The sequence below is a fragment of the Pseudomonas sp. B14(2017) genome (genome assembly GCF_002113255.1).
In the GTDB taxonomy this organism is placed as follows: domain Bacteria; phylum Pseudomonadota; class Gammaproteobacteria; order Pseudomonadales; family Pseudomonadaceae; genus Aquipseudomonas; species Aquipseudomonas putida_Z.
The window spans coordinates 1-56,497 of the sequence record NZ_NEJY01000025.1 but is presented as its reverse complement, the minus strand read 5'-3'; the positions used below and the strand labels follow the sequence as shown (position 1 = coordinate 56,497).

At 63.5% G+C, this 56,497-nt stretch carries 51 protein-coding genes (1 of these 51 cut by a window edge); 37 read left to right on the top strand and 14 right to left on the bottom strand.

The annotated features are described in order from the left end of the window. Window positions 1-160 carry the 5' end (the start) of an aminotransferase class V-fold PLP-dependent enzyme gene (locus CAG34_RS23900; RefSeq protein ID WP_085592791.1) on the bottom strand. Its footprint begins 1,127 nt before the window's first position, so the window shows 160 of its 1,287 coding nt (coding positions 1-160); its start codon is at window positions 158-160; its stop codon lies beyond the left edge, outside the window. 17 nt (window positions 161-177) lie between these two features. Then, a complete protein-coding gene (gene pvdM, locus CAG34_RS23895) occupies window positions 178-1,524 on the bottom strand; it encodes a pyoverdine-tailoring dipeptidase-like protein PvdM (protein ID WP_085592789.1) in 1,347 nt (448 codons plus the stop codon). Window positions 1,525-1,836: 312 nt separating this feature from the next. Between pvdM and CAG34_RS23890 the strand changes: the two genes are divergently transcribed. Beyond that, window positions 1,837-3,447 carry a PvdJ/PvdD/PvdP-like protein gene (locus CAG34_RS23890; protein ID WP_085592787.1) on the top strand — a complete coding sequence of 537 codons (1,611 nt, stop codon included), beginning with the start codon at window positions 1,837-1,839 and terminating at the stop codon, window positions 3,445-3,447. Between the two features lie 121 nt (window positions 3,448-3,568). Here the strand turns inward: CAG34_RS23890 and CAG34_RS23885 are convergent, their stop codons facing one another. The 3 genes from CAG34_RS23885 to CAG34_RS23875 are packed head-to-tail and all read right to left on the bottom strand — an operon-like array spanning window position 3,569 to window position 8,113. Further along, complete coding sequence (locus CAG34_RS23885) at window positions 3,569-4,972, bottom strand: efflux transporter outer membrane subunit (RefSeq protein ID WP_085592785.1); 1,404 nt, start codon at window positions 4,970-4,972, stop codon at window positions 3,569-3,571. A gap of 3 nt (window positions 4,973-4,975) precedes the next feature. Continuing rightward, window positions 4,976-6,940, bottom strand: coding sequence for a MacB family efflux pump subunit (locus tag CAG34_RS23880; RefSeq protein ID WP_085592783.1), 1,965 nt, complete (start codon window positions 6,938-6,940; stop codon window positions 4,976-4,978). Beyond that, the gene (locus CAG34_RS23875) at window positions 6,941-8,113 is read right to left on the bottom strand and encodes an efflux RND transporter periplasmic adaptor subunit (protein ID WP_085592781.1); all 1,173 of its coding nucleotides are present in this window, start codon (window positions 8,111-8,113) and stop codon (window positions 6,941-6,943) included. A 354-nt stretch (window positions 8,114-8,467) separates the two neighbouring features. Here CAG34_RS23875 and CAG34_RS23870 point away from each other — a divergent pair, with 354 nt between their 5' ends. The 3 genes from CAG34_RS23870 to CAG34_RS23860 all read left to right on the top strand — a co-directional run bounded on the left by CAG34_RS23870 (window position 8,468) and on the right by CAG34_RS23860 (window position 10,990). Further along, window positions 8,468-8,944, top strand: a complete 477-nt coding sequence (locus CAG34_RS23870; RefSeq protein WP_025339983.1) for a sigma-70 family RNA polymerase sigma factor — start codon at window positions 8,468-8,470, stop codon at window positions 8,942-8,944. Window positions 8,945-9,112: 168 nt separating this feature from the next. Next, complete coding sequence (locus CAG34_RS23865; RefSeq protein ID WP_075045851.1) at window positions 9,113-9,592, top strand: histidine kinase; 480 nt, start codon at window positions 9,113-9,115, stop codon at window positions 9,590-9,592. A 72-nt stretch (window positions 9,593-9,664) separates the two neighbouring features. Beyond that, the gene (locus CAG34_RS23860; protein WP_085592779.1) at window positions 9,665-10,990 is read left to right on the top strand and encodes an MFS transporter; all 1,326 of its coding nucleotides are present in this window, start codon (window positions 9,665-9,667) and stop codon (window positions 10,988-10,990) included. A gap of 230 nt (window positions 10,991-11,220) precedes the next feature. Here CAG34_RS23860 and CAG34_RS23855 read toward each other — a convergent pair whose 3' ends face one another. Then, window positions 11,221-12,903 carry an electron transfer flavoprotein-ubiquinone oxidoreductase gene (locus tag CAG34_RS23855; protein WP_085592777.1) on the bottom strand — a complete coding sequence of 561 codons (1,683 nt, stop codon included), beginning with the start codon at window positions 12,901-12,903 and terminating at the stop codon, window positions 11,221-11,223. A gap of 537 nt (window positions 12,904-13,440) precedes the next feature. On the opposite strand from CAG34_RS23855, the gene CAG34_RS23850 reads away from it, so the two are divergent. From CAG34_RS23850 to CAG34_RS23810, 9 genes are all read left to right on the top strand, one after another. Beyond that, window positions 13,441-14,190 (top strand): electron transfer flavoprotein subunit beta/FixA family protein, encoded by a 750-nt coding sequence (locus tag CAG34_RS23850; RefSeq protein WP_025339979.1) that lies wholly within the window; start codon window positions 13,441-13,443, stop codon window positions 14,188-14,190. After that, window positions 14,191-15,120: an electron transfer flavoprotein subunit alpha/FixB family protein gene (locus CAG34_RS23845; protein WP_085592775.1), complete on the top strand. Its 930-nt coding sequence runs from the start codon at window positions 14,191-14,193 to the stop codon at window positions 15,118-15,120. 188 nt (window positions 15,121-15,308) lie between these two features. Next, complete coding sequence (locus tag CAG34_RS23840; protein WP_075045848.1) at window positions 15,309-16,130, top strand: ABC transporter substrate-binding protein; 822 nt, start codon at window positions 15,309-15,311, stop codon at window positions 16,128-16,130. Between the two features lie 9 nt (window positions 16,131-16,139). Further along, window positions 16,140-16,493 (top strand): DUF4398 domain-containing protein, encoded by a 354-nt coding sequence (locus CAG34_RS23835; RefSeq protein WP_023661849.1) that lies wholly within the window; start codon window positions 16,140-16,142, stop codon window positions 16,491-16,493. Next, on the top strand, window positions 16,490-17,302 hold the full coding sequence (locus CAG34_RS23830) for an OmpA family protein (protein WP_023661850.1): 813 nt from the start codon (window positions 16,490-16,492) through the stop codon (window positions 17,300-17,302). Before CAG34_RS23835 ends, CAG34_RS23830 begins: the two co-directional genes overlap by 4 nt. 289 nt (window positions 17,303-17,591) lie before the next feature. Beyond that, window positions 17,592-19,034 (top strand): PLP-dependent aminotransferase family protein, encoded by a 1,443-nt coding sequence (locus CAG34_RS23825; RefSeq protein ID WP_025339975.1) that lies wholly within the window; start codon window positions 17,592-17,594, stop codon window positions 19,032-19,034. A gap of 63 nt (window positions 19,035-19,097) precedes the next feature. Further along, the gene (locus CAG34_RS23820) at window positions 19,098-19,586 is read left to right on the top strand and encodes a hypothetical protein (protein WP_085592773.1); all 489 of its coding nucleotides are present in this window, start codon (window positions 19,098-19,100) and stop codon (window positions 19,584-19,586) included. Window positions 19,587-19,716: 130 nt separating this feature from the next. Beyond that, window positions 19,717-19,971, top strand: coding sequence for a YkgJ family cysteine cluster protein (locus CAG34_RS23815; protein WP_025339973.1), 255 nt, complete (start codon window positions 19,717-19,719; stop codon window positions 19,969-19,971). Between the two features lie 33 nt (window positions 19,972-20,004). Next, window positions 20,005-20,610: an START domain-containing protein gene (locus CAG34_RS23810; RefSeq protein ID WP_075045846.1), complete on the top strand. Its 606-nt coding sequence runs from the start codon at window positions 20,005-20,007 to the stop codon at window positions 20,608-20,610. A 238-nt stretch (window positions 20,611-20,848) separates the two neighbouring features. On the opposite strand, the gene gltA is transcribed toward CAG34_RS23810, so the two are convergent. Beyond that, a complete protein-coding gene (gene gltA, locus CAG34_RS23805) occupies window positions 20,849-22,138 on the bottom strand; it encodes a citrate synthase (RefSeq protein ID WP_013973445.1) in 1,290 nt (429 codons plus the stop codon). 352 nt (window positions 22,139-22,490) lie between these two features. Here gltA and sdhC point away from each other — a divergent pair, with 352 nt between their 5' ends. From sdhC to CAG34_RS23750, 11 genes are all read left to right on the top strand, one after another. Then, the gene (gene sdhC / locus CAG34_RS23800; RefSeq protein WP_012315350.1) at window positions 22,491-22,877 is read left to right on the top strand and encodes a succinate dehydrogenase, cytochrome b556 subunit; all 387 of its coding nucleotides are present in this window, start codon (window positions 22,491-22,493) and stop codon (window positions 22,875-22,877) included. After that, window positions 22,871-23,239 carry a succinate dehydrogenase, hydrophobic membrane anchor protein gene (sdhD, locus tag CAG34_RS23795; RefSeq protein ID WP_003254214.1) on the top strand — a complete coding sequence of 123 codons (369 nt, stop codon included), beginning with the start codon at window positions 22,871-22,873 and terminating at the stop codon, window positions 23,237-23,239. The genes sdhC and sdhD overlap by 7 nt, the downstream gene beginning before the upstream one ends. A gap of 3 nt (window positions 23,240-23,242) precedes the next feature. Continuing rightward, a complete protein-coding gene (sdhA, locus tag CAG34_RS23790) occupies window positions 23,243-25,015 on the top strand; it encodes a succinate dehydrogenase flavoprotein subunit (protein ID WP_025339971.1) in 1,773 nt (590 codons plus the stop codon). 11 nt (window positions 25,016-25,026) lie between these two features. Then, entirely contained in the window at window positions 25,027-25,731 is a 705-nt protein-coding gene (locus CAG34_RS23785; protein WP_016711649.1) for a succinate dehydrogenase iron-sulfur subunit, read from the top strand. A 246-nt stretch (window positions 25,732-25,977) separates the two neighbouring features. Next, window positions 25,978-28,809, top strand: coding sequence for a 2-oxoglutarate dehydrogenase E1 component (locus CAG34_RS23780; RefSeq protein ID WP_025339970.1), 2,832 nt, complete (start codon window positions 25,978-25,980; stop codon window positions 28,807-28,809). Between the two features lie 42 nt (window positions 28,810-28,851). Next, entirely contained in the window at window positions 28,852-30,072 is a 1,221-nt protein-coding gene (odhB, locus tag CAG34_RS23775) for a 2-oxoglutarate dehydrogenase complex dihydrolipoyllysine-residue succinyltransferase (protein WP_025339969.1), read from the top strand. Between the two features lie 93 nt (window positions 30,073-30,165). After that, the gene (gene lpdA, locus CAG34_RS23770) at window positions 30,166-31,602 is read left to right on the top strand and encodes a dihydrolipoyl dehydrogenase (protein WP_013973439.1); all 1,437 of its coding nucleotides are present in this window, start codon (window positions 30,166-30,168) and stop codon (window positions 31,600-31,602) included. A gap of 172 nt (window positions 31,603-31,774) precedes the next feature. After that, complete coding sequence (sucC, locus tag CAG34_RS23765; RefSeq protein WP_003254205.1) at window positions 31,775-32,941, top strand: ADP-forming succinate--CoA ligase subunit beta; 1,167 nt, start codon at window positions 31,775-31,777, stop codon at window positions 32,939-32,941. Beyond that, a complete protein-coding gene (sucD, locus tag CAG34_RS23760) occupies window positions 32,941-33,825 on the top strand; it encodes a succinate--CoA ligase subunit alpha (RefSeq protein ID WP_004376004.1) in 885 nt (294 codons plus the stop codon). The genes sucC and sucD overlap by 1 nt, the downstream gene beginning before the upstream one ends. Before the next feature lie 484 nt (window positions 33,826-34,309). Continuing rightward, entirely contained in the window at window positions 34,310-35,623 is a 1,314-nt protein-coding gene (brnQ, locus tag CAG34_RS23755) for a branched-chain amino acid transport system II carrier protein (protein ID WP_075045845.1), read from the top strand. 310 nt (window positions 35,624-35,933) lie between these two features. Continuing rightward, window positions 35,934-36,683 (top strand): DUF599 domain-containing protein, encoded by a 750-nt coding sequence (locus CAG34_RS23750; protein WP_025339967.1) that lies wholly within the window; start codon window positions 35,934-35,936, stop codon window positions 36,681-36,683. A gap of 67 nt (window positions 36,684-36,750) precedes the next feature. Here the strand turns inward: CAG34_RS23750 and CAG34_RS23745 are convergent, their stop codons facing one another. Continuing rightward, window positions 36,751-37,044: a hypothetical protein gene (locus tag CAG34_RS23745; RefSeq protein ID WP_015271093.1), complete on the bottom strand. Its 294-nt coding sequence runs from the start codon at window positions 37,042-37,044 to the stop codon at window positions 36,751-36,753. A gap of 154 nt (window positions 37,045-37,198) precedes the next feature. On the opposite strand from CAG34_RS23745, the gene CAG34_RS23740 reads away from it, so the two are divergent. From CAG34_RS23740 to CAG34_RS23725, 4 genes are all read left to right on the top strand, one after another. Beyond that, window positions 37,199-37,675, top strand: coding sequence for a PaaI family thioesterase (locus tag CAG34_RS23740; RefSeq protein ID WP_085592771.1), 477 nt, complete (start codon window positions 37,199-37,201; stop codon window positions 37,673-37,675). Continuing rightward, entirely contained in the window at window positions 37,672-38,154 is a 483-nt protein-coding gene (locus CAG34_RS23735) for a PaaI family thioesterase (protein WP_025339965.1), read from the top strand. Before CAG34_RS23740 ends, CAG34_RS23735 begins: the two co-directional genes overlap by 4 nt. A 70-nt stretch (window positions 38,155-38,224) precedes the next feature. Continuing rightward, window positions 38,225-40,129 carry a molecular chaperone HtpG gene (gene htpG / locus CAG34_RS23730; protein WP_025339964.1) on the top strand — a complete coding sequence of 635 codons (1,905 nt, stop codon included), beginning with the start codon at window positions 38,225-38,227 and terminating at the stop codon, window positions 40,127-40,129. Window positions 40,130-40,208: 79 nt separating this feature from the next. Beyond that, window positions 40,209-40,934, top strand: a complete 726-nt coding sequence (locus CAG34_RS23725) for a dienelactone hydrolase family protein (RefSeq protein WP_015271090.1) — start codon at window positions 40,209-40,211, stop codon at window positions 40,932-40,934. A 115-nt stretch (window positions 40,935-41,049) separates the two neighbouring features. Here CAG34_RS23725 and CAG34_RS23720 read toward each other — a convergent pair whose 3' ends face one another. Then, window positions 41,050-41,913, bottom strand: a complete 864-nt coding sequence (locus tag CAG34_RS23720) for a pirin family protein (protein ID WP_085592769.1) — start codon at window positions 41,911-41,913, stop codon at window positions 41,050-41,052. Between the two features lie 117 nt (window positions 41,914-42,030). On the opposite strand from CAG34_RS23720, the gene CAG34_RS23715 reads away from it, so the two are divergent. Beyond that, entirely contained in the window at window positions 42,031-43,035 is a 1,005-nt protein-coding gene (locus CAG34_RS23715; protein WP_085592766.1) for an amidohydrolase family protein, read from the top strand. A 176-nt stretch (window positions 43,036-43,211) separates the two neighbouring features. Here CAG34_RS23715 and fabB read toward each other — a convergent pair whose 3' ends face one another. From fabB to CAG34_RS23690, 5 genes are all read right to left on the bottom strand, one after another. Continuing rightward, complete coding sequence (fabB, locus tag CAG34_RS23710; protein WP_013973429.1) at window positions 43,212-44,432, bottom strand: beta-ketoacyl-ACP synthase I; 1,221 nt, start codon at window positions 44,430-44,432, stop codon at window positions 43,212-43,214. 11 nt (window positions 44,433-44,443) lie between these two features. Continuing rightward, on the bottom strand, window positions 44,444-44,959 hold the full coding sequence (gene fabA / locus CAG34_RS23705) for a 3-hydroxyacyl-[acyl-carrier-protein] dehydratase FabA (protein WP_003251509.1): 516 nt from the start codon (window positions 44,957-44,959) through the stop codon (window positions 44,444-44,446). Window positions 44,960-45,166: 207 nt separating this feature from the next. Then, window positions 45,167-47,098: an ATP-binding protein gene (locus tag CAG34_RS23700; protein ID WP_025339961.1), complete on the bottom strand. Its 1,932-nt coding sequence runs from the start codon at window positions 47,096-47,098 to the stop codon at window positions 45,167-45,169. Then, a complete protein-coding gene (locus CAG34_RS23695) occupies window positions 47,095-47,985 on the bottom strand; it encodes an ABC transporter substrate-binding protein (RefSeq protein ID WP_085592764.1) in 891 nt (296 codons plus the stop codon). Before CAG34_RS23695 ends, CAG34_RS23700 begins: the two co-directional genes overlap by 4 nt. Continuing rightward, the gene (locus CAG34_RS23690; protein ID WP_177325767.1) at window positions 47,985-50,132 is read right to left on the bottom strand and encodes a TonB-dependent siderophore receptor; all 2,148 of its coding nucleotides are present in this window, start codon (window positions 50,130-50,132) and stop codon (window positions 47,985-47,987) included. The genes CAG34_RS23695 and CAG34_RS23690 overlap by 1 nt, the downstream gene beginning before the upstream one ends. A 221-nt stretch (window positions 50,133-50,353) precedes the next feature. Here CAG34_RS23690 and CAG34_RS23685 point away from each other — a divergent pair, with 221 nt between their 5' ends. The 8 genes from CAG34_RS23685 to CAG34_RS23650 all read left to right on the top strand — a co-directional run. Then, on the top strand, window positions 50,354-51,379 hold the full coding sequence (locus CAG34_RS23685) for an NAD(P)H-dependent glycerol-3-phosphate dehydrogenase (RefSeq protein WP_025339958.1): 1,026 nt from the start codon (window positions 50,354-50,356) through the stop codon (window positions 51,377-51,379). Between the two features lie 36 nt (window positions 51,380-51,415). Further along, window positions 51,416-51,763 carry a DUF4389 domain-containing protein gene (locus CAG34_RS23680; protein WP_025339957.1) on the top strand — a complete coding sequence of 116 codons (348 nt, stop codon included), beginning with the start codon at window positions 51,416-51,418 and terminating at the stop codon, window positions 51,761-51,763. Beyond that, window positions 51,760-52,218, top strand: coding sequence for a phosphohistidine phosphatase SixA (gene sixA, locus CAG34_RS23675; protein ID WP_015271084.1), 459 nt, complete (start codon window positions 51,760-51,762; stop codon window positions 52,216-52,218). Before CAG34_RS23680 ends, sixA begins: the two co-directional genes overlap by 4 nt. 304 nt (window positions 52,219-52,522) lie before the next feature. Further along, window positions 52,523-53,311, top strand: coding sequence for an alpha/beta fold hydrolase (locus tag CAG34_RS23670; protein ID WP_085592762.1), 789 nt, complete (start codon window positions 52,523-52,525; stop codon window positions 53,309-53,311). Continuing rightward, a complete protein-coding gene (locus CAG34_RS23665) occupies window positions 53,308-54,162 on the top strand; it encodes an alpha/beta hydrolase (RefSeq protein WP_025339955.1) in 855 nt (284 codons plus the stop codon). The genes CAG34_RS23670 and CAG34_RS23665 overlap by 4 nt, the downstream gene beginning before the upstream one ends. 109 nt (window positions 54,163-54,271) lie before the next feature. Further along, entirely contained in the window at window positions 54,272-55,066 is a 795-nt protein-coding gene (locus tag CAG34_RS23660) for a DUF4892 domain-containing protein (protein ID WP_025339954.1), read from the top strand. 12 nt (window positions 55,067-55,078) lie between these two features. Further along, the gene (locus CAG34_RS23655) at window positions 55,079-56,131 is read left to right on the top strand and encodes an AI-2E family transporter (protein WP_075045831.1); all 1,053 of its coding nucleotides are present in this window, start codon (window positions 55,079-55,081) and stop codon (window positions 56,129-56,131) included. Window positions 56,132-56,223: 92 nt separating this feature from the next. Continuing rightward, window positions 56,224-56,497 (top strand): transposase (locus tag CAG34_RS23650; protein ID WP_143516533.1); only part of this gene is annotated, 274 nt, incomplete at its 3' end.

Genomic DNA, 56,497 nt, shown 5'->3' with positions numbered 1-56,497 from the left:
ACGCCGGGTCCAGCTCGAACAGGTTGCGAAACGCGGCCCAGTCGCTGGCGGTGGCAGGCTGCGCAGCCGCCGCTCGGGCGGCAGGCAGCAGTGGGCTTGTGAGGGGCAGGGCGGCCGCAAGCAGGCCGGCCTGCTTGAGAAAGGTGCGACGATCGTTCATCAATTGGCTCGCAAGGGTCAGGGGGATGAGGTGGCGACAGGTTGCGCGGCGCGCTGCACCTGCTCCCACACCCGCAGGAAGTTGCCGCCCCAGAGCTTGGCGATATCCGCTTCGGAGTAGCCGCGGCTGATCAGTTCGGCGGTGACGTTGCGCGCTTCACCGGCGTTCTGCCAACCGTCGATGCCGCCGCCTTCGTTGAAGTCCGAACTCAGGCCGACATGGTCGATGCCGACCTTGCGCACGGTGTAGTCGATGGCGTCGCCATAGTCCTTGAGCGTGGCTGGCGGTTCCTCCTCGAGAATGCCGTACAGCGCGTTGGCGTACTGGCCGACCTTCTGCTCGGGCCAGCCGGCGATCACCGGGTCACCGGGCATCAGTGCGTAGTCGAGGTTGGCCAGTGGCGGCAGGTCGTAGCGGGCGCGCAGGGCGTTGAGTTTGTCCTGGGTCTTGCTGCTCAAGGGCTTGAGGTAGGTGGAGAAGGCCACCAGCTGGACCACGCCGCCACTGTCCTTGATCAGCTGCAGCTCCTTGTCGGAGAGGTTGCGCCTGATGTCGACCATCGCCCGTGGCGCCGAGTGCGAGGCCACCACCGGCGCGCGGCTGAGGGCAACGGCCTGGGCCAGCGCCTTGCTGGACATTTGCGACACATCGATGATCACGCCCAGGTCGTTCAGCCGCTGCACGGCGCGCTTGCCGAGCGGCGACAGGCCGTCCAGGGCATCGGCGGTGTCATTGAAGAACGGCAGCGGGCGCGAAGAGTCGGCCCAGCTGTTGTTGCCCACATAGCTGAAGCCGAACATGCGCACGCCGCGCGCGGCCCAACGGTCGAGCTGGTCGATGTCATCGCCCAGCGCATAGGCGTTGAGCATGCTGAGGAACACCGCAAACTTGCCTTCGCCGTGCAGGCGCCGCATGTCTTGCGGGGTATAGGCAATACCCACCTGCTGCGGGAAGTCGCGGACCATGGCGGTGATGGCGTTGTAGCGCACCTCCTGGGTGTGGCGGGCGGCTTCGACGAAGCCTGGGGTAGGGCGGTGCGGGCCACCGTCACCGGTCCAGGACTCTGGCCAGGCGAAGATGGTCAGGGCAGCGCCAGATAAACGCCCGCGTGCGGCCTTGGCCAGGTCGAAGCGGCCGCCGCCATCCTTGTCGGCCTCGCTGCCTTCGGTGCCGAAGGTCAGCGGCAGGGTGACATGGCTGTCGAACGAGATGATGCGTTCCTGCAGGTCGTTGGCCTGGCGGGTCACCTCCCTGGAATAGCCGGCGGGTGTGGCGAAGTAATGCCAGGCGGCAAACCCGGCGCCAGCGGCAACCGCCGCGGCCAGGCTGATAAACAGGGCTTTCTTCCAGCGTGGAGTCGTCATCTTGGTCTCAGTAGGTTCACCGTCGAGGGATGGGCACAGAGGCCGCCGCTACCTGCAGTGAACGAGCTCGCAGCCGAGAAATTTAGCGCCTGTCGGGGGCCGCCATGCGGCCCAATCGCCGGCAAGCCAGCTCCCACCTCGAGCGCATTGGCCTCAAGCCATGTGCAATCCCTGTGGGAGCTGGCTTGCCGGCGATTGGGCTGCGCAGCAGCCCCGGATGCAGCCGGAGCGCCGCTAAATTTCGCCTGTCGTGCAACGTTCTAGCCTTGGACGGGCCGTGCTCCATGGCCGCAATGAATGCACAGGTATGCAATGACGATTTCCCGACGCGGTTTCATCGCCGGTGTGGCATTGACGGGTGTGGTGGTGCCCGGTGCGCTGGGGGCGCTGTATGTGCAGCGCCAGCGTGCCGCCGAGGAATTCCCGGAAACCCCTGGCGAGGCCGTCGTCGAGTTGGCCGATACCCGCCTGCAGCAGTTGGGCGATACCCTGCGCGGCATCTGGCGCTGGACCCTGCAGGGCAAGGATGCGGGGCTGGATGGCCTGCCCACGGGTGAACTGGAGCTGTTCCTGGATGTGGCAACCAGCGGGCGCGCCCTGCGCGGCTACCTGGATACCCCCGAGCGCCTGCGTGGGCAGGATGAGCCGCGCTACCGCGTGGTAGGCGACCTGTTGGCGGACAAGTCGGGCACCCTGCGCTGGCGCCTGTTTTCGGCCCAGGCCCGCTATGAATGCCATATCGTGCTCGACGAGGTCTGGGGCCGGTTCGGCAACGCCGGGCCGGCCACCCTCAACGGGCGCATTGCACGCCTGGACCGCGCGTTGACATTGCCCGTGGAGGACAACCAGTTTCTGGCGTTGAAGCGCACCTTCCCCGAGGCGCGCGAGCGTACCCCGCTGAACCCGCAACTTCTGGCCTGGCTGACCGCCCCGGAGCATCGCCTGTTCCACCAGCTGTGGCACTCGTCGCGGGACAAATGGCACAAACTGGGCAAGGACAAGCAGGGCGCCCTGCGTGGCCTGGGCTGGCAGCCCGGGCCGCGTGATCGCGAGCGTGATGCGCGGGGCCGGCACAAGGACCGCAACGGCTCGGGCGAAGACTTTTTCTTCATGCACCGGCACATGCTTGGCAGTGCGCGTGCCTTGCAGGACTTGCCGTCATGGACGCGCTTCCCGCTGCCGCAGCCGGAGCTGGAGCGCGACCGGGCCGGATTCGCCCGCTACTTCGACAACCATGACGGCAATGCCCTGCCGCCCACCTGGCTGGCCAGCGGTGATGCGGATTACACCCAGTGGGTGCGCGACATCAAGACGCCGGATACCTTCCATGGCAACTTCCTGGTCTGGGAGTCACGCTACACCGACCCGGAGTACCTGAGCACCTTGACCCTGGGCCAGTTCGGTTCGGAAGTGGAGCTGGGCCTGCACGACTGGCTGCACATGCGCTGGGCATCGGTGCCGCGCGACCCCTCCAACGGCATGCCGGTGCCGACGGCGCGCACGCCGGATGATTTTGCCGAACGCTGGTTCGCCGAACAGAACGATTTTCTCGGTGACCCGTTTTCATCGCATGTGAACCCGGTGTTCTGGCACTTTCATGGCTGGATCGACGACCGCATCGAGGACTGGTTCCACGCTCATGAGCGGCTGCACCCGGGCGAGGTGCGGCGCCTGGAAGTCAATGGCGTGCCATGGTTTGCGCCAGGGCGCTGGGTGGAGGTGGCCGACCCGTGGCTGGGGCCGGATACCCATGGCTGCTCGACGGTGCCGGGTTTGCGGCCCGGGCGCAGTGTAGAGATGGACCCGGAGACCATGAAGCTGGCGTTGCGCATCATCTACAGCGATGACGATGTGCTCGACAAGCTGCGGCCCAAGGTACCGCAGCGGCCGTGGTATGCGCGCAACCTGAAGGTGCGGAACTAGTCGCTGCCTGTACCGGCCCTATCGCCGGCAAGCCAGCTCCCACAGGGTCTGCGCCGGGTTCAAGACATGCGCTGTACCTGTGGGAGCTGGCTTGCCGGCGATAGGGCCGGTACAGGCGACCTTACTGGCTGGCCACCCACCCACCCCCCAATGCCTTGTACAACGCCACGCTACCCTGCAACCGGGCCAGGCGCAGTTGTGCCTGCTGGTCCTGCGCCACATACAAGGTGCGCTGGGTCTCCAGCACGCTCAACAGCGTCTCCGCTCCCGCGCCATAACGCTGCTGCGCCAGGTCGAACGCCAGCCGCGCCTGCTCCACCTCTTCATCCTGCCACTGCCGCTGGCGGTCCACGCCCTGGATCGCATTGAGCGCTTTCTCGACATCGGCAAAAGCGGCCAGGATGCTGCTGCGGTAGGTCTCCAGCAACTCCATCTGTTCAGCCTCGGCCAGTTCACGCGCGGCACGCAGCCGGCCGTTGTTGAAGATCGGCGCGACCAGGCCGCTGGTGAGGGTGTAGTAGGAGCTGTCGAACAAATGGGCAAAGGTATTGGCGCCAGCTCCCAGGTTGGCCCCGAGGGTGAGCTTGGGCAGCATGGCGGCGCGGGCGACCTGCACGTTGGCGCTGGCGGCGGCCAGCCGTGCTTCTGCTGCGGCAATGTCCGGGCGGCGGGTGAGCAGCTCGCTGGGCACGCCGCTGCCAATGGCGGGCCATTGCAGGGTGTTGATCGCGTCCTGGCTGGTGGGTAGCGACTGTACCGGGTCGCCGAGCAGGGTTGCCAGGGTGACCCGGCTGTCTTGCCACTTCTGTTCCAGTAACGGCAGCTGGCGTTGCTGTGCGGCCACCAGGCTGCGCTGCTGGGCCAGTTCCAGGCGCGTGGCGGACCCGCTGCGCTGGCGTGCCTCGACCAGGCCCAGCACGTCCTGGGCATTGCGCAGGTTGAGGCGGGCAATGCGCAACTGTTCCTGCAAAGCCAGGCCCTGAAGGTAACTGTCGGCCACCGCGCTGACCAGGGTCAGCGCCACGGTCTGGCGGTCGAAGCGGCTGGCATCCAGGCTGCGCAGGGCGCTGTCACGGGTCGCCCGCAGGCCGCCCCAGAAGTCGATTTCGTAGCTGGCGCTGAGCTGCATGTCGAACGAGGTGCTGGTGGGTTCGCTGCGGCTGACATCCAGTTGGTCATAGCCGTCACCGTGCAGCAGGCGTTGGCGGCTGCCGTCCAGGCCCAGCTTCAACTCCGGCAACAGCGGCGCGCCGGCAATGACCGCGCGGGCCTGGGCCTGGCGTACCCGCGCAGTGGCGGCAGCCAGGTCATGGGCATTGTGCAGGGCGTGCTGTACCAGGCGGTCGAGCTCGCTGCTGGCGAAGGCATGCCACCACTGTGTCGTTGGCAGTTGTGCCGAGGGTGATGCGGCCTCGCCTTGCCAGGCGGATGGCGCGGCGATACCGCTGGCGGGTGTTGGCGGCGTGCTGCAGGCGGCGAGGCATACGCATAAGGTCAACAGGCTGATGCGGCTAGGCAGAGTCATGGGTTATTCGCTGGTAAGGGCTTTGACCGGGTCGAGGCGGGCGGCCTTGCGCGCTGGCATGAAGCCGAACACGATGCCGGTGACGACGGCGCAGGCGAAGGCGCCGAGCATGGCGGGCAGGGCAAAGGCCACCGCCACTTCGGCCAGCATCAGGCCGCCACCGATGGCCAGGGCCAGGACGATGCCGGCCAGGCCGCCGACCATCGACAGCATCACCGCCTCGCTGAGGAATTGCCGCAGGATGTCGCGCTGGCGCGCGCCAGTGGCCATGCGGATGCCGATTTCACGGGTGCGCTCGCGCACCGTCATCAACATGATGTTCATCACGCCGATGCCGCCCACCAGCAGCGAGATCGCGGCGATCGCCCCCAGCATCAGCGACAGGCTGTTCTGCGTGCGCGCCTCGGCCTGGATCAGCGCCGCGTCATTGGTCAGCTCGAAGTCCTGGCGGCCGTTGTGGCGCTGGCGCAGCAGCTTGTCGACGGCCGCTTCGGCCTCGTTGACCCGCGTGGAGTCCAGGGCGGCAACGGCGATGTAGTCCGGGTCGCGCTGGCCGAACAGGCGGATGGCTGCGGCGGAGTAGGGCACCACGATGCGCCCGTCGCTGTCCTGGTCGCCAGAGCTGGCACCCTTGCCGGCCAGGATGCCGACCACCTGGAACGGCACATTGCCGATCAACAGGTACTGCCCCAGAGGGTCGCGCCCAGGGTCGAGCATCTTTTCCCGCACTTTCTGGCCGATCACCGCCACCGCGGCAGCGTTGGCTTCATCGGCATCGGTGTAGAAGCTGCCTTGCACCGCCGGCCAGTTGAAAATCTCGGGGAACCCGGTGTTGTTGCCACCCACATAGAACCGCTGGCTGTTGTTGCCGTGGCGCACCATCATCTTTTCGCCGATCACCGGCATCACGTGCTTGACCTGCGGCAGTTGGCCGATGGCAGCGACATCGTCGAGGGTGATGGTGCCGGCCTGCTCGCCCAGGCTCGCCGGCTTGCCGTTGAGGTAGAGGATGTTCGAGCCGAAGGCTGCCATCTGCGCCATGACCTGGCGCTTGCTGCCTTCGCCCACTGCCAGCATCACCACCACCGAGGCCACGCCGATGACGATGCCCAGCAGGGTCAGGGCGGTGCGGAAGCGGTTGACCCACATCACCCGCCAGGCCGCCTGCAGGGCTTCGAGCAATTCGCCTTTCCACGCCCCGTGCAAGGTCGCGCCACGGTCCAGGCGCTGGCGCAGCTGGGCGGCCTGCAGCCCGCGGCCGTTGTCGACCGTGGGCTTTTCGGCGGCCGAATCGCTGATGATCAGGCCGTCGCGAATTTCGATCACGCGCTGCGCCCGCGCCGCGACGTTGCGGTCATGGGTGATCAGGATGATCACGTGGCCCTGGCTGGCCAGCTCGTCGAGCAACGCCATCACTTCGGTGCCGCTGTGGCTGTCGAGGGCGCCGGTGGGTTCGTCGGCGAGGATGATATGGCCGCCATTCATCAGCGCCCGGGCAATCGACACCCGTTGTTGCTGGCCGCCAGACAACTGGTGCGGGCGGTTGCCGGTGCGGCTGGCCAGGCCCAGGCGGCCGAGCAGGGCGCTGGCACGGGCGTGGCGTTCGCTGGCGGCGAGGCCGGCATAGATGGCTGGCATTTCGACGTTTTCCTGGGCCGAGCCCGAGGGGATCAGGTGGTAGCCCTGAAACACGAAGCCGAACGCCTCGCGGCGCAGCCAGGCCAGTTCGTCGCTGCCCAGTTCGGCCACATCCTTGCCGGCGAAGCGGTAGCTGCCGGAAGTGGGGCGGTCGAGGCAGCCGAGGATATTCATCAAGGTCGACTTGCCGGAGCCGGAGGCGCCGACGATGGCGACGAACTCGCCGGGATGGATGCGCAGGCTGATGCCATGGAGGATATCGACCTTGGGCGTTTCGACGCCGCCGTAGGATTTACGGATGTCGACCAGCTCGATCAGGGGTGTGCTCATTCAACCTCCGCTGACGCCAGGGGCGCCGATCACCAGGCGTTCGCCTTCGTTGAGGCCGTCCAGCACCTGCACGCGCAGGCGGTCGCTGAGGCCGGTGCGTACCTGGCGCTGTTCCACCTTGCCGTCGCGGGTCAGCACATGCGCCAGGCGCAGGCCATCGCCGTCGTCCAGCGCGGCCAGTGGTACGGTCAGCACCTGGCTGGCTTTGCCTGCGACAAAGAACACCTGCGTGGTCATCTCGGCCATCAGCGCGCCGTCCGGGTTGTCGACATCCAGCAGCACGCTGTACTGCACCACCTGGCTGCCGGCACTGCCATTGCTGACGCTGGCCGGGCTGCCGCCACCCTGGCTGGCCTGCTCCAGGGGCTTGGGCGGGATCGGCAGCACTTGCCGCACGGTGCTGGTCCAGCGGCGCTTGCCGCCGGCCAGGGTGGTGAAGTAGGCGGTCATGCCCGGGGTGACCTTGCCGATGTCGGCCTCCGACACCTGGGCCCACACGGTCATCGGCGAGAGCTTGGCGATGCGCAGGATCAGCGGGGTTTGCTGTTGGGCATTGAGGGTTTGACCCTCACGGGCATCCACCGCCACTACCGTGCCGTCCATCGGCGCGTAGATGCGCGTGTAGCCCAGCTCGGCCTCGTCGCTGCGCAGGCTGGCCTGGGCCTGGTGGATCTGCGCCTGGAACATGTCGATGCGCGCCTGGGTGACCTTCAGCTGTGCGGCGGCCGTTTGCACGTCCTCGTCGCGGGTGGCACCGGCGGCGGCCAGGTCCCGTTGGCGTTTGAGCTGCTGCCGGGCCAGTTGGAACTGCGCGCGTTGTTCTGCCAGCTGGGCCTTGAGGTTGTCGATCGAGTAGCGGCCGGCATCCAGCCGGGCCTGCTGGGTCGAAGGGTCGATCTCGACCAGCAGCTGGCCTTTGCGTACCGTGTCGCCGACCTCCACATGCAGGGTGTGGATCTGCCCCGACGCCTGGGCACCGACGTCCACGTAGCGCCTTGGTTGCAGGGTGCCCAGTGCGGTGACGCTGCTTTCGATGTCGGCGCGGGTCACGGCAACCGTGCTGAGCGGCTGTGCGCCGTAGGGCAGGGCCTTCCAGGCCAGCAGGCAGCCCAGGCTGAGCAGGCCCAGGCCGCTGAGCAGGAGCCGGCGACGGGTGTTGGTTAAAGGTCTCATGCAGACATCCAGCCGAGGGGGTGCCAGATAGACGAAAGCGGCAGAAGGGGATTTAGCGCAGTGAGTTTGGCGCGGTCTGTGTAGGAGCGGCCTTGTGTCGCGAAAGGGGTGCGAAGCGCCCCCAGGATCTTCGCATCACTGCAGATTGCCGGGGCCGCTTTGCGGCCCTTTCGCGACACAAGGCCGCTCCCACAGACGGCGCATACACTTGGGGTGGTGGCGGTATTGCTCCATGCACCTTGTTGCTGAGAATAATTATAATTTGTAAGATCGCACGCTGACATCACTCGGTCCCGCGTTGCTGCCTGAAAGGGCTTTCTGGCATAGGCTGGCAGGACGATCTCAGGTAACGTCGTGGAACATTACTATCGCGAACTGGTGGGCTTCCTTTCCGCGCGCCTGGGCAATCGTCAGGCCGCCGAAGACGTGGCGCACGATGCCTACCTGCGGGTGCTGGAACGCACCGACGCCGAGCGCATCGAGCACCCGCGTGCCTTCCTTTACCGCACCGCGCTCAACCTGGTGGTCGACCGCCACCGGCGGCATCAGGTACGCCAGGCCGAGCCGCTGGAGGTGCTGGACAGCGACGAGCGCTGGCATACCCCGGCGCCGACCCACGACATGCAGCTCGACCAGCGCCTGGCGCTGATGCAGCGCGCGCTGGATGAGCTGAGCAAGGTCTGCCGCGACTGCTTCCTGCTGCGCAAGCTCGAAGGCCTGTCACACCAGCAGATTGCCGAGCACCTGGGTATTTCCCGCAGCCTGGTGGAGAAGCACATCGTCAATGCCATGAAGCACTGCCGGGTGCGCATGCGCGAGTGGGAATCCTGATCGCCGGGTTGAATGCAGATGAAAATTCCGTCAGTCGATCACTTGATTTCCACGGTTTTCCCGACTTCTATCAAAGAAGACCCCTGCCAGGCGTAGCCTTGGCGGCAGCCGTTACTGGCGCAGTATGGTCATGGAGCCTACCCATTACCCAACTGCCCAGGTCCCGCCATGGCCAACAAGACCCTGCGCATCCTCATCGCCGACGCACACCCCTGCCAGCGCCTGCAACTGGAGCGGCTGCTCAACGGCCTGGGCTACTACCGGATAGCGCCAGTGGACAGTTTCGAGGAGTTGCAGCGCCTGGTGCTGAGTGCCTTGCAGCCTTTCCACCTGCTGTTGGGCAATATCGAGCTGGCCAGCCATGTCGGGGTCGACCTGGCGCGCTTCTGTCGCGTCAGCACGCAGATCCAGCACGCCCTTCTTTATCACTCTACCCAGTTGCAAGTGCCCTTGGTGCCGCAGACCGAGCGCCAGGCCGTCAGCCTGAGCCTGCCCCAGGTGCCGGACAACGAGGCACTGGAGGCGTTCATGGCGATCATCGATACGCCGCTGTTGGTCGGCAAGCTGCCGCTGCCGGGCGCCATGCCGGCTGCCACGGTAAGGCCACGGCCGAAGGCCAATTTCGTCAACACCATGTTCAACCGCTAAAGCCGCAGCGGGCAGGGCAAGGGGGCAGCTATTTGCTATCCTCTTGCCCTTTGCCGATTTGCGGACCCTGCCATGACTGCCATCGATACCGCTCGCCCGCCCCGGTTCAGCCGCGGCGACCACCGGACCCTGGGCCTGGCGGCGTTGGGCGGCGCGCTGGAAATCTACGACTTCATCATCTTCGTATTCTTTGCGCTGACCCTCAGCCAGCTGTTCTTCCCGCCCGAGATGCCCGAATGGCTGCGCCTGCTGCAAAGCTTCGGAATCTTCGTCACCGGCTACCTGGCGCGGCCGCTGGGCGGCATCCTGATGGCGCACTTCGCCGACCACCTGGGACGCAAGCGGGTCTTCAGCCTGAGCATCCTGATGATGGCCCTGCCGTGCCTGTTGATCGGGGTGATGCCGACCTACGCCGACATCGGCTATGCCGCGCCGCTGATCCTGCTGGCACTGCGTATCCTGCAGGGCGCGGCGGTGGGCGGCGAGGTGCCGAGTGCCTGGACCTTCGTCGCCGAGCACGCGCCAGCCGGGCGGCGCGGTTATGCCCTGGGCTTCCTGCAGGCCGGCCTGACCTTTGGCTATCTGCTGGGGGCACTGACCGCGACCTTGCTGGCGCAAGTGTTCACCCCGCAGGAAATCCTCGACTACGCCTGGCGCTACCCGTTCCTGCTCGGCGGGGTATTCGGCGTGATCGGCGTATGGCTGCGTCGTTGGCTCAGCGAAACACCGGTGTTCCTTGCCCTGCGCGCGCGCCAGGAGCAGCCGGTGAGCTTCCCGCTGCGGCGGGTGCTGGGCGAACACCGCCGGGCGTTGATCCCGGCGGCGCTGCTGACCTGCGTGCTGACTTCCGCCGTGGTGGTGCTGGTGGTGATTACCCCGACAGTGATGCAGCAGCGCTTCGGCATGAGTGCCGGACACACCTTTGCCCTGAGCAGCGGGGGCATCGTCTTCCTCAACATCGGCTGCGTGCTGGCCGGGCTGCTGGTCGACCGTGCAGGTGCCTGGCGCGCACTGATGCTCTACAGCCTGTTGCTGCCGGTGGGCATCGGCGCGTTGTATGCCAGCCTGGTGGGGCAGTGGGGCATGACCTGGCTAGCCTATGCGCTGGCGGGCCTGTCCTGCGGCGTGGTGGGCGTGGTGCCGTCAGTGATGGTCGGGTTGTTCCCGGCCGAGATCCGCGTGTCGGGCATCTCCTTTACCTATAACGTGGCCTACGCGCTTTGGGCCAGCACCACGCCGCTGGCGCTGATTGCGCTGATGCCGTGGAGCCCGTGGGTGTGTGTCGGCTTTTGTCTGGTCATGGGTACGGTGGGGTTGCTGACGGCCTTGTATTTCGGGCGTCGGGAGCCATTGGCGTTTGCCGCGGAGCCGATGCCGGTAATGTGTGGTGAAAAATAGTTTTCTGTTGTCTGTTCTGGCCTCATCGCCGGCAAGCCAGCTCCCACAGGGGATCGCGCCAACTTTTAGAGTTTGAGCAAAACAGTCGCTCCCACAGGGATAGCGCATGGCTCGAGGTCGATGCGGTCGAGGTGGGAGCTGGCTTGCCGGCGATGAGGCCAGAACAGGTAAAACAAAAAGCCCCCGGCTCGTGAGAACCGGGGGCTTTTCGTTAGCGCAGGGCAGGGGCCTTACATGTTCGGGTAGTTCGGCCCGCCAGCGCCTTCAGGGGTGACCCAGGTGATGTTCTGGGCCGGGTCCTTGATGTCGCAGGTCTTGCAGTGCACGCAGTTCTGCGCGTTGATCTGGAAGCGCTTGCTGCCATCCTCCTGAGTGACCACTTCGTACACGCCTGCGGGGCAGTAGCGCTGGGCCGGCTCGTCGTACAGCGGCAGGTTGCTGGCGATCGGCACGTTCGGGTCGGTCAGTTTCAGGTGGCAGGGTTGTTCCTCTTCGTGGTTGGTGCTGGAGAGGAATACCGAGCTGAGCTTGTCGAAGCTGAGCTTGCCGTCCGGTTTCGGGTAGTCGATCTTCTGCGACTCGGCCGCCAGCTTCAGGCAGGCGTAGTCCGGCTTGGTGTCGTGCAGGGTGAACGGCAGCTTGCCGCCGAACCAGTTCTGGTCCACATAGTTGAACGCAGCGCCCAGCAGCGGGCCGAACTTGTGCATGGCCGGGCCGAAATTGCGGCTGGCGAACAGCTCCTCGTACAGCCAGCTGGCCTTGAAGGCGCTGACGTAGCCGTTGAGCTGGTCACCGCCTTCGCTGCCGGCGATCAGTGCGTCAGCCACCGCTTCGGCGGCCAGCATGCCGGACTTCATCGCGGTGTGGCTGCCCTTGATCTTGGCGAAGTTCAGGGTGCCCAGGTCGCAGCCGATCAGCGCGCCGCCGTTGAAGACCATCTTCGGCAGCGAGTTGAAGCCGCCCTTGCAGATGGCACGGGCACCGTAGCTGATGCGCTTGCCGCCTTCGAGATATTGCGCCATCACCGGGTGGTGCTTGAGGCGCTGGAACTCGTCGAACGGCGACAGGTACGGGTTGGCGTAGGACAGGTCGACGATCAGGCCGACCACCACCTGGTTGTTTTCCAGGTGATAGAGGAACGAACCACCGGTGTTGTCCTTGGCCATCACGTCCAGCGGCCAGCCGGCGGTGTGCACCACCAGGCCCTGCTCGTGCTTGGCCGGGTCGATTTCCCAGATTTCCTTCAGGCCGATGCCGTAGTGCTGCACATCGGATTCGCTATCCAGGTTGAAGCGCTTGATCAGCTGCTTGCCGATGTGGCCACGGCAGCCTTCGGCGAACAGGGTGTACTTGCCACGCAGCTCCATGCCAGGGGTGTACATGCCATCTTTCGGGTTGCCTTCACGGTCCACACCCATGTCGCCGGTGACAATGCCGCGTACCACGCCGTTTTCATCGAACAGCGCTTCCTGGGCGGCGAAGCCCGGGTAGACTTCCACGCCCAGGTTCTCGGCCTGCTGGGCCAGCCAGCGGCACAGGTTGCCCAGCGAGATGATGTAGTTGCCCTGGTTGTGCATGGTCTTGGGCACGAACAGGTCAGGCACCTTGGTCGAACTGCCGGCATCCTTGAGCACGTAGATGTCGTCACGCTTCACTTCGGTGTTCAGCGGCGCGCCGAGCTCTTTCCAGTCTGGGAACAGCTCGTTCAGGGCACGGGGTTCGAACACCGCGCCGGAGAGGATGTGGGCGCCGACTTCAGAGCCTTTTTCCACCACGCAGACGCTGATTTCGCTACCGGCTTCGGCGGCCTTCTGCTTCAGGCGGCAGGCGGCGGACAGGCCCGCCGGGCCGGCGCCGACGATGACCACGTCGAATTCCATGTATTCGCGTTCCACTGGTTCTCTCCTACTCATCAAGGCTCGTGCTGTTGCTTTGTCTTATGGGTGCGCGGGGCATTCGCAGCGGTTCTACGCAACGGCGGAACTGTAGCTGGGCAAATGACGGACTACACCGTTTTGTCTTGGCCGCGCATTATATCTACACCACTTGGCGGGTCCAATACAAACGTTTGTTTGAATTTGCCGCAGGCCAGTAAAATCACAGGAACGCGGCTGGAGGGTGACCGATTTGCCGTATTGACCGGATTGGGTGTTACGGTCAAGATACGAGCGGTTTTAAGTTCGCCGTAGGCTTGCAGCCGGGCGCAGGTACACCTCTAAAGACCAGGTGTGGAGCAGGGTTTTGCGGCCTTGGGCCGGTTTGTAGTGGAGTTTACACGCCACGACAGAAAATGACCCGTGAGTATTTGTCGCAAGAGTCCGGACAAGACTGTTCGGTCACTGTGAAGTTACCGCCTCCCGGTACGTTTTTAGAGGTGCCCTTGTACCCACGCGCATCGCAGGGCTCTGCCCCTGGCGACTATCTATTCACCGGAGAGTAACGAGGAATCCATGAAGGTTCTTGTAGCTGTCAAACGAGTGGTCGACTACAACGTCAAGGTTCGCGTCAAGGCGGACAACTCCGGCGTCGACCTTGCTAACGTCAAGATGTCCATGAACCCCTTCTGCGAAATCGCCGTGGAAGAAGCCGTACGCCTGAAGGAAAAGGGCGTCGCGTCCGAGATCGTCGTCGTTTCCGTCGGCCCGACTACTGCCCAGGAGCAACTGCGTACTGCCCTGGCCCTGGGTGCCGACCGTGCCATCCTGGTCGAAGCCGCTGACGAACTGAATTCCCTGGCTGTGGCCAAGGCGCTGAAAGCCGTTGTCGACAAAGAGCAGCCTCAGCTGGTCATCCTCGGCAAGCAGGCCATCGACAGCGACAACAACCAGACCGGCCAGATGCTGGCTGCGCTGACCGGCTTCGCCCAAGGCACCTTCGCCTCCAAGGTGGAAGTGGCTGGCGACAAGCTGAACGTCACCCGTGAAATCGACGGCGGCCTGCAGACCGTTGCACTGAACCTGCCGGCCATCGTCACCACCGACCTGCGCCTGAACGAGCCACGCTACGCGTCGCTGCCGAACATCATGAAGGCCAAGAAGAAGCCGCTGGAGACCGTTACTCCAGACGCGCTGGGTGTTTCCCTCGCCTCCACCAACAAGACCCTGAAGGTTGAAGCCCCGGCTGCCCGCAGCGCTGGCATCAAGGTCAAATCGGTGGCCGAACTGGTCGAGAAGCTGAAGAACGAAGCGAAGGTAATCTAAATGACTATCCTGGTTGTCGCTGAATACGAAAACGGTGCCGTAGCCCCGGCCACCCTGAACACTGTTGCCGCTGCCGCCAAGATCGGTGGTGATGTGCACGTGCTGGTCGCAGGCCAGAACGTGGGCGGCGTTGCCGAGTCCGCAGCCAAGATCGCTGGCGTGGCCAAGGTGCTGATTGCCGATAACGCTGCCTACGCCCACGCCCTGCCAGAAAACGTTGCGCCGCTGATCGTCGAGCTGGCCAAGGGCTACAGCCACGTGCTGGCTCCGGCCACCACCAACGGCAAGAACATCCTGCCGCGCGTTGCCGCGCTGCTGGACGTGGACCAGATCTCCGAGATCATCTCGGTCGAGTCCGCCGACACCTTCAAGCGCCCGATCTATGCCGGTAACGCCATTGCCACCGTGCAATCGAGCGCTGCCATCAAGGTCATCACCGTGCGTACCACCGGCTTCGACGCCGTGGCCGCCGAAGGTGGTTCGGCTGCCATCGAAGCCGTTGGCGCTGCGCACAACGCCGGCATCTCGGCCTTCGTTGGTGAAGAGCTGGCCAAGTCCGACCGCCCAGAGCTGACCGCTGCCAAGATCGTCGTTTCCGGCGGCCGTGGCATGGGCAATGGTGACAACTTCAAGCACCTGTACAGCCTGGCCGACAAGCTCGGCGCTGCCGTCGGTGCTTCGCGCGCCGCGGTCGACGCCGGCTTCGTGCCGAACGACATGCAGGTCGGCCAGACCGGCAAGATCGTTGCGCCACAGCTGTACATCGCCGTCGGTATCTCCGGTGCGATCCAGCACCTGGCCGGCATGAAGGACTCCAAAGTGATCGTGGCGATCAACAAGGACGAAGAAGCGCCGATCTTCCAGGTAGCCGACTACGGCTTGGTCGCTGACCTGTTCGAAGCGGTTCCGGAGCTGGAAAAGCTGGTCTGATCCGCCTGCTTCACTTATAAAGAACCCGGCCCTCGTACAGGGGGCCGGGTTTTTTTGTGGTCAGTTCCGGCCCGATCGCTGGCAAGCCGGCTCCACAGGTACAGCGCAGTTCTCAAGGGCGGTGCTGTACCTGTGTGGAGCTGGCTTGCCGGCGATTGGGCCGGGCAAAGCAATACAAGGAGTGAGCAATGGTGCTGCGTAAAGCAGGCAGGGTGCTGGCATGCATGGCGGTGCTGGTTTCGCCGCTGGCCATGGCGGCAGGCAAGTGCGAACGCCTGGTGGCAACCGGCAGCCCTGACGCGCCGCCCTATTCGTGGCAGGACCCGAACGACCCGAAACACCTGATCGGCGCCAACGTCGATCTGCTGCGCCAGGTCGCTGGCGAGCTGGGCGTGAAGGTGGAGGTGCTGAGCGCCGGTCGTCGTGACCAGGCGCTGGAAGAAGTACGTAGCGGGCGCATGGACCTGCTGCTCGACACCCCCATGCAGGTGGAGCAACTGACCGCGCTGGACTACATCCATCCACCCCTGCAGCTCAACGAATACCTGGTGTGGACGCGTCACGACGCCACACTGGCCTTCGAGGGCCCGGCGGACCTGGCCCAGTACCAGGGCAGTTTGTCCGAGCGTGCGCGGCTGACCCCGGCCTTTACTGCTTTCGCCAAGGCCCAGCTGAAGCTGGTGCCGGCACAGAACCTGACCCAGGCGTTCCAGAAGCTGGTGCTCGGCCAGGTGGATTATGTGCTCGCTGGCCGCTATTCGGGCATGGCCATGGCCCAGAGCCTGGGCATGAGCAATGACCTGATCGCCCGCGGCCTGCCGGTGGATCGGCCGGGCCTGTACCTGGCCCTGTCGCACAATTCGGCCTGCAATGACAGCTGGTTGCGTGGGCAATTGGCGAAAAAACTGACAGAATTGCCGATCTCCGGAGCATCCGAGGCCGTGCTGCAACGTAATGTCGAGCGCTGGAAAGCGCAGCTGCAGGTGCCGTCGGACGCCCCCAAACACTAGGAAGATTGCGTGAGAACCCAACCACTAATCCTTGCCCTGGCCGTGCTCGGCCTGGCTGGCTGCGCCAACGATCCGGCCCCTAACGAGCAGATGCGCATTTCCGAACAGGCACTGGAGCAGGCCAGGGCCGTCGGTGCCACCGAGCAGGTCGATGCGCTCAAGCTGGCTGAAGACAAGCTGGCCCGGGCCAAGGCCAACATGCTCACCGAAGACTACCGCGATGCGCGCATGCGTGCCGAGCAGGCCGAACTGGATGCGCGCCTGGCCGAGGCTCAGGTACTGAACCAGAAGAGCGAAGAGCAGCTGCAACTGCTGCAGTCGCGGGTCCAGCGCCTGCGCAAACAGTTGGAGGTGCAGCCATGATCCGTCGTGTGCCATTGGCCGCGTTGGCAGTGCTGGCGCTGGCTGCAGGTTTGCAAGGTTGCGCCAGCCAGCGCAGCAGCGCAGCGCTGGATGATGCCACTGCAGCTTTCCAGAAGGTCAAGGATGATTCCAATGTGTTGCGCAGCGCGCCGCGTGACGTGATTCGCGCAGGCGAGTCGCTGGCCCGTGCCGAGCGCCTGTCCAGCTACATCGGCACCGGTGCCGACGTGCGCCATTACGCCTTCCTGAGCCAGCGCTACAGCGAAATTGCCAGCGAGCATGCCAAGCTGGCGCTGAACCAGGAACGCCAGGCCAAGCTCGACCTGGAGCGCCAGCGCCTGCAGCTGGCCCTGCGCGAGGCCAAGCTGGCCAGTGTTCAGCAGCAGGGCAAGTGGGTCGAGTCGCAGATCGCCGCGCTGGCCTCGGAGCAGGCCGACCGAGGTCTGGTGATGACCCTGGGGGACGTGCTGTTCGACACCGGCCGCGCCGACCTGAAGAACTCGGCCAGCCGTACCGTGCTCAAGCTGGTGCAGTTCCTCCAGCTCAACCCGCGCCGGGTGGTGCGGATCGAAGGCTATACCGACAGCACCGGCCCGGCCGAGGACAACCTGAAGCTGTCCCGTGACCGGGCGCAGGCCGTGGCCGACATGCTGGTAGACCTGGGCATCGACGAGAAGCGCCTGCAGGTCGAGGGCTATGGCGACCAGTACCCGATCGAGGCCAATGCCTCGGAGCGGGGCAGGGCGCAGAACCGTCGGGTGGAGATCGTGTTCTCCGATGACAAAGGCAAGCTGGCGCCAGCACGCTGAATCATGTGAAAGGGGCCGCTTTGCGGCCCATCGCAGGCAAGCCAGATCCCACAGGTGATGCACAGGGTTTGAGGTCAATGCGTCAAGGTGGGAGCTGGCTTGCCGGCGATGGGGTGCGAAGCAGCCCCGCTTTTCGTCGGGCTACCCGGGCTTGATCGTTTCCATGGCTGTCACGCAACTGTATTGTTGACTATCCTGCGATCTGTCCCAGTACACTTTGCAACTGTTACGGTATCCTCTACCGTCAGACACAAGAACAACGAGCCCGTCCGCGCGTCGAGAGCCAGCCATGACCAACCTGCTGTTGTACCAGCGTATCGCCCAGCAACTGGCCGATGACATCCGTCGTGGTGTCTACCAGCCAGGCGAGCGGGTACCCTCCGTGCGCAAGATGAGCGCCCAGCTCAATGTCAGCCATGCCACGGTGCTGCAGGCCTATGCCAATCTCGAGGATCAGGGGCTGATCCGTGCGCGGCCGCAGTCCGGCTACTACGTGCACCAGACCCCGGCCCTGACCGCGCAGACCCCGGACATCGCCCGGGTCGAGCGCCCCGGCCTGGTCACCCGCGCCAGTATCATCCAGCAGGTGCTGACCGAGGCTCGCCGTGATGGCGTGTTCCCGTTCGGCGCCGCTGTGCCGCACGTCGACTACCTGCCGGTCCGTGCCTTGCACCAGCAGATTGCCAAGGTCACGCGCTTCCACAGCCCGCGTGCCTTCAGCTACATGTTCAGCCCCGGTTTCGAGCCGCTGCGCCGGCAGATCGCCATTCGCATGCGTGATGCCGGTGTGCTGGTCGACCCGCGTGAAGTGATCGTGACCCATGGCTGTGTCGATGCGCTGCAGATGTCTCTGCGCGTGCTGACCCGTCCCGGCGACCTGATCGCCGCCGAATCGCCCACCTATTACGGGCTGCTGCAACTGGCCGACCTGCTGGGCCTGAAGGTGATCGAGATCCCCAGCGACCCGTCCACTGGTATCAGCCTCGAAGCGCTGCAACTGGCGGCAAACCAGTGGTCGATCAAGGCCCTGGTTCTGACTGCGCGCCTCAGCAACCCGCTGGGTGGCACTGTCCCGGAAGAGCGGCAGAAGCAGTTGCTGCGCCTGGCGTCGGACTTCGATATCCAGATCGTCGAGGATGACATCTATGGCGAGCTGATGTTCGAGCAGGGCAAGACCAAGGCGCTCAAGGCATTCGACCGGCTGGACCGTGTGATCTATTGCTCGAGTTTTTCCAAGACCCTGTCCCCCGGCGTGCGCGTTGGCTGGATGATCGCCGGGCGCTATCAGGACGAGATCCAGCGCCTGCAAACCTTCACCACCCACTCGGCCTGCAGCGTGACGCAGATGGGTGTGGCGGCCTACCTGGAAAATGGCGGCTACGACCGGCACCTGCGTTACATCCGCCAGGAGTACCGCAAGAACCTCAGTGCCTACCAGCTGGCGGTGCAGCAGCACTTCCCCGAGGGTACCCAGATGACCCGGCCGACGGGCGGTTTCATCCTGTGGGTGAGCCTGCCGGGGCGGGTCAATACCCAGGAGCTGCATGTGCGCGCGCTGGAGCAGGGCATCAGTATTGCGCCGGGGTTGATCTTCAGTAACACCGAGCAGTTCAACCACTGTATCCGGCTTAATTGCGGTATACCCTGGAACAAGGAAGCCGAGCGCGCGGTGATCACGCTCGGTTTGCTGGCTCAGCAATTGTGCCGGGAGCCAGCAGCGGCACTTTTGTAGGCTTGCCACGCGCCCGTGGAACAGGGAGCATACGCACTTTTCCTGCCAGTCTGTCTATTTGCCATGAATGCTTTGCGCCGTTTTGCCCTGATCTTGTGCCTTGTACCGCTCGGCAGCCTGGCTGGTGTTGCCCAGGCTGCGCAGCCGGCAGGCCAGGCGCAGGCGGCGCCGGTGCAGAAAGCCAAGCCGGTGCAGAAGGCCGCAGCCAGGCCAGCGCACAAGCAGCCTGCAAAAAAAGCCGGTAACAGCAAGGCCAGGCCGGCGCGCAAGCAGGTGAGCAAGGAGGTTGCCAAGCCGCTACCCAAGGCGAAGCTGGACCTCAGCCTGCCGGCCGATATGGTCGATGGCCTTGAGCCGAATGTGGGCAGCCCTTCGCCGATACAGCGACGCAAACCTTTGCTGCCACCCATGTTCACTGAAAAGCCGGAGACCAGCGATAGCCCGTTCCAGCTCAATGGCCGGTTGATCAGCAACGAAATGCAGCTGCAGCTGCGCAATGACAGCCGTCGCGACGTGGAAGGGGCGGCCATCGATTTCGAGTACCGCCAGTAGCTGGCGAACTGACTACCGGGTCACGGCAGATTTCATCATGCCAGCAATTTCAAACGCCTGTTTGAGCGGTTACTATCCAGGGACGTTCGTCCCGTTTTGTTCCAGGGAGTCCTGATTTTGGTGAATAGCCATGAATTGCCGTGAGGGCTGTGGTGCCTGCTGCATCGCCCCGTCCATCACCTCTGCGATGCCGCGCATGCCCAATGGCAAGCCGGCTGGCGAGCGCTGCCTGCACCTGACCGTCGACAACCTCTGCGACCTGTTCGGCAAGCCCGAGCGGCCGGCAGTGTGTGGCGGTTTCAAGGCGGATGTGGAGGTGTGCGGCAGTGACCGTGACGAGGCCATCAGGATTCTTGGCTGGTGGGAGCAGATGACGGCGGCGTGACAGGCTGGATCTTCGACAACAAGGATAAACATGATGAGATCGTTCAAGCGTATTGCTCTGCTGTGTGGCATGGGTGTTCTGCTGTCGCCCGCGGCCTGGGCCGAAAACTGGCAGGTGGCCAAGGACGAGGAGGGGATCAAGGTTTCCCTCAGTGAAGTGGCTGGTTCCAAGTACAAGGCCTATCAAGGCGTCACCGTGATCAAGGCGCCGCTGGCCAAGGTGCAGGCGTTGCAGGAGGATGTGGTCGGGGCTTGTGCATGGATTCACGAATGCAAGTCGCAGAAGCTGCTCAAGCACGAAGGTGACCAGAGCTGGACCTACACCCAGTTCAATACGCCGTGGCCGGTGACGCCGCGTGACTCGGTATTGCATGTGACCACGGTCAAGGGGGCTGATGGCAGCCTGGTGCGCAACCTGAAGGAAGAGCCGACCTACGTCCCGGAAGAGAAGGGCTTTGTGCGGGTGGCGAAGGTCGAAGGCTTCTGGAAGCTGGTGCCCAAGGGTGACAGCACGGAAGTGACCTATCAGGTGCACACCGAGCCGGGTGGTAGCGTGCCGGCGATGGTGGCCAACAAGTTCGTGGTGGATGCGCCGTTCAATACCCTGAAAGGGTTGCGAGAGCGGGCTGAGAAAAACTGAGGCATTGTGTCGGCTTTGTGAGGTGGCGGCCCTGGTGGGGGGCTGCTTCTTGTGGGAGCGGCCTTGCGTCGCGAAAGGGCTGCGGAGCAGCCCCGGCAATATAGCGGTAAGCCTAAGATCCCGGGGCCGCTCCGCGCCCCTTTCGCGACACAAGGCCGCTCCCACAAAACCGCATCGCGTCGAGCAGAAATAAAAAAGGCTGCCCGAGGGCAGCCTTTTTGCGTTCGGCTATGGAAGCTTACTTGCGGTCCTGTAGCGCAACGATGTCGCGCTTCTGCTCGCCGGTGTACAGCTGGCGCGGGCGGCCGATCTTGTACGGGCTGGAGAGCATTTCTTTCCAGTGCGAGATCCAGCCCACGGTACGTGCCAGGGCGAAGATCACGGTGAACATGCTGGTCGGAATGCCGATCGCCTTGAGGATGATCCCCGAGTAGAAGTCGACGTTCGGGTACAGCGAGCGCTCGATGAAGTACGGATCGGTCAGGGCGATCTCTTCCAGGCGCATGGCCAGTTCCAGCTGCGGGTCGTTCTTGATGCCCAGCTCGCGCAGGACTTCGTCGCAGGTCTGCTTCATCACGGTGGCGCGCGGGTCGCGGTTCTTGTACACGCGGTGACCGAAGCCCATGAGCTTGAACGGGTCGTTCTTGTCCTTGGCCTTGGCGATGAACTTGTCGATGTTCGAGACATCGCCGATTTCATCGAGCATGGTCAGTACCGCTTCGTTCGCACCTCCGTGGGCCGGGCCCCAGAGTGCGGCGATACCGGCGGCGATACAGGCGAACGGGTTGGCACCCGACGAACCGGCCAGACGAACGGTAGAAGTGGAGGCGTTCTGCTCGTGGTCGGCGTGGAGGATGAAGATCCGGTCCATCGCCTTGGCCAGCACCGGGCTGATCGGTTTGATCTCGCACGGGGTGTTGAACATCATGTGCAGGAAGTTTTCCGCGTACGACAGGTCGTTGCGCGGATACATCATCGGCTGGCCCATGGAGTACTTGTAAACCATCGCGGCCAGGGTCGGCATCTTGGCGACCAGGCGCACCGCGGAAATTTCGCGGTGTTGCGGGTTATTGATGTCCAGGGAGTCGTGATAGAACGCCGACAGGGCGCCGACCACGCCGCACATCACCGCCATCGGGTGGGCGTCGCGGCGGAAGCCGTTGAAGAAGGACTTCAGCTGCTCGTGAACCATGGTGTGGTTCTTCACGGTGCTGACGAACTGGGCCTTCTGCTCGGCATTCGGCAGTTCGCCGTTGAGCAGCAGGTAGCAGGTTTCGAGGTAGTCGGACTTTTCGGCGAGCTGCTCGATCGGGTAGCCGCGGTGCAGCAGGATACCTTTGTCGCCGTCAATGTAGGTGATCTTCGACTCGCACGAGGCGGTCGCCATGAAACCAGGGTCGAAGGTGAAGTGACCAGTGGCCCCCAACCCGCGGACGTCGATTACATCAGGACCAACGGTGCCGGTTAAAATGGGCAGCTCGACGGGGGCAGCGCCCTCGATGACCAACTGCGCTTTTTTGTCAGCCATGTGGCCTCCTATTAATGCTTGAAATCATCAGACAGACCCCCCACGCAGGGCCCGCACCACTATAGAGGGATAAATTCAGATGTCAATTTGCCTAAAGGCTTGTTGAAACAGGCATTGAGGCCTGATTTTTCGCGAAATTCTCGCCCATTTACGCCTTTTGTGCGTTAAAGGCAATGCGCTATTTGGGCTACCCCGTCACGTTGTCATAAGCAGCCTAACTGTCTATACTCGCAACCCGACCGCCAGGGGCTTGCAAGCCCGAACTGCTGGGGGTCGCCGTTCCCTGGGTGGTGGGTACCTGACCAGTACACTTACCAACAACTTTGCCCTGATTCGCTAGGGGCTCTTCAGTGTGAAAAAAGCCGTGAAAAGCCAACGACCTGTAAACCTAGACCTAAGGACCATCAAGCTCCCCGTCACTGCGTACACGTCCATCCTGCATCGTATCTCCGGCGTCATCCTGTTCCTTGGCCTTGCCATCATGCTTTATGCACTGGGCAAGTCGCTGGGTTCCGAGGAAGGCTTTGGTGAGGTGAAGGCGTGTCTGACCAGCCCGCTGGCCAAATTCGTGACCTGGGGCCTGCTATCCGCCCTGCTTTATCACCTCGTGGCAGGTGTACGTCACCTGATCATGGACATGGGCATCGGTGAGACGCTGGAAGGCGGCAAGCTGGGCTCGAAAATCGTGATCGTCATCTCCGTGGTGCTGATCGTTCTGGTGGGAGTTTGGGTATGGTAACCAATGTCACGAACCTGTCGCGTTCGGGCCTCTATGACTGGATGGCGCAGCGCGTTTCTGCGGTCGTTCTCGCGGCTTACTTCCTCTTCCTGATCGGCTACGTGGTCGCCCACCCAGGCATCGACTACACCCAGTGGCATGGTCTGTTCTCCAACAACGCGATGCGGATCTTCAGTCTGCTGGCCCTCGTTGCCCTGGGCGCTCACGCCTGGGTCGGCATGTGGACCATTGCGACCGACTACCTGACGCCAATGTCGTTCGGCAAGTCGGCAACTGCGATTCGTTTCCTGTTCCAGGCGGTATGCGGCGTTGCGATGTTCGCTTACTTCGTCTGGGGTGTGCAGATTCTCTGGGGTATCTGATCCATGGCTAGCATTCCAACCATTTCCTTCGACGCCATCATCATCGGTGGCGGCGGCGCCGGCATGCGCGCAGCGCTGCAGCTGGCTCAAGGCGGCCACAAGACTGCCGTGGTCACCAAGGTCTTCCCGACCCGTTCGCACACTGTATCCGCCCAGGGCGGCATCACCTGCGCCATCGCTTCGGCCGACCCGAACGACGACTGGCGCTGGCACATGTACGATACCGTCAAAGGCTCCGACTACATCGGTGACCAGGACGCTATCGAATACATGTGTCAGGAAGGCCCGGCTGCGGTCTTCGAGCTGGACCACATGGGCCTGCCGTTCTCGCGTACCGAAACCGGCCGCATCTACCAGCGTCCGTTCGGTGGCCAGTCCAAGGACTTCGGTAAAGGTGGCCAGGCCGCCCGTACCTGTGCTGCTTCCGACCGTACCGGTCACGCGCTGCTGCACACCCTGTACCAGGGCAACCTGAAGGCAGGCACTACCTTCCTCAACGAGTACTACGCTGTTGACCTGGTGAAGAACCAGGACGGCGCGTTCGTCGGTGTGATCGCAATCTGCATCGAAACCGGCGAAACCATGTACATCAAGTCCAAGGCCACCGTTCTGGCCACTGGCGGTGCCGGTCGTATCTACGCCTCCACCACCAACGCCCTGATCAACACCGGTGACGGTATCGGCATGGCGCTGCGTGCAGGCGTGCCGGTGCAGGACATCGAGATGTGGCAGTTCCACCCGACCGGCATCGCCGGCGCCGGTGTACTGGTTACCGAAGGTTGCCGCGGTGAAGGTGGCTACCTGATCAACGCCCACGGCGAGCGCTTCATGGAGCGTTACGCGCCGAACGCGAAAGACCTGGCCGGCCGCGACGTGGTTGCCCGTTCCATGGTCAAGGAAATCATCGCCGGCAACGGCGTGGGCCCGAACAAGGACCACGTGCTGCTGAAGCTGGACCACCTGGGCGAGGAAGTGCTGCACAGCCGCCTGCCAGGTATCTGCGAGCTGTCCAAGACCTTCGCCCACGTCGACCCAGTCGTCGCGCCGGTCCCGGTCGTACCGACCTGCCACTACATGATGGGCGGCGTTGCCACCAATATTCATGGCCAGGCCATCACCATGGACGCCGAAGGCAAGGACCAAATCATCCCGGGTCTGTTCGCAGTGGGTGAAGTGGCGTGCGTATCGGTCCACGGTGCCAACCGCCTGGGCGGCAACTCGCTGCTCGACCTGGTGGTATTCGGTCGTGCCGCTGGCCTGCACCTGGAAAAATCGCTGTCCGACGGCGTGGAATACCGCGACGCCAGCGACACCGATATCGATGTTGCCCTGAACCGCCTGAACAAGCTCAACGAGCGTACCGCTGGCGAAGACGTTGCCAGCCTCAAGCGCGAGCTGCAGAGCTGCATGCAGAACTACTTCGGTGTATTCCGTACCGGCGAATACATGCAGAAGGGTATCGAGCAGCTGGCCGGCCTGCGTGACCGTATTGCCAACGTCAAGATCAACGACAAGTCCCAGGCCTTCAACACCGCGCGTATCGAAGCGCTGGAGCTGCAGAACCTGCTGGAAGTCGCCGAAGCTACCGCCATCGCGGCCGAAGCCCGTAAAGAGTCCCGCGGCGCCCACGCCCGTGAAGACTTCGAAGACCGTGACGACGAAAACTGGCTGTGCCACACCCTGTACTACCCGGGTGAGAAACGCGTTGCCAAGCGCGGCGTCAACTTTGCGCCGAAGACTGTTCCAGCCTTCGAACCAAAAGTCCGGACTTACTAAGGGTGGCTGCTATGTTGAAAGTCGAAGTTTATCGTTACAACCCGGACACCGACTCGGCGCCCAAAATGGAGTCGTTCGACGTCGATACCGGCGGCAAGGACCTGATGGTTCTCGATGTATTGGCGCTGATCAAGGAAAAGGACGAAGGTTTCTCGTACCGTCGCTCCTGCCGTGAAGGCGTTTGCGGTTCCGACGGCATGAACATGAACGGCAAGAACGGCCTGGCCTGCATCACCCCGCTGTCGGCGGTGGTGAAGGGCAACAAGCTGGTTCTGCGCCCGCTGCCGGGCCTGCCGGTCATTCGTGACCTGGTCGTCGACATGAGCATCTTCTACAAGCAGTACGAGAAGGTGAAGCCGTTCCTGCAGAACGACACTCCTGCGCCGGCCATCGAGCGCCTGCAGTCGCCGGAAGACCGCGACAAGCTGGACGGCCTGTACGAGTGCATCCTGTGCGCTTGCTGCTCGACTTCCTGCCCATCGTTCTGGTGGAACCCGGACAAGTTCCTGGGCCCGGCCGCACTGCTGCAAGCCTATCGCTTCCTGGCCGACAGCCGTGACACCAAGACCCAGGAGCGCCTGGCGTCCCTGGATGACCCGTTCAGCGTATTCCGCTGCCGCGGGATCATGAACTGCGTCAACGTTTGCCCGAAAGGTCTGAACCCGACCAAGGCAATCGGCCACGTACGTAACATGCTGCTGCAAAGCGGCACCTGATACAAAGTGTTGTACCTGCAGTAAGCCGAGGTGCGGGTGGTGAGCCCGCACTGAGGTAAAACCCGAACAAGGGCTCACAAAGCCCGCGTTCATTACCTATGAAGATATGAGACCAGCAGGGGCTTTCCGGGCTGGTACCCGGAAAATCAGCAGGATCCAAGTGGCGTGGTTCAGTCGCTGTATTCGGACTTTTCCAGGTTTGCTGTGGCTCTCGCCGATCAGTCCCCTAACCGAGGGTGACCAAGCATGCAAGAAAGCGTGATGCAGCGCATGTGGGAAAGCGCCCACCTTTCAGGTGGTAACGCTGCATATGTGGAAGAGCTTTATGAGCTCTACCTGCACGACCCTAACGCTGTGCCAGAAGAGTGGCGCACCTACTTCCAGAAGTTGCCCGCCGACGGCAGCACCGCTACCGATGTATCGCACTCGACAATCCGCGACCATTTCGTACTGCTGGCAAAGAACCAGCGCCGCGCCCAACCGGTATCCGCCGGGAGCGTGAGCAGTGAACACGAGAAGAAGCAGGTTGAAGTTCTGCGACTGATCCAGGCCTATCGTATGCGCGGCCATCAGGCTGCCAAGCTCGACCCGTTGGGGTTGTGGCAGCGTCCTGCGCCCGTAGACCTGTCGATCAATCACTACGGCTTGACCAATGCCGATCTTGATACGACCTTCCGTGCCGGCGACCTGTTCATCGGCAAAGAGGAGGCGAGCCTACGCGAGATCTTCGAGGCACTCCAGAAGACATATTGTCGCACCATTGGCGCCGAGTTCACCCACATCGTCGATTCCGAGCAGCGCAGCTGGTTCCAGCAGCGCCTGGAAAGCGTGCGCGGCCGTCCGGAGTTTTCCGCTGACGTGCAGGCCCACCTGCTCGAGCGCGTGACCGCCGGTGAAGGCCTTGAGAAATACCTGGGCACCAAGTACCCGGGCACCAAGCGTTTCGGCCTCGAGGGCGGCGAAAGCCTGATCCCGATGCTGGACGAGATGATCCAGCGTTCTGGTTCCTACGGCACCAAGGAAGTCGTGATCGGCATGGCCCACCGTGGCCGCCTGAACGTTTTGGTCAACACCTTCGGCAAGAACCCGCGCGAGCTGTTCGACGAGTTCGAAGGCAAGAAGATGAACGAGCTGGGCTCCGGTGACGTGAAGTATCACCAGGGCTTCTCCTCGAACGTGATGACCCCGGGTGGCGAAGTGCACCTGGCCATGGCGTTCAACCCGTCCCACCTGGAAATCGTCTCGCCAGTGGTCGAGGGTTCGGTGCGCGCCCGTCAGGACCGCCGCAACGACACCGTTGGCGACAAGGTACTGCCGATCTCGATCCACGGCGACGCAGCATTCGCCGGCCAGGGCGTGGTCATGGAAACCTTCCAGATGTCGCAGACCCGCGGTTTCAAGACCGGCGGTACCGTGCACATCGTGATCAACAACCAGGTTGGTTTCACCATCAGCAACCCGCTGGACGCGCGCTCCACCGAGTACGCCACCGACGTTGCCAAGATGATCCAGGCGCCGATCCTGCACGTGAACGGCGACGACCCGGAAGCCGTGCTGTTCGTGACCCAGCTGGCCATCGACTACCGCATGCAGTTCAAGCGTGACGTGGTCATCGACCTGGTCTGCTACCGCCGCCGCGGCCACAACGAGGCCGACGAGCCGAACGGGACCCAGCCTTTGATGTACCAGCAGATCAGCAAGCAGCGCACCACGCGTGAACTGTACGCTGAGGCGCTGATCCAGGCCGGCCGCATCGATTCCGAGCGCGCCCAGGCCAAGATCGACGAGTACCGCAACGCGCTGGACAACGGCCTGCACGTGGTGAAGAGCCTGGTCAAGGAGCCGAACCGCGAGCTGTTCGTCGACTGGCGTCCGTATCTGGGCCATGCCTGGACCGCGCGTCACGACACCCGCTTCGACCTCAAGACCCTGCAGGAACTGTCGGCCAAGCTGCTGGAGATCCCGGAAGGTTTCGTCGTCCAGCGCCAGGTCGCCAAGATCTACGAAGACCGTCAGAAGATGCAGGCCGGTGGCTTGCCGATCAACTGGGGTTATGCAGAGACCATGGCCTACGCCACCCTGCAGTTCGAAGGTCACCCGATCCGCATGACCGGTCAGGACATCGGCCGTGGCACCTTCTCGCACCGTCACGCGGTGCTGCACAACCAGAAGGACGCCAGCACCTACGTACCGCTGAAGAACCTGTTCCCGGGCCAGCCTCAGTTCGAACTGTACGACTCCTTCCTGTCGGAAGAAGCGGTACTGGCCTTCGAATACGGCTACTCGACCACCACGCCGAACGCGCTGGTGATCTGGGAAGCCCAGTTCGGTGACTTCGCCAACGGTGCGCAAGTGGTGATCGACCAGTTCATCACCAGCGGCGAGCACAAGTGGGGCCGTCTGTGCGGTCTGACCATGCTGCTGCCACACGGTTATGAAGGGCAGGGCCCGGAGCACTCCTCCGCGCGCCTGGAGCGTTACCTGCAGCTGTGCGCCGAGCACAACATCCAGGTCTGCGTACCGACCACCCCGGCCCAGATCTACCACCTGCTGCGTCGCCAGGTCATCCGTCCGCTGCGCAAGCCGCTGATCGTGCTGACGCCGAAGTCGCTGCTGCGCCACAAGCTGGCCATCTCTACCCTGGAAGACCTGGCAGAAGGCTCGTTCCAGACCGTGATCCCGGAAATCGACAGCCTCGATCCGGCCAAGGTCGAACGCCTGGTCCTGTGCGGCGGCAAGGTTTACTACGACCTGCTGGAAAAGCGCCGTGCCGAAGGCCGCGAAGACATCGCCATCGTGCGTATCGAGCAGCTGTATCCGTTCCCTGAGGACGACCTGGTCGAAATCCTGGCGCCTTACACCAACCTCAAGCATGCGGTCTGGTGTCAGGAAGAGCCGATGAACCAGGGCGCCTGGTACAGCAGCCAGCACCACATGCGCCGTATCCTGGGCCGCCACAACAAGGCACTGGTCCTGGAATACGCCGGCCGCGACGCTTCCGCCGCGCCAGCCTGTGGTTACGCATCGAAGCACGCCGAACAGCAGGAAAAACTGCTGCAAGACGCCTTCACTGTTTAATGCCTTCGCGCACCTGAAACCGAATTTAAGGAAACACAGATAATGGCTATCGAGATCAAAGCCCCAACCTTCCCGGAATCGGTTGCCGATGGCACCGTTGCCACCTGGCACAAGCAGCCGGGCGATGCCGTCAAGCGTGACGAGCTGATCGTCGACATCGAGACCGACAAGGTCGTCCTGGAAGTACTGGCCACTGCCGACGGCGTGCTGGGCGCCATCGTCAAGGGCGAGGGCGACACCGTCCTGTCCGACGAAGTGCTGGGTTCGATCGTTGAAGGCGGTGCTGCCGCCGCTGCACCAGCTGCCGCCCCGGCCGCTGCTGCCCCGGCTGCCGCTGCTGCCGACGCTGGCGAAGAAGACCCGGTTGCCGCCCCGGCCGCGCGCAAGCTGGCTGAAGAGAACGGCATCGACCTGGCTACCGTTGCCGGCACCGGCAAAGGTGGTCGCATCACCAAGGAAGACGTCGTCGCTGCCGTCGCCAACAAGAAGTCGGCGCCTGCTGCAGCTGCCAAGCCTGCCGCCGCTGCCGCTGCTGCCCCGGTTGTCGTTGCCGCTGGCGACCGCACCGAGAAGCGCGTGCCGATGACCCGCCTGCGCGCCAAGATCGCCGAGCGTCTGGTCGAAGCCCAGTCGAGCATGGCCATGCTGACCACCTTCAACGAAGTCGACATGACCGAAGTCATGGCCCTGCGTTCGAAGTACAAGGACCTGTTCGAGAAGACCCACAACGGCGTACGCCTGGGCTTCATGTCGTTCTTCGTCAAGGCCGCCACCGAAGCCCTGAAGCGCTTCCCGGCTGTCAACGCCTCGATCGACGGCAACGACATCGTCTACCACGGCTACGCCGACGTCGGCGTTGCCGTGTCCAGCGACCGTGGCCTGGTGGTACCGGTACTGCGTAACGCCGAGTCGATGAGCCTGGCGGAAATCGAGAACGGCATCGCCACCTTCGGCAAGAAGGCCCGTGACGGCAAGCTGGCCATCGAAGAGATGACTGGCGGCACCTTCACCATCACCAACGGTGGTACCTTCGGTTCGATGATGTCGACCCCGATCGTCAACCCGCCGCAGGCCGCCATTCTCGGCATGCACAACATCATCCAGCGCCCGATGGCCATCAATGGCCAGGTGGTGATTCGCCCGATGATGTACCTGGCGCTGTCGTACGATCACCGCCTGATCGACGGCAAGGAAGCGGTAACCTTCCTGGTCACCATCAAGAACCTGCTGGAAGATCCGTCTCGCCTGCTGCTGGACATCTAACCCTCTGGCTGCGTACCGTGCCGGCCCTGGCTTCGCAGGAAGCCATGCCGCGCGGTCCGCGGCTTGTAGCTTGTAGCTGATAAGGAATCTTTTATGACCCAGAAATTCGACGTAGTGGTGATTGGTGCAGGTCCTGGCGGCTATGTGGCTGCCATCAAGGCCGCACAACTTGGTCTGAAGACTGCCTGTATCGAGAAGTACACCGACGCCGAGGGCAAGCTGGCCCTGGGCGGCACCTGCCTGAACGTAGGTTGCATTCCTTCCAAGGCGCTGCTGGACAGCTCCTGGAAGTACAAGGAAGCCAAAGAGAGCTTCAACGTCCACGGTATCTCCACTGGTGAAGTGAAGATGGACGTCGCCGCGATGGTTGGCCGCAAGGCTGGCATCGTCAAGAACCTGACCGGTGGCGTTGCCACCCTGTTCAAGGCCAACGGCGTTACTTCGATCCAGGGCCACGGCAAGCTGCTGGCCGGCAAGAAAGTCGAAGTCACCAAGGCTGACGGCACCACCGAAGTCATCGAAGCCGAGAACGTGATCCTGGCTTCCGGCTCGCGCCCGATCGACATTCCGCCGGCTCCGGTCGACCAGAACGTCATCGTCGACTCCACCGGCGCCCTGGAATTCCAGGCCGTGCCGAAGCGCCTGGGCGTTATCGGTGCTGGCGTGATCGGCCTGGAGCTGGGCTCGGTATGGGCTCGCCTGGGTGCTGAAGTCACCGTCCTGGAAGCCCTGGACACCTTCCTGATGGCTGCCGACACCGCCGTGTCGAAAGAAGCCCAGAAGACCCTGACCAAGCAAGGCCTGGACATCAAGCTGGGCGCGCGCGTCACCGGCTCGAAAGTCAACGGCAACGAAGTCGAAGTGACCTACACCGACGCCAACGGCGAGCAGAAGATCACCTTCGACAAGCTGATCGTCGCGGTCGGCCGTCGCCCGGTGACCACTGATCTGCTGGCCGCCGACAGCGGCGTGACCATCGACGAGCGTGGCTACATCTTCGTCGACGACTACTGCGCTACCAGCGTGCCGGGCGTGTATGCCATCGGTGACGTGGTACGCGGCATGATGCTGGCCCACAAGGCCTCGGAAGAGGGCATCATGGTGGTCGAGCGCATCAAGGGTCACAAGGCCCAGATGAACTACGACCTGATCCCGTCGGTCATCTACACCCACCCGGAAATCGCGTGGGTCGGCAAGACCGAACAGGCCTTGAAGGCCGAGGGCGTTGAGGTTAACGTGGGCACCTTCCCGTTCGCGGCCAGCGGCCGTGCGATGGCTGCCAACGACACCGGTGGTTTCGTCAAGGTCATCGCCGATGCCAAGACCGACCGCGTCCTGGGTGTACACGTGATTGGCCCATCGGCTGCCGAACTGGTGCAGCAGGGCGCAATCGCTATGGAATTCGGCACCAGTGCCGAGGATCTGGGCATGATGGTCTTCAGCCATCCGACCCTGTCCGAAGCGTTGCATGAAGCAGCGCTGGCAGTGAATGGCGGCGCCATTCACGTGGCCAACCGTAAGAAGCGTTAATTATAAGAAACCACGGCGGGCTGCCCGTCGTGAGTCTTGCGTGCATGACTCACCGCGGAAAGTCCGCCGGACCGGATCACACGGGAAAACCCGGGGTCAACGGTCACAGGTGGTGCGGCGCCAGTGATGGCGCAGCGCCGAAGCGCAGTACCTAACGAAGACGGTAAAAAGCATGAATCTTCACGAGTATCAGGGTAAGCAGCTGTTCGCTGAATACGGCCTGCCAGTTTCCAAGGGTTTCGCTGTCGATACCCCTGAGCAAGCTGCAGAAGCCTGCGACAAGATCGGCGGGAACGAGTGGGTGGTAAAAGCCCAGGTTCACGCGGGTGGTCGCGGTAAAGCGGGCGGCGTCAAGCTGGTTCGCAGCAAAGAAGACGCCAAGGCGTTCGCTGCACAGTGGTTGGGCAAGAATCTGGTTACCTACCAGACCGATGCCAACGGTCAACCCGTCTCCAAGATTCTGGTCGAATCCTGCACTGACATCGCCAAAGAGCTGTACCTGGGCGCTGTAGTCGATCGTTCGAGCCGCCGTATCGTGTTCATGGCTTCCACCGAAGGTGGCGTGGACATCGAGAAAGTCGCTCACGAAACGCCTGAGAAGATCCTCAAGGCCACCATCGACCCGCTGGTCGGCGCTCAGCCGTTCCAGGGTCGCGAGCTGGCATTCCAGCTGGGTCTGGAAGGCAAGCAAGTTCAACAGTTCGCCAAGATCTTCGTTGGTCTGGCCAAGCTGTTCAAGGATCACGACCTGGCCCTGCTGGAAGTGAACCCGCTGGTGATCAAGGCCGACGGCGACCTGCACTGCCTCGATGCCAAGATCAACATCGACGCCAACGCCATGTACCGTCAGCCTAAGCTGAAAACCTTCCACGACCCGTCGCAGGACGACGCCCGTGAAGCCCACGCTGCCAAGTTCGAACTGAACTACGTTGCCCTCGAAGGCAACATCGGCTGCATGGTCAACGGTGCCGGCCTGGCCATGGGTACCATGGACATCGTCAACCTGCACGGCGGCAAGCCGGCCAACTTCCTCGACGTTGGCGGTGGTGCTACCAAAGAGCGCGTTACCGAAGCGTTCAAGATCATTCTGTCCGACAGCAATGTCGCGGCCGTTCTGGTCAACATCTTCGGCGGCATCGTTCGCTGCGACATGATCGCCGAAGGCATCATCGGTGCAGTGAAAGAAGTCGGCGTGAAAGTTCCGGTTGTCGTTCGCCTTGAAGGCAACAACGCCGAACTGGGCGCTAAAGTACTGGCAGAAAGCGGTTTGAACATCATTGCGGCAACCAGCCTGACCGACGCTGCTCAACAAGTTGTCAAAGCTGCGGAGGGCAAGTAATGAGCGTCCTGATCAATAAAGACACCAAAGTCATCTGCCAGGGCTTCACCGGCTCGCAGGGTACTTTCCACTCCGAACAGGCCATCGCCTACGGCACCAAGATGGTCGGCGGCGTAACCCCAGGCAAGGGTGGCACCACCCACCTGGGCCTGCCAGTGTTCAACACTGTGAAAGAAGCTGTGGAAGCTACCGGCGCTGACGCTTCGGTCATCTACGTTCCGGCTCCTTTCTGCAAGGACTCGATCCTGGAAGCTGCCTTCGGCGGCATCAAGCTGATCGTGTGCATCACCGAAGGCATTCCTACCCTGGACATGCTGGATGCCAAGGTCAAGTGCGACGAGCTGGGCGTGACCCTGATCGGCCCTAACTGCCCAGGTGTCATCACCCCGGGCGAGTGCAAGATCGGCATCATGCCAGGCCACATCCACCTGCCAGGCAAGGTCGGTATCGTTTCGCGTTCCGGCACCCTGACCTACGAAGCTGTGAAGCAGACCACCGACGCCGGCTTCGGCCAGTCGACCTGCGTCGGCATCGGCGGTGACCCGATCCCGGGCTCCAACTTCATCGACATCCTGAAGCTGTTCCAGGAAGACCCGAAGACCGAAGCGATCGTCATGATCGGCGAGATCGGCGGTTCGGCTGAAGAAGAAGCTGCGGCCTACATCAAGGCCAACGTCACCAAGCCTGTCGTTTCCTACATCGCTGGTGTTACCGCACCTGCGGGCAAGCGCATGGGCCACGCTGGCGCCATCATCTCCGGCGGCAAGGGCACTGCGGACGAGAAGTTCGCCGCCCTGCAGGACGCTGGTGTGAAGACCGTGCGTTCCCTGGCTGACATCGGCAAGGCCCTGGCCGAGCTGACTGGCTGGGAAGTCAAGAAGTAATACTGCTACACCCCCCACGCGCACAGAGGCCACCTTCGGGTGGCCTTTGTCGTTTCTGGGGGGTGGGTATTCCTGTGCCGGCCTCTTCGCGGGCTTGCCCGCTCCCACAGGAGATCTCCACATTCCGGGCCTGTGGTGATTCCCTGTGGGAGCGGGCAAGCCCGCGAAGAGGCCGGTACAGGCAACATGGATTTTTCGATGAGTTTGATAGGAATTTTCACGCAGACGAATATTTCAATCCGAGGATAATTCTCGCTGTCCTCGGTCGCACAGACGACAAACATGTACGCACATCGGACAAGCAGCACTGTGCCAGTGCGTTTGACTGACAAAACAGTTACATTACGCGTTCACTCTGTGCCCGTACCCCAAAAGGGAACGACACGCTAAACGGGTCTGGCCTATCAAGCCGGGCAGCATTTCCCCTCATCCAAAGGGAAATCCCCTCTCGAATCCCGATTTCAGCAGTGTGGTACTACCTTAAATGAAAGTTCTCAAAGGCCAGGATATCCTGGCGCTTGGCTTTATGACGTTTGCGCTTTTCGTGGGCGCTGGCAACATCATCTTCCCGCCTATCGTCGGTCTGCAGTCTGGCCCGCACGTATGGATGGCGGCCCTGGGCTTCCTGGTTACCGCCGTGGGCCTGCCGGTCATCACCGTGGTCGCCCTGGCCAAGGTCGGCGGCGGCATGGATGCCCTGAGCAGCCCGATCGGCAAGTTCTTCGGTGGCCTGCTGGCGGCCGTGTGCTACTTGTCGGTCGGCCCGCTGTTCGCCACCCCGCGCACCGCGACCGTATCGTTCGAAGTGGGCGTTGCGCCGCTGACCGGCGAAAGTCCGCTGGCGCTGTTCATCTACAGCCTGGTGTACTTCCTCGTGGTACTGGCCGTGTCCATGTACCCAGGCAAGCTGCTCGATACCGTGGGCCGCTTCCTGGCGCCGTTGAAGATCATCGCCCTGGCGGTGCTGGGCATCGCCGCCTTCGCGCTGCCTGCCGGCACCATTGGTGACGCGCAGCCGGCCTATGCCGCCGCAGCGTTCTCCAAGGGCTTCTCCGATGGTTACCTGACCATGGACACCCTGGGTGCCCTGGTGTTCGGTATCGTCATCGTCAACGCCATCCGCTCGCGCGGTGTCGAGTCGCCGAAGCTGATCACCCGCTATGCCATCATCGCCGGCCTGATCGCCGGTGTCGGCCTGGCCCTGGTGTACATCAGCCTGTTCCGCCTGGGTGCAACCAGCCACGATATCGCGGCTGACGCCACCAACGGCGCGGCGGTACTGCATGCCTACGTGCAGCACACCTTCGGTTCGCTGGGCAGCGGCTTCCTCGCCGTGCTGATCGCGCTGGCCTGCCTGGTGACCGCGGTTGGCCTGACCTGCGCCTGCGCCGAGTACTTCAGCCAGATGCTGCCGCTGTCGTACCGCGCACTGGTGGTGATCCTGGCGGGCTTCTCGCTGCTGATCTCCAACCTCGGCCTGACCAAGCTGATCATGTTCTCGATCCCGGTGCTCACCGCGATCTACCCGCCGTGCATCGTGGTGGTCGGGCTCAGCTTCGTGAAGGACCTGTGGAACTCGCCAACCCGCATCCTGGCGCCAGTGATGCTGGTATCGCTGCTGTTCGGCATGGTCGATGCGATCAAGGGCAGCGGCATTGCCCACGTGCTGCCAGACTTCATGGCACACCTGCCGTTGAGCGACCAGGGCCTGGCCTGGCTGGTGCCTTCGGTGGTGACCCTGGTTGGCGCCGTGGCCTGCGACCGCATGCTCGGCAAGCCGCGCGAAGCGCTGGCCTGATAGTCGAAGCCTGAGGGCGGCACCGGCCACAAGCCGAAGGGTGCTCGCCAAGGGTGGAAACTCAAGAGCCCCGCATCCGGAAGGATGCGGGGCTTTTTCTTTGCCTGTACCGGCCTCTTCGCGGGCGCGCCCGCTCCCACAGGTCAAGCGCAAACCTCAGAATTGGCGCTGTACCTGTGGGAGCGGGCGTGCCCGCGAAGAGGCCGGATGAGCAGTGCAAATATCAGGATGGATGTGTGCCTTTTGCCGCTTGCCAGCGTCGAAATCCGGTCCCTATCCTTCAGGTATCTGGCCCTCCCGGGAACCCTGCATGAACTTCATCCAAAGCAACTTCAATAACCTGTTGGCCATCGCCTGGTTCGCCCTGTGCTGGGGCGGTTACACCCGTTATGCCATCTGGAAGGGCCGCGACACCGCGTGCCTGGCCAGCGTGCTGCACCTGTACCGCGAAGACTGGATGCGCCGCATGCTGCTGCGCGACAACCGCATTGCCGATGCCAGCGTGATCGGCAACCTCGAGCGCAACGCCTCGTTCTTCGCCTCCAGCACCCTGATCATCCTCGCCGGTATCCTCACCGTGCTAGGGGCCTCCGACCGGGCGCTGTCGCTGCTGGCCGACCTGCCGCTGGTGCAGCAGACGTCCCAAGGCATGTCGGAGATCAAGCTGCTGTGCCTGGCCATGGTCTTCGTCTACGCCTTTTTCACCTTCAGCTGGTGCATGCGCCAATACAACTTCGCGGCAGTGCTGGTGGGTTCGGCGCCGATGATCGGTGAACGGCTGGTCAATGAACTTGAACGCAAGGCATTCGCCTCGCGGGCGGCGCGGGTGCTGTCCCTTGCCGCCAACCAGTTCAACCTGGGCCTGCGTTCCTATTACTTCGGCATGGCCATGTTGAGCTGGTTCATCAGCCCATGGTTGTTCATGGTCATGAGTGTCGGGGTAGTGCTGATTCTGTACCGCCGCGAGTTCCATTCGGATGTGTTGGATGTGATGGTGTTCACACCTACCGAAAGTGTTTCGATCGAACCCGCCAAGGAAAACACCGTTTCTGGAACCTGAAACGTTTAATCCATAAGTTTCAGGCACAAAAAAACCCGACAATGTCGGGTTTTCTTGTTTTAGCCGATTACTGCTTGGCAGGTTCGGCTGGAGCAGCTGGGGTAGCTGGAGCGGCTTCCGGAGCCGGAGTAGCCGGAGCGGCTTCTTCGGCGGCCTTCTGCTCGGCTTCGGCCTGATCTTTGGCGGCTTCGGCGTTTTCCTTGGCAGCCTCGTTCATTTTATCCTGAGCTTCGCCCGCTTTTTCCTGGGCTTGCTCGGCGTGTTGCTGTGCGTCCTGGGCTTTGTCTTCGCTCGCTTTATCGCAAGCGGCCAGGCCCATGGCAGCGGCCAGCATCAGAGCAAAAGCAAAAGGTTTACGCATGGGGGTGTTTCTCCTTGGTGGAATAAGTGACTTGTTCCTTCGAGTGCAACTACGCGGAATAAGTTCCGCGAAGATTACACATATATAACGCCCCGTTCTATATGGACTTTTTAACGATTTTATGCCGCTGCGGCAATGCGCAGGGAAACAGCCAATGAGCGATTCAACCTTGATGGCCATGGCCGAGCGTTTTCTCTCGGCCCTGAAACATTGTCAGTTGTTGCAAATGCGCGTGGCGCAAACCAATGCCGATGGCATGACCCTGGTGCTGCCCTGGTCACCGGCCATTGTCGGCAATCCGCAGACCGGCGCCGTGCATGGCGGCGCGCTGACCACGCTGATGGACACCACCTGCGGCATGGCCACGCTGTGCGTGCTGCCGCGCTTCGAGGTGTGCCCGACACTGGACCTGCGCATCGACTACATGCACCCGGCAGAGGCCGGCAAGGACATCTACGGCCATGCCCAGTGCTACCGGGTCACCCGCGATGTGATCTTCACCCGTGGCACGGCCTATCAGGACGACCCCACCCAGCCGATCTGCCAGGTGGTGGGCACGTTCATGCGCCTGGGCCAGGAGATCAAGGGTGGCATCCGTTTCGGCAACAGCCTGAAGGAGGGCGGGGCATGATTCCGCACGAGGTTCGCCAACAGCTCAACGCCGCCCATGCAGTGGGAGACTATCGGCCTTTGCTGGCACTGATCCCCTATGCCGGCCTGATCGGCATCGAATGCGAGCGCGAGGGCGATGACCTGCTGTTCCGCCTGCCGGCCAGCCAGGACAACATCGGCAACCCGCTGCTGCCGGCCATCCACGGCGGGGTGATCGCAGGCTTCATGGAGCTGTCGGCAGCGCTGTACCTGCTGATCTTCAGCGAGAGCGCGAGCATTCCGAAGATCATCGACTTTTCCATCGATTACCTGCGCGCCGGGCACTTTCGCGATACCTACGCCCAGTGCCAACTGTGGCGCCAGGGCCGGCGGGTGACCAATGTGGCCATCACCGCCTGGCAGGGTGACAGGCAGTCGCCGATCGCCACGGCTCGCGCGCATTTCAAGATCGAACCGGAAAAGCCCTTGAAATCATCCGGGCAGCCCCCATCTGCATGACATCCGCCGCTAACGCAGGCCAACCTGGCCGCCAGGCGTCAACTGCCATCAGATCGGAGTTTTGAAGACCATGAGTGTGGAGACTCAAAAAGAAACGCTGGGCTTCCAGACCGAGGTAAAGCAGCTGCTGCACCTCATGATCCATTCCTTGTATTCGAACAAGGAGATCTTCCTGCGTGAATTGATCTCCAACGCCTCCGACGCCGCCGACAAGCTGCGTTTCGAGGCCCTGGCCAAGCCAGAGCTGTTCGAAGGCGACGCCGACCTGAAGATTCGCCTGAGCTTCGACAAGGACGCCGGTACCGTTACCCTCGAGGACAACGGCATCGGCATGAGCCGCGAAGACGTCATCGCCCACCTGGGTACCATCGCCAAGTCCGGCACCGCCGACTTCATGAAGAACCTCACCGGTGACCAGAAGAAGGACTCGCACCTGATCGGTCAGTTCGGTGTGGGCTTCTACTCTGCGTTCATCGTTGCCGACAAGGTCGACGTGTACAGCCGTCGTGCCGGCCAGCCGGCCGCCGAAGGCGTGCACTGGTCGTCGAAAGGCGAGGGCGAGTTCGAAGTCGCCACCATCGACAAGCCACAGCGCGGCACCCGCATCGTCCTGCACCTGAAGAAGGACGAGCAGGAGTTCGCTGATGGCTGGCGCCTGCGCAACGTGGTCAAGAAGTACTCCGACCACATCGCCATGCCGATCCAGCTGCCGAAGGAGCAAGCTGCCGCCGAAGGCGAAGAACAGCCGGCCGAAGAGTGGGAAACCGTCAACCGTGCCAGCGCCCTGTGGACCCGTCCGCGTACCGAGATCAAGGACGAGGAGTACCAGGAGTTCTACAAGCACATCGGCCATGACTTCGAAAACCCGCTGGCCTGGAGCCACAACAAGGTCGAAGGCAAGCTCGAATACAACTCGCTGCTGTACGTGCCGGCCCGCGCGCCGTTCGACCTGTACCAGCGCGAAGCGCCACGCGGCCTGAAGTTGTACGTGCAGCGCGTGTTCATCATGGACCAGGCCGAGTCGTTCCTGCCGCTGTACCTGCGCTTCATCAAGGGTGTGGTCGATTCCAACGACCTGTCGCTGAACGTGTCGCGTGAAATCCTGCAGAAAGACCCGATCATCGACTCGATGAAGACCGCGCTGACCAAACGCGTGCTGGACATGCTGGAGAAGCTGGCGAAGAACGAGCCCGAGCAGTACAAGGGCTTCTGGAAGAACTTCGGCCAGGTGCTGAAGGAAGGCCCGGCCGAAGACTTCGCCAACAAGGAAAAGATCGCCGGCCTGCTGCGCTTCGCTTCCACCCAGGACGACAGCGGCGAGCAGAGCGTTGCCCTGGCCGACTACCTGGCACGCGCCAAGGAAGGCCAGGACAAGATCTACTACCTCACCGGCGAGTCGTACGCGCAGGTCAAGAACAGCCCGCACCTGGAAGTCTTCCGCAAGAAAGGCATCGAGGTGCTGCTGCTGACCGACCGTATCGACGAGTGGCTGATGAGCTACCTCAACGAGTTCGACGGCAAGGCCTTCGTCGACGTCGCCCGTGGCGACCTGGACCTGGGCAAGCTGGATTCGGAAGAAGACAAGAAGGCCCAGGAAGAAGTCGCCAAGGACAAGGAAGGCCTGGTCGAGCGCCTGAAGGGCGCGCTTGGTGACAGCGTGGCCGAGGTGCGCGTGTCGCACCGCCTGACCGACTCGCCGGCGATCCTGGCCATCGGTGAACAGGACCTGGGCCTGCAGATGCGCCAGATCCTCGAAGCCAGCGGGCAGAAGGTGCCGGAGTCCAAGCCGATCTTCGAGTTCAACCCGACCCACCCGCTGATCGAGAAGCTGGACAACGAGCAGAGCGAAGACCGCTTTGCCGAGCTGTCGCACATCCTGTTCGATCAGGCGGCCCTGGCGGCCGGTGACAGCTTGAAGGACCCGGCGGCTTACGTTCGTCGCCTGAACAAGCTGCTGGTCGAGCTGTCTGCTTGAGTTGATGCATAGGAAAGCCCGCTTCGGCGGGCTTTTTTCATGGCGAGCATATTGATGACGAGTGCCAAAGGAGTGCTTGATGAGCAAAGTAATCGTCGAATCGCTGGTCTATCACCTGTCCGGCAAGGCGTATGAAAGCCGCCTGGTCTACGAGCCGGGCGCGCTGGGGCGGCCAGGCCTGGTGATGGCGCCGAACTGGATGGGTATCGGCGAAGGTGCCGAGCGCATCGCCAAGGAAGTGGCCGAGAAGGGCTATGTGGTGCTGATTGCCGACCTGTACGGGCAATCGGTGCGTCCGTCCAACGCCGACGAGGCCGGCGCGGCGATGATGCCGTTGAAGAACGACCGTGGCGAGCTGCGCAAGCGTATGCAGGAAGCCCTGGCGCAACTGTTGGGGCAGTCGAAGGCGCTGCTGGAGCCGGGCAAGGTCGGCACGTTTGGTTTCTGCTTTGGTGGCTGCTGTGCACTGGAGCTGGCCCGTACTGGCGCCGATTTGCGTGCGGCGGTGTCGTTCCATGGCACGCTGGACACGCCGAACCCGGAAGATGCCAAGCGCATCAAGGGCTCGGTGCTGGTGCTGCACGGCGCTTCCGACCCACTGGTGCCGAAGGAGCAGCTGCCGGCCTTCGAGGAGGAGATGAACGCGGCCAAGGTTGACTGGCAATTGCTCAGCTATGGCGGCGCGGTGCACTCGTTTACCGACCCGAGTGCCAATGTGCCGGGCAAGATGCAGTATGACCGGCGTACCTCGGAGCGGGCGTTCCGCTCGATGCATAACCTGCTGACCGAAGTGTTCCAGCGCTGAGATTGCAGGGGGCCGCTGTGCGGCCCATCGCCGGCAAGCCAGCTCCCACAGTGAAGACAGCGCCGTACCTGTGGGAGCTGGCTTGCCGGCGATGGGCTGCAAAGCAGCCCCAAAATTACCTGGGCAGCTCGATCCTCGAAGTTTCCCCCGGCACCACCGGCCAATCCCCCGCAGCCCACTTGGCCCGGGCCTGTTCGATCAGTTCCACATCACTGGCGACAAAGTTCCAGTTCATCCGCCGCGGCCCATCCAGCGGCGCGCCACCAATCAGCACCAGTTGGCACTCACCTTCCGCATACAGTGTCACCTCTTCGCCCTCCGGCAGCACCACCAGGCTACACGGCTCCACCTCCTCATCGTTCATCAGCAATTCGCCATCCAGTACGTACAGCGCCCGTTGCGCATGCTCATTCGGCACCTGCAAGGTAGTCGCCGGCTGCATCCGCACATGCGCGTAAAGAGTAGGGGAGAGCACCGGCACCGGCGACTCCAGGCAGAACCCGCTGCCGGCAATCATGCAGATGCGCACCCCCAGGCTCTCGCTGACCGGCAGGCTTGCCGCCGGGTGGTGGCTGTAACTTGCCGGGCCTTGTTCATGCTCGCGTGGCGATGCCAGCCATACCTGCAGCCCGTGCAGGCGTGAACCATGGGCCAGGGCATCTTCAGGCGTGCGCTCGACATGGGCCACGCCGCTGCCTGCGGTCATCCAGCTGACATCGCCCGGCAGCACCCGTTGCGCCGAGCCGAGGCTGTCCTTGTGCAGGATTGCCCCTTCGAACAGGTAGGTAAGGGTCGACAGGCCGATATGCGGGTGCTGGCGGATGTCCATGCCATGCCCAGGGGCATAGTCGGTTTCGAGCATGTGGTCGAAAAACACGAAAGGGCCGACGCTGCGGCACTGGGCCGACGGCAGCGGGCGCAGGATCGGCTGGCCCTCGACCGATTCGGCACGTGGGCGGATGACCAGGGGGCTGCTCATGGGAAGGCTCCAGGCAAGGTGGAAATGCCCCAAGCATAGCGGTTTGCCCGCTGCGGCTGAACCGTCTCGTTGGCTGGCCGGTCTAGAGGTGTGGTACCCGGAAAAGGAAGCTTCATCATGATCGTCAGAGCGCTGGCCTGCGTGCTGTTATCCACCTGGCTGTGCCAAGCGGCGCAGGCGCGCGACTACCGCTACAGTGACGCCCACCTGCACTACGTCGACTTCTTCCAGGAAAGCGAAGGCATGCCCGCGCTGATCAAGGCCATGGACGCCGCCGGTATCGAGCAGTCGATGATTTCCGGCATCCCGGTGGCCAAGAAGTGGCACGAAGACGAGCCCAAGCGCCCGCGCTATTACGCTGGGGATGACGCCGAAGCCTACTGGTACAGCGCCACCGACACCTACGTGGCTGCGGCGTTGCAGCAACTGCCCGACGAGCAGCGCAAGCGCTTTCATCCGTTCCTGGCCGGCTTCAATCCGGTGGACAAGAACGCCGCCAGCCATATCGAGCGCATGCTCGATCTGTATCCGGGGCTGTGGCAGGGCATTGGCGAAGTGTTCACCCGCCACGATGACCTGACGGCACTGACCAGCGGTGACACGCCGCGCGCCAACAACGAAGCGATGACGCGTATCTATCACCTGGCAGCCGAGCGCGACTTGCCGGTGCTGCTGCATTCCAACATCACCTCCAAACGCGAGCGCAACCCCTTGTACCTGGCGGAGATCGAAGAGCCACTGCGCAATCACCCGCACACGCGGTTTATCTGGGCGCACGCCGGCAGCAGCATGGAGATTCACCGGCACCAGACACAGATGGACTTTCTGCTGCCGGTGCTGACGCGGTTACTGGAGGATTACCCGAACCTGTATGTCGATTTGTCGTGGAGCGTGCTGGAGCCTTATCTGCTGGATGACCGGGGTGTGCCGCGCAAGGCGTGGCTGGCACTGGTCGAAAGGTTCCCGGAGCGGTTCATGCTGGGTTCGGATGTGGTGGGGCGGTTTGGTAGCCTTGGGGAGCAGATGCATGGGTTCAGGCCGTTTCTGGATGCATTGCCGGAACAAGTTGCCAACAAGGTGGCCAGGGAGAATTTTCTGGCTGTACTGCCCAGGCAGAAATAAGGGTTTTCCTGTGCTGGCCCTATCGCCGGCAAGCCAGCTCCCACAGGTACTGCGCAGGTTCCGAAGCCTATGCAGTACCTGTGGGAGCTGGCTTGCCGGCGATAGGGCCAGCACAGGCGATACAAATGAAAACGCCCCGAACCAGTCGGGGCGTTTTCGTTTACCGCAGCAGCGTCTTACTTGCCTTCCCAGCGCTTGAGCACCAGGGTGGCGTTGGTGCCGCCGAAGCCGAAGCTGTTGCTCATGACCGTGTCGATCTTGGCGTTTTCTTCGGTCTTGCGCAGGATCGGCAGGTCGGCGACCTCCGGGTCCAGCTCGTCGATGTTGGCGGAGCCGGCGATGAAGTTGTTTTCCATCATCAGCAGGCAGTAGATCGCCTCGTGTACGCCAGCAGCGCCCAGCGAGTGGCCCGACAGGCTCTTGGTCGAGCTGATCTTCGGTGCCTTGTCGCCGAACACGGCGCGAACGCCCTTGATCTCGGCAACGTCACCGACCGGGGTCGAGGTGCCGTGGGTGTTCAGGTAGTCGATCGGGGTGTCGACGGTCGACAGCGCCTGCTGCATGCAGCGGATGGCACCTTCGCCGCTCGGGGCAACCATGTCGTAGCCGTCGGAAGTGGCGCCGTAACCGACGATTTCCGCGTAGATCTTGGCGCCACGGGCCAGGGCGTGTTCCAGCTCCTCGACCACCACCATGCCGCCACCGCCAGCGATGACGAAGCCATCACGGTCGGCGTCGTAGGCGCGCGAGGCCTGCTCCGGGGTTTCGTTGCGCTTGGTCGACAGGGCGCCCATGGCATCGAACAGGAACGACTGGCTCCAGTGCTCTTCTTCACCGCCACCGGCGAAGACGATGTCCTGCTTGCCCCACTGGATCTGCTCCAGGGCGGTGCCGATGCAGTGTGCCGAAGTGGCGCAGGCCGACGAGATCGAGTAGTTGATGCCCTTGATCTTGAACGGGGTGGCCAGGCACGCCGAAACGGTGCTGCCCATGGTGCGGGTAACGCGGTACGGGCCGACGCGCTTGACGCCTTTCTCGCGCAGGGTGTCCAGCGCTTCCATCTGGTTCAGGGTCGAGGCGCCGCCGGAGCCAGCCACCAGGCCGGTACGCGGGTTGGAAACCTGCTCTTCGGTCAGGCCGGCGTCCTTGATCGCGTCCTGCATCGCCAGGTAGGCGTAGGCAGCAGCGTGGCCGACGAAGCGGTAGACCTTGCGGTCGATCAGTTCTTCGAGGTTGAGGTCGATGGACCCGGAAACCTGGCTACGCAGCCCCATTTCCTTGTATTCCGGGTTGTAACGGATACCCGGACGGCTGTTGCGCAGGTTTTCGGTGACGGTAGCTTTGTCATTGCCCAGGCACGATACGATGCCCAGACCAGTGATAACGACGCGGCGCATGCGAATAACCCTTAGAAATTGTCAGTGGAGGTGAACACGCCGACCCGCAGGCCTTCGGCAGTGTAGATCTCGCGGCCGTCGACGCTGACCGAGCCATCGGCGATGGCCATGTTCAGCTTGCCCTTCAGGACGCGCTTGATGTGAATGTTGTAAGTGACTTTCTTGGCTTCCGGCAGTACCTGGCCAAAGAACTTCACCTCGCCCGAACCCAGGGCGCGACCGCGGCCCGGCAGGCCCTGCCAGCCGAGGAAGAAACCTACCAGCTGCCACATGGCATCGAGGCCCAGGCAGCCCGGCATTACCGGGTCGCCTTCGAAGTGGCAGGCGAAGAACCACAGGTCCGGATTGATATCCAGCTCGGCGACCAATTCACCTTTGCCGTACTTGCCGCCTTCTTCGCTGATATGGGTGATGCGATCGACCATCAGCATGTTCGGCGCGGGCAGTTGCGCATTACCTGGGCCGAACAGCTCACCGCGACTGCAGCGCAGCAGGTCTTCCCGAGTAAAGGCGTGTTGTTTGGTCATGCGAGCTCCTCAATAACCCCCTGCGGCAGGGGATGAATCTTCCCGGCCGGCCCGATACGCATCGCGTCCGAGACGGCAGCCTACAGGTAGACTATTGCGTTGTGGTGAAAGTCACAGTGCACCCGGTGAAAGAAGTACAGGTGTGCACTGAAACGTCTATTTTCAGGTCCGATGAAGGTCCTGTCCAGTGTTTAAGACTGCCGCACTTTAGCATTTATCGCCAGTCGCGGTTGTCTGACCGGGTAGCCAGCGCTGCAGCACGCGCTGCAGTTCGGTGCGGCGCAAGGGTTTGCTCAGGTAGTCGTCCATGCCGGCCGCCATGCAACGCTCGCGGTCGCCCTGCAAGGCGTTGGCGGTCAGGGCGATGATCGGTAGCCTGGCGCCGTTGGGCAGCTGGCGGATACGCCGGGTGGCTTCATAGCCGTCCAGGTGCGGCAGGCGGCAGTCCATCAGCACGGCGGCAAAACGCTGCCGGCTGACCCGTTCGACCGCCTCCAGGCCGTCCTCGGCCGTGCAAACCGCCAGGCCCAGGCTACGCAGCATGGCCTCGATGACACTTTGGTTGACCGGATTGTCCTCTACCAGCAGCACCTGATCATTGTCGGCCACCGCCGGCGGCGCAGCGCTTGGCAGCGTCAGCGAGACCGGGGCAGGGCTGGCCAGGGCCAGCGGCATCTCCAGGGTAAAGGTCGAGCCCAGGCCTTCACGGCTTTCGCCGCGCAGCTTGCCGCCCATGCGTTCGGCCAGGGTGCGGGCGATCGACAGCCCCAGCCCGGTGCCGCCATAGCGGCGGGAAATCGAGCTGTCGGCCTGCTGGAAGGCGACGAACATCATTTCCAGGCGCTCGTTGTCGATGCCGATACCAGTGTCGCGCACACTGCAGGTCAGCCAGATCAGTTGCCGGTCAAGCACCTGCCAGCGCGCCTCGACCTGTACCTGGCCGCGTTCGGTGAATTTCAGCGCATTGCCGACCAGGTTCAGCAGGATCTGGCGGATGCGCGTGGGGTCGCCGTTCACCTGCAGCTGCTCGATACCCGCCGGCAGTTGCAGGTGCAGGGCAAGGCCGCGCTGCTGGGCGCTGTGCTGGAACGACTGGACGCTGCTGGTGATCAGCTCGCCCAGGTTGAAGTCGATGTGTTCCAGTTGCAGCGCGGCGCGTTCGATGCGCGAGAAGTCGAGGATGTCGTTGATGACCTTGAGCAGGTGCCCGGTAGACTCGCTGGCCACCGCGGTGTACTCGGCCTGTTCGCTGTTCAGCTGGGTGGTTTCCAGCAACTGCAGCATGCCCAGTACGCCATTCATCGGCGTGCGCAGCTCGTGGCTCATCATCGCCAGGAAGTCCGATTTGGCGCGGTTGGCCTGTTCGGCCTCCTCGCGGGCCTGGATCAGTTCGGCAATGGCCTGCTTCTGTTCATTGCTGGCCTGCTCCAGGGCGTGGGCCAGGTTGTTGATGTGGCGCGCCAAGTGGCCCAGTTCGCTGTCATCGACCACCGGCAACAGGGTGTGGTACTCGCCCTGCTGGATGGCCTTGACCGCATGCCCCATGTCGCTGATCGGCTTTGCCAGGCTCAGGGCCAGGCGGCGCGCCAGCAGGAAGGTGAACAGCAGGGCGAACAGCGCGAGGATACCGGCCTTGATCACGATTTCCTGCTGGCGCTGGCTGAAGGCGTCATCGGACATGCCGACGATGACCCGGCCCAGATAATCGTCGCCGATGGCCGGGGTGGTGGCCTTGCCCTGTTGCAGGAAGTCGCTGTCCAGGCGGATCTGCTGCAGGCGGATGGGTGCCTGGAACACTTCGACGCGCTGCGCGCGGTTGGCGCTTTCGTCGGACTGCTCCACGTACACCAGGATGTGGTTGCGGCTGTCCTGCACCTCGAGGAAGCGCACGTGGGGGATGCTGAGTGTGGCGCGCATCAGGCCTTCGAGCACTTCGTTGTTGCCCGAGATCACCCCGTATTCCGAGGCTGGCGCCAGCTGGTTGGCGATCAGTTGCCCGGTGTGGTTCAGTTCCTGGCGCAGGTCCTGGATACGCACGAAGGTGAAGAAGCTGATCAGCAGCAAGGTCAGCAGCAGGGCAGGGCCGAGGCTGATGATCTGGGTGCGGGTGTGGATGTCCCAGCTCAGGCGCTTGCTCATGGGGTGGGTTCTCCTTCGGCCAGGGCCTTGGCGGCGGCGTTCGGATCGATCGGTTCAAGGCCCAGGGCGCGCGCCACCTGCTGGTTGCCGCTGACGCCGAAGCGTACCGGGTACAGGCTGCGCGGCCAGCGCGCCGGTGGCTGGTCGAGCAACTGGTCGAGTACCGCCAGCCAATCGTCCTGGTCACTGAAGGTGCTGGCCAGGGCGCCGGCACGGACGAACCCGGCGTTCGGGCCGATCAGCGCCATCTGCCGGCCATAGCTGCTCAACAGCAGGTTCTTCGCAGTCTTGGAGTTGAACAGGTCGGCGTCGTCCAGGCCCAGCAGCACATCACTGTTGGCCAACAAATGTTGCAAAGGGCGGCTGTCGCGCGGGTCGGGCCAGTCCTGGGCAATGATCTCCAGGCCCAGCGCGCGGGCGGCATGGCGCAGCTCTTCGAGCAGAAAGCTGCTGTGCTCACCGTACAGCACACCAATGCGCTGGGCCTGGGGCAGCAGGTAGCGCGCCAGGCGCAGCTGCCGGCCCAGCGGCGGGTCGCTCCACAGCAGCGTGAGGAACGCGGGCCGCGACTTTCCCAGGCGCTGTTCAGCCTGTACCCGGCTGACCCTCATGGCCAGGGCCGGCGGGCCGGCGGTTTCCCCAAGGCGCCACTCCAGTGCGGCGTTGTCCAGCAAGATCAGGCGCTGGTCAGCCTTGAGCTTGCCCGGGCGTGGCAGGTCGGCGGTGGTCTGGAAATGCACGTGATCGTGCGGCCGGCGGCTTTCCAGCGCAGCGACGAAACTGCGAATGCCGGGCTGGTCTTCCGCGCCTACCAACACGATTTCGCTGGCGGACAGCGGCCCCATCGGCCACAGGCACAACAGCAACAGGCGCAGCAGCAGGGCCATCAGAACTCCAGCTCCGCGCTGACGCTCAGGCGGTGGCGGCTGTCGTAGCGGTTCTGGATTGCCGTGGTCGGCTCATCGTCCAGGCGCTGTTGCCACAGCGCCGCCAGCTCCAGGTTGCTGCCATGCACCCGGAAACGCTTGGCCAGGCGCAGGTCCAGGCGCTCGTAGCGGTATTGGTTGAGCGCATCGTCGCCGTAATAGAACAGCGCACTGGACCAGCCGTCGCCCCACTCGCGCATCCACCCGGCCGAGCCGCTGTTGCGCGCGCTGAGGCGGCGGTCGGCGGGGTTGCTGGCCCAGGCATCCACGTAGGCGTAGGTAAGGCGCAGGCGGTCGCGCAGGGTCGGGCGCCAGTCCAGTTGCGCCTCGCTGCCGCTGAAACGGGCCTTGTTGGCGTTGCTGGCGATGTACTGGTTGTTCTTCAGGGGCTCGCTGATCATTCCGGTGATCTCGTCGTAGAACAGCTTCACATCCATGTTCAGGTCGATGTCGCTGAAGTAGCCGTTGTAGCCCAGCTCGCGCGAGCGCATGCGTTCCTGGTCGAGGTCGCCCGGGCCGCGGGTCTTGACGAAGTATTCGCCGTTTTGCAGTCCGAAAGCGTTGGGGGTCAGGTTCTTGACCGTGTAGCTCCAGTTGATGTTGTTCTCGAACATGTCTGGCGAGCGCACTGCCTCGGAATACACCGCACGCAGGCCATGGCGCGGGGTGATCAGGTAATTGACCGCCACGCGTGGGGTCAGCGAGCTGCCGGACAGGCGCGAGTCCTCGAACATGGCGCCGCCCTGCAGGATCCAGTGCTCGTCGGCGCGCCACTCCAGCTGGCCGAACAGGCGCCAGGTCTGGTCGTCGATGCTGCCATTGAAGTAGGTCTGCGAGTCGGCACGATCATAGCGGTAGTTCATGCCGCTGAGCAGGCGCAGGCTGTCGGTCAGGCTCAGGGTGTCCTGGATTTCCAGGTCGTAGCGGGTTTCGCGGGTGCTCTGGTCGACGTCGCCGCAGACCTGCTGCTTGCCACCGTTCGCCCATTGCTGCTGGACCTTCTCCAGAAGCGCTTTCATGACGGGATCATTGGTCGAAAGTGGTGCGCCGGTAGCAATGCCGCGCGCCACTTTTTCGGCGAAATCAGGGTTCATTTGCCAGAGCTGGGTCAATTCCGGGCTGAACGACTGCAAGGCGTCACAGGCACGCCACACCTGCTGGCGGTCGAAATGCTGGGCAGAGCCTTGGATATACAGGCTGTGCTCGGAGCTGAAGTCCTTGGTCCAGCGCAATGAGCCGGCGTAGTCCTTGGCATTGACGTCAGCGTTGTTACCGGCTTCGTATTTGGCGAACACCGGCTGATAGGTATAAGGCCGCTGGTTGCTGCCTTCCTTCGCCGCCAGTTGCCATTCCAGGGTCTGGTCGTGTGCCAGGCTGTGGCTGGCGTTGATATTGAAGCGGGTCAGCCGGCGGCTGTCGCGGTAATCCTGGCCGAACTGGTTCTCGTCGAAGCCATCGTCCTGCTGGCCGGACAGCGACAGGCGCATGTCGCCGCCATCCCAGCCAAAGCCGTGGCTGGCGTAGAAATCGTTGATGCCGTCCTGGCCGCGGGTCATCTTCAGCCGCGTGCCATGGCTGTCGGCAGGGTTGCGAGTAAGGATGTTGACCACCGCCATCAGCGCGTTGGCGCCATAGCTGACCGTGTTGGGGCCGCGGAACACCTCGATGCGCTCGATATCCTCCATGGCCAGGGGGATGTCGCTCCAGTCCACCGTGGCCAGGCCGGCGCGGTACACCGAACGGCCATCGATCAGCACCTGCATGCGCCGGGCATCGTTGACGTTGCTGCCGTGGTAGTTGACCGTGGGTTGGTTGCCGGCGTTGTAGCCCACCATCATGCCCGGCACCAGGCGCAGCAGTTCGGGGATGTCGCGGGCACCGCTGGCGCGGATCAGCTCGCTGTCGAGCACGGTCATGCTGCCCGGGACTGCGGCGGGGGATTGTTTCAGGCGCGTGGCGGTCAGAACCTGCGGCAGGTCCGTGTTGTCGATGAACAGGTCATCGGCCACGGCCGGGCCACCGAGCAGGGCAGTCAGTATGAGCAGGCGCGGGTACGGGGGCGTGCCAGGGAACACAAAGCGGCCTTGTATCAGGATTGAAACAGGCATGGTAACTGACCGTGGCGTATTTGCCAGTGATCTGCATTACCCGTGATGGCCCTTTCGCGGGTAAACCCGCTCCCACAAGGACCGCACCGCTACTGAAGGCTTCGTTGTACCTGTGGGAGCGGGTTTACCCGCGAAGAGGCCAGTACTGACACTGGTTCTGTAGCAGGCGAGCCGTATAATGGCCGGGTCGCCACTTAACTTTTGGCTTTAACGGATTGGATATGACTGAACAGCAACCTGTTGCAGTTCTGGGAGGCGGCAGCTTCGGCACCGCCGTGGCGAACCTGCTGGCAGAAAACGGTGTGCCGGTGCGCCAATGGATGCGCGACCCGGAACAGGCCGAGGCCATGCGCGTCAATCGCGAGAATCCGCGCTACCTCAAGGGCATCCGCCTGCACGACGGCGTCGAGCCGGTCAGCGACCTGCTGGCCACCCTGCAGGCCAGCGAGCTGATTTTCGTCGCCCTGCCATCGAGCGCCTTGCGCAGCGTGCTGGCCCCGCATGCCGAGCTGCTGCGCGGCAAGGGCCTGGTCAGCCTGACCAAGGGCATCGAAGCGCAAAGCTTCAAGCTGATGAGCCAGATCCTCGAGGAAATCGCCCCCGAGGCGCGCATCGGCGTGCTGTCCGGCCCCAACCTGGCCCGTGAAATCGCCGAACATGCGCTGACCGCCACGGTGGTTGCCAGCGAGGACGAAAAACTGTGCCAGCAGGTGCAGGCCGTGCTGCATGGGCGTACCTTCCGCGTCTATGCCAGTGCCGACCGCTTTGGCGTCGAGCTGGGCGGGGCGCTGAAGAACGTCTACGCCATCATCGCCGGCATGGCGGTGGCCCTGGGCATGGGCGAGAACACCAAGAGCATGCTGATTACCCGCGCCCTGGCCGAGATGACCCGCTTCGCTGTCAGCCAGGGCGCCAACCCCATGACCTTCCTCGGCCTGGCCGGTGTCGGTGACCTGATCGTCACCTGCTCCTCGCCCAAGAGCCGCAACTACCAGGTCGGCCACGCGCTGGGCCAGGGCCTGAGCCTGGAGCAGGCGGTCAACCGTCTGGGCGAAGTGGCCGAAGGCGTCAACACCCTAAAGGTGCTCAAGGCCAAGGCGCAGGAAGTGCAGGTGTACATGCCGCTGGTGGCTGGCCTGCATGCCATCCTGTTCGAAGGCCGCACGCTGAACCAGGTGATCGAGCACCTGATGCGTGCCGAGCCGAAGACCGATGTCGATTTCATTTCCATCAGCGGTTTCAACTGAGCCTTCAGCGGCTCTGACAACAGCAAGGAGCAACACATGAACGATACGCCCGAACGCGCCCAGCGCGAGTCGATCATCCTGCGGGTCCTGTGGATGGTGGTGTTCCTGGTGGTCTGGCAGCTGGCCGAGCTGCTGCTCGGTGGCCTGGTGCTGGTACAACTGATCTACCGCCTGGTGTACGGCGCCCCCAGCGCCAGCCTGATGAACTTTGGCGACAGCCTGAGCCAGTACCTGGCGCAGATCGGCCGCTTCGGCAGCTTCCACAGCGACCAGAAGCCCTGGCCGTTCGCCGACTGGCCGGCACCGCGTGCCCCGGAAGGCGAGGCGCCGCATGCAGTGGCTCCGGCCCCGCACCCGGTGCGTGACGAGGAGCCCAAGCTGTGAAGCTGTGGGTGCTGCGCCACGGTGAAGCGGAGCCGCGGGCCAACAGCGATGCCGAGCGCCGGCTGACCGCCCATGGTCGCGAGCAGGTGCTGCACAGCGCCGCTCGCCTGCTGGGCCAGCCGCTGCAGGCGATCATCGCCAGCCCTTACGTACGCGCCCAGCAAACGGCCGCCCTGGTGCATGACACCCTGGGCTTCGCCGAACCGGTGCGCACCGTGCCCTGGCTGACGCCTGACAGTGATGTGCAGCAGGTCATCGGCGAAATCGAGCGCTTGGGCCTGGAGCATGTGCTGCTGGTCAGCCACCAGCCTTTGGTGGGTACCCTGGTAGGGGCGTTGCAGCATGGCCACCAGCAGCAACCGGCAGGCATGAGCACTGCAAGCCTGGCGGAGCTGGAAGGGGACTGGCCGCTGGCTGGGCTGATGACCCTTCGGGCGATCAACTCGCCGGCCTGAAACCCAGGGGGGCGCTGCGCGGACAGGTACCGCCCCCGCCTTGAGCTGTGGGAGCGGCTTTAGCCGCGAACACCGGCGCAGCCGGTGCCATGCACTGTGTTGGATTCTTCGCGGCTAAAGCCGCTCCCACAGTGTTTGCGGATTGCTTGCGAACTCAGTTATCTACGCGACAGCGCAGCCCAAAGGGCTGGGCGATCTCCCGCAAGCCTGACCTGATAGCCCTCGCCGATGACCTTTCCGGACGTTGCCGAACTGCCCCGCGATACCGACAATGGGCCATCATCCCTCATCCGGACCCGGCGCCATGTCGCAGCAGATCTTCTTCGCCCATGCCAACGGTTTCCCATCGGCCACCTACGGCAAGCTGTTCGCCGCCCTGGCACCGGACTACCAGGTGCAGCACCTGGCCCAGCACGGCCACGATCCGCGCTTTCCGGTGGACGACAACTGGCAGAGCCTGGTCGATGAACTGCTGCACCACCTGGCCCGGCAGGACCAGCCGGTATGGGGCGTCGGCCATTCGCTGGGCGGGGTGTTGCACCTGCACGCAGCCTTGCGCTGCCCCGAGTACTACCGCGGCGTGGTGATGCTCGACTCGCCGGTGCTCACCCGCGCCGACCAGTGGCTGCTGCGCACCGCCAAGCGCTTCGGCTTCATTGACCGTATCACCCCGGCTGGCCGCACCCTGGGGCGCCGCGAAACCTTCAATGACCGCGACAGTGCCCGGGACTATTTCGCCGGCAAGTCACTGTTCCGCCATTTCGATCCCGAATGCCTCGATGCCTACATAGAGCACGGCCTGCAGGCGATGGAGCAGGGGCTGCAGTTGCGCTTCGACCCGGCCACGGAAATCAGCATCTACCGCAGCATCCCGCATACCAGCCCTGCGCCCGCGCGGCAATTGCAGGTGCCGCTGGCCATGGTCCGTGGCGACCGCAGCAACGTCATTCGCCGCCACCACACACTGGCTGTGCGCGGCATGCCCAGGGGCGAGTTCCACAGCGTGCCGGGTGGGCACATGTTCCCGCTGGAGCGGCCAACCGACACCGCCAGCCTGATCAAGGGCCTGTTCGACCGCTGGAGCCAGGCATGAGCGCGCAGGTCGAGGAGATCCGCCTGAGCCTGGGCCATATCGAACTGGCAGCGCACCTGTTCGGCCCCGAGGACGGGCTGCCGGTAATCGCCCTGCATGGCTGGCTGGACAACGCCAACAGTTTCGCCCGCCTGGCGCCGCAGCTGAAAGGCCTGCGCATCGTCGCCCTGGACCTGGCCGGGCATGGTTACTCCGAGCACCGGCCGCTCGGCGCCGGCTATGCCCTGGCCGACTACGCCCATGACGTGCTGCGGGTGGCCGAGCAGCTGGGTTGGCAACGTTTCGCCCTGCTGGGCCATTCGCTGGGGGCAATCATTTCCGTGCAACTGGCTGGCGCGCTGCCGGAGCGGGTCAGCCATCTGGCCCTGATCGACGGGGTCATCCCGCCGACCGGCGCCGAGCAGGATGCCGGCGAGCGGCTGGGCATGGCACTGCAGGCCCAGTTACGCCTGGATGGCAAGCGCAAGTCGGTGTACACCACACTGGAGCAGGGCGTGCAGGCACGCATGAAAGGCATGGTCGCGGTCAGTCGCGAGGCAGCCGAGCTGCTGGCCCAGCGTGGCTTGATGCCGGTGCCCGGCGGTTACAGCTGGCGCAGCGACAGCCGCCTGACCCTGCCTTCGCCAGTGCGCCTGAGCGAGGCCCAGGCCATGGCCTACGTGCGCCGGGTAAGTTGCCCGGCGCGCCTGGTGGTGGCTGCCGACGGCATGCTGGCGCGCCACACAGGGTTGCTGGAGCAGCTACCCTTCGAGCAGGTGACGCTGCCCGGTGGCCATCACCTGCACCTGAACGATGAGCAGGGCGCGGCCCTTGTCGCAGACTGTTTCAATCGCTTCTTTGGCTTTGCTTGACTTGCACCGGACAAGTGTCGAGGCTTGGCGGGTTGAACAGGGAGACAACCATGCAACTGCCAGACATCCTGGAGCTTCACCTCGGCGCTGAGCGCCGCCTGGTTCGCCAATGAGCGCGCCTGTTGCCATCCGTAATGCCTTCGCTGCCTGCCTGGTGTTCGCCAGCCCCGTTTTGTGGGCCGGCAGCCTGCCGGTACCGGTGGACGCCAAGGTGGTCGACCAGCGCCCGGCCGTGGAGCAGGAGCGTGTCTACCCCATGGGCCCGCTGCGCAAGATCAGCGGCCGCCTGCGGGTCGAGGACAAGGTCGAAAGCCGTGGCCAGGTCAGCTCGGTAACCTACGAACTGCCGGTCGAGCGTACTGCTCGTGAAGCCTTCACCAGCGCTCGCGAAGCACTGCAGCGCGACGGCGGCTACCCGCTGTTCTGGTGCCAGGGGCGCGATTGCGGCGAGGCCAGCCTGTGGGCCAATGATGTGTTCGCCAATGCCCGCCTCAACGGCGGCGACGAGCAGCAGGCGTTCATCCTGCTGCGCCGCTCGGCGGAGCAGGCCGACACCCTGGTTGCGCTGTACAGCGTCACCCGCGGCAACCGCCGCGCCTACCTGCACGTGGAAGAGTTCGTCGCCGGCAGCCCGCTGGGCGAACTGCTGCCGACCGCCGCCACGGTGCTGCGCGAAATGCGCGACACCGGCAAGCTCGACTACCCTGACCTGGCCGCACCGCAAGACGCCTGGGCGAACCTGCTGGCCCGCAGCCTGAACCTCGACAGCACCCTGCGTGCCAGCCTCAGTGGCGCCCAGGCTGAAGCCTGGCGCGAGGCGCTGGTCAAGGCGGGGGTGCGCAATGGCCGCCTCGAAGTCGGTAGCGCGCCTACCGACGGCCTGCACCTTGAACTGATCCGTTGAACGGGCACCACCATGGCTAACAATGACCGCTTGCTGGTCCAGATTCTGCTGCTGGCGCTGCTGGGTGCCGGCCTGTGGGTGATGGCACCTTTCATTTCAGCGCTGTTGTGGGGCGCCATCCTGGCCTTTGCCAGCTGGCCGTTGATGCGCTTGCTGACGCGTGCGCTGGGCGGGCGCGAAACCCTGGCGGCCAGCCTGCTGACCACTGCCTGGATCCTGATCGTGGCGCTGCCGCTGGTGTGGCTGGGGTTCAACCTGGCCGATCACATTCGCGATGCGACGGCGTTCGTGCGTGACGTGCAGGTGGACGGCCTGCCCGATGCCCCGGCCTGGCTGGGTGGCATCCCGTTGGTTGGCGAGCGCCTGGTCAGCTGGTGGCAATCGCTGGACCAGCAAGGCGCGGCCTTGCTGGCCTCGGTCAAGCCGCACCTGGGGCAGGTGGGCAACTGGTTGCTGGCGCGCAGCGCGCAGATCGGCAGCGGCGTGCTGGAGCTGACCCTCAGCCTGGTATTCGTGTTCTTCTTCTACCGCGACGGCCCGCGCTTGTCGGCGTTCGTCCTGCGCTTGCTGCACCGCCTGATGGGCGACCGTGCCGAGTACTACCTGGAGCTGGTGGCCGGTACGGTGCAGCGGGTGGTCAACGGGGTGATCGGTACGGCCGCCGCGCAGGGCGTGCTGGCGTTGATCGGGTTCCTGATTGCCGGTGTGCCCGGGGCCATCGTGCTGGGGCTGGTGACCTTCATGCTCAGCCTGATCCCCATGGGCCCGCCACTGGCCTGGATCCCGGCCACGGGCTGGCTGGTATGGAAGGGCGAATACGGCATGGCGGTGTTCCTGGGGGTTTGGGGCACCTTCATCATCAGTGGCGTGGACAACGTGCTCAAACCGTACCTGATCAGCCGTGGCGGCAACCTGCCGCTGGTGATCGTGCTGCTGGGGGTATTCGGCGGTTTGATCGCCTTTGGCTTCATTGGCCTGTTCATCGGGCCGACCTTGCTGGCGGTCGGCTACAGCCTGCTGCTGGACTGGAGCCGCAACGCTGTCCCGCAGCCGCCTCAGCAGTAAACCTGTACTGGCCTCTTCGCGGGTGAACCCGCTCCCACAAGGATCTCCGCAGCCCGGGAGAGTGGTGCGGTCTCTGGACTGCCCCCAAGAAGTTGGACACCAATCCAACCCTTGGGGGATCTATGGGTAAATACACAGAGCAGTTCAAGCTCACCGCTATCACCGCTTACCTAGAGGGCAGCTGGGGCTTTCGCAAGGTGGCACAACACTTTGGCATCGATTTCAGCCTGCTTCGGCGCTGGGTTGCTGGCTACCAAGTCGATGCCTGCCTCAGCCCTCGCTCGCATGGTCGCCGCTACACCGAGGAATTCAAGCGGCGGGTGCTCAAGTACATGCTTGAGCATCGCCTGTCCCTGCGCCAAACAG

What these genes read in the sequence shown, in the direction of transcription:
- CAG34_RS23815 (WP_025339973.1), top strand. Translation starts at nt 19,717, where the DNA reads ATGAATTGCCGTGAGGGCTGTGGTGCCTGCTGCATCGCCCCGTCCATC.
- fabA (WP_003251509.1), bottom strand. Translation starts at nt 44,959, where the DNA reads ATGACCAAACAACACGCCTTTACTCGGGAAGACCTGCTGCGCTGCAGT.
- lpdA (WP_013973439.1), top strand. Translation starts at nt 30,166, where the DNA reads ATGACCCAGAAATTCGACGTAGTGGTGATTGGTGCAGGTCCTGGCGGC.
- CAG34_RS23655 (WP_075045831.1), top strand. Translation starts at nt 55,079, where the DNA reads ATGGCTAACAATGACCGCTTGCTGGTCCAGATTCTGCTGCTGGCGCTG.
- CAG34_RS23845 (WP_085592775.1), top strand. Translation starts at nt 14,191, where the DNA reads ATGACTATCCTGGTTGTCGCTGAATACGAAAACGGTGCCGTAGCCCCG.
- CAG34_RS23840 (WP_075045848.1), top strand. Translation starts at nt 15,309, where the DNA reads ATGGTGCTGCGTAAAGCAGGCAGGGTGCTGGCATGCATGGCGGTGCTG.
- CAG34_RS23720 (WP_085592769.1), bottom strand. Translation starts at nt 41,913, where the DNA reads ATGAGCAGCCCCCTGGTCATCCGCCCACGTGCCGAATCGGTCGAGGGC.
- CAG34_RS23735 (WP_025339965.1), top strand. Translation starts at nt 37,672, where the DNA reads ATGATTCCGCACGAGGTTCGCCAACAGCTCAACGCCGCCCATGCAGTG.
- htpG (WP_025339964.1), top strand. Translation starts at nt 38,225, where the DNA reads ATGAGTGTGGAGACTCAAAAAGAAACGCTGGGCTTCCAGACCGAGGTA.
- CAG34_RS23885 (WP_085592785.1), bottom strand. Translation starts at nt 4,972, where the DNA reads ATGACTCTGCCTAGCCGCATCAGCCTGTTGACCTTATGCGTATGCCTC.
- CAG34_RS23740 (WP_085592771.1), top strand. Translation starts at nt 37,199, where the DNA reads ATGAGCGATTCAACCTTGATGGCCATGGCCGAGCGTTTTCTCTCGGCC.
- odhB (WP_025339969.1), top strand. Translation starts at nt 28,852, where the DNA reads ATGGCTATCGAGATCAAAGCCCCAACCTTCCCGGAATCGGTTGCCGAT.
- CAG34_RS23780 (WP_025339970.1), top strand. Translation starts at nt 25,978, where the DNA reads ATGCAAGAAAGCGTGATGCAGCGCATGTGGGAAAGCGCCCACCTTTCA.
- CAG34_RS23660 (WP_025339954.1), top strand. Translation starts at nt 54,272, where the DNA reads ATGAGCGCGCCTGTTGCCATCCGTAATGCCTTCGCTGCCTGCCTGGTG.
- CAG34_RS23670 (WP_085592762.1), top strand. Translation starts at nt 52,523, where the DNA reads ATGTCGCAGCAGATCTTCTTCGCCCATGCCAACGGTTTCCCATCGGCC.
- CAG34_RS23785 (WP_016711649.1), top strand. Translation starts at nt 25,027, where the DNA reads ATGTTGAAAGTCGAAGTTTATCGTTACAACCCGGACACCGACTCGGCG.
- CAG34_RS23860 (WP_085592779.1), top strand. Translation starts at nt 9,665, where the DNA reads ATGACTGCCATCGATACCGCTCGCCCGCCCCGGTTCAGCCGCGGCGAC.
- CAG34_RS23855 (WP_085592777.1), bottom strand. Translation starts at nt 12,903, where the DNA reads ATGAGTAGGAGAGAACCAGTGGAACGCGAATACATGGAATTCGACGTG.
- CAG34_RS23850 (WP_025339979.1), top strand. Translation starts at nt 13,441, where the DNA reads ATGAAGGTTCTTGTAGCTGTCAAACGAGTGGTCGACTACAACGTCAAG.
- sucD (WP_004376004.1), top strand. Translation starts at nt 32,941, where the DNA reads ATGAGCGTCCTGATCAATAAAGACACCAAAGTCATCTGCCAGGGCTTC.
- CAG34_RS23700 (WP_025339961.1), bottom strand. Translation starts at nt 47,098, where the DNA reads ATGAGCAAGCGCCTGAGCTGGGACATCCACACCCGCACCCAGATCATC.
- CAG34_RS23680 (WP_025339957.1), top strand. Translation starts at nt 51,416, where the DNA reads ATGAACGATACGCCCGAACGCGCCCAGCGCGAGTCGATCATCCTGCGG.
- CAG34_RS23820 (WP_085592773.1), top strand. Translation starts at nt 19,098, where the DNA reads ATGAATGCTTTGCGCCGTTTTGCCCTGATCTTGTGCCTTGTACCGCTC.
- pvdM (WP_085592789.1), bottom strand. Translation starts at nt 1,524, where the DNA reads ATGACGACTCCACGCTGGAAGAAAGCCCTGTTTATCAGCCTGGCCGCG.
- CAG34_RS23690 (WP_177325767.1), bottom strand. Translation starts at nt 50,132, where the DNA reads ATGCCTGTTTCAATCCTGATACAAGGCCGCTTTGTGTTCCCTGGCACG.
- CAG34_RS23865 (WP_075045851.1), top strand. Translation starts at nt 9,113, where the DNA reads ATGGCCAACAAGACCCTGCGCATCCTCATCGCCGACGCACACCCCTGC.
- sucC (WP_003254205.1), top strand. Translation starts at nt 31,775, where the DNA reads ATGAATCTTCACGAGTATCAGGGTAAGCAGCTGTTCGCTGAATACGGC.
- CAG34_RS23725 (WP_015271090.1), top strand. Translation starts at nt 40,209, where the DNA reads ATGAGCAAAGTAATCGTCGAATCGCTGGTCTATCACCTGTCCGGCAAG.
- CAG34_RS23750 (WP_025339967.1), top strand. Translation starts at nt 35,934, where the DNA reads ATGAACTTCATCCAAAGCAACTTCAATAACCTGTTGGCCATCGCCTGG.
- sdhA (WP_025339971.1), top strand. Translation starts at nt 23,243, where the DNA reads ATGGCTAGCATTCCAACCATTTCCTTCGACGCCATCATCATCGGTGGC.
- CAG34_RS23810 (WP_075045846.1), top strand. Translation starts at nt 20,005, where the DNA reads ATGAGATCGTTCAAGCGTATTGCTCTGCTGTGTGGCATGGGTGTTCTG.
- CAG34_RS23875 (WP_085592781.1), bottom strand. Translation starts at nt 8,113, where the DNA reads ATGAGACCTTTAACCAACACCCGTCGCCGGCTCCTGCTCAGCGGCCTG.
- CAG34_RS23695 (WP_085592764.1), bottom strand. Translation starts at nt 47,985, where the DNA reads ATGGCCCTGCTGCTGCGCCTGTTGCTGTTGTGCCTGTGGCCGATGGGG.
- CAG34_RS23890 (WP_085592787.1), top strand. Translation starts at nt 1,837, where the DNA reads ATGACGATTTCCCGACGCGGTTTCATCGCCGGTGTGGCATTGACGGGT.
- CAG34_RS23880 (WP_085592783.1), bottom strand. Translation starts at nt 6,940, where the DNA reads ATGAGCACACCCCTGATCGAGCTGGTCGACATCCGTAAATCCTACGGC.
- fabB (WP_013973429.1), bottom strand. Translation starts at nt 44,432, where the DNA reads ATGCGCCGCGTCGTTATCACTGGTCTGGGCATCGTATCGTGCCTGGGC.
- CAG34_RS23715 (WP_085592766.1), top strand. Translation starts at nt 42,031, where the DNA reads ATGATCGTCAGAGCGCTGGCCTGCGTGCTGTTATCCACCTGGCTGTGC.
- brnQ (WP_075045845.1), top strand. Translation starts at nt 34,310, where the DNA reads ATGAAAGTTCTCAAAGGCCAGGATATCCTGGCGCTTGGCTTTATGACG.
- gltA (WP_013973445.1), bottom strand. Translation starts at nt 22,138, where the DNA reads ATGGCTGACAAAAAAGCGCAGTTGGTCATCGAGGGCGCTGCCCCCGTC.
- CAG34_RS23665 (WP_025339955.1), top strand. Translation starts at nt 53,308, where the DNA reads ATGAGCGCGCAGGTCGAGGAGATCCGCCTGAGCCTGGGCCATATCGAA.
- CAG34_RS23685 (WP_025339958.1), top strand. Translation starts at nt 50,354, where the DNA reads ATGACTGAACAGCAACCTGTTGCAGTTCTGGGAGGCGGCAGCTTCGGC.
- CAG34_RS23745 (WP_015271093.1), bottom strand. Translation starts at nt 37,044, where the DNA reads ATGCGTAAACCTTTTGCTTTTGCTCTGATGCTGGCCGCTGCCATGGGC.
- CAG34_RS23825 (WP_025339975.1), top strand. Translation starts at nt 17,592, where the DNA reads ATGACCAACCTGCTGTTGTACCAGCGTATCGCCCAGCAACTGGCCGAT.
- CAG34_RS23830 (WP_023661850.1), top strand. Translation starts at nt 16,490, where the DNA reads ATGATCCGTCGTGTGCCATTGGCCGCGTTGGCAGTGCTGGCGCTGGCT.
- sdhD (WP_003254214.1), top strand. Translation starts at nt 22,871, where the DNA reads ATGGTAACCAATGTCACGAACCTGTCGCGTTCGGGCCTCTATGACTGG.